The sequence below is a fragment of the Dactylosporangium sp. NPDC049742 genome, from assembly GCF_040674675.1.
Lineage (GTDB): Bacteria > Actinomycetota > Actinomycetes > Mycobacteriales > Micromonosporaceae > Dactylosporangium > Dactylosporangium maewongense.
The window spans coordinates 173,015-230,685 of record NZ_JBFANF010000011.1; the positions used below are offsets into that span (position 1 = coordinate 173,015).

30 protein-coding genes and 3 pseudogenes (1 of these 33 cut by a window edge) are annotated in these 57,671 nt (G+C 73.0%); 17 read left to right on the top strand and 16 right to left on the bottom strand.

Annotated features, from left to right (window positions below; genetic code table 11):
* Positions 1-208 precede the first annotated feature (208 nt).
* Both AB0J72_RS17005 and AB0J72_RS17010 read left to right on the top strand, forming a co-directional pair.
* Positions 209-1,000 (top strand): alpha/beta fold hydrolase, encoded by a 792-nt coding sequence (locus AB0J72_RS17005; protein ID WP_363399632.1) that lies wholly within the window; start codon positions 209-211, stop codon positions 998-1,000.
* A 77-nt stretch (positions 1,001-1,077) separates the two neighbouring features.
* The gene (locus tag AB0J72_RS17010; RefSeq protein ID WP_363399634.1) at positions 1,078-1,869 is read left to right on the top strand and encodes an oxidoreductase; all 792 of its coding nucleotides are present in this window, start codon (positions 1,078-1,080) and stop codon (positions 1,867-1,869) included.
* Position 1,870: 1 nt separating this feature from the next.
* On the opposite strand, the gene AB0J72_RS17015 is transcribed toward AB0J72_RS17010, so the two are convergent.
* Positions 1,871-4,621 (bottom strand): AAA family ATPase, encoded by a 2,751-nt coding sequence (locus AB0J72_RS17015; RefSeq protein ID WP_363399636.1) that lies wholly within the window; start codon positions 4,619-4,621, stop codon positions 1,871-1,873.
* A 116-nt stretch (positions 4,622-4,737) separates the two neighbouring features.
* Here AB0J72_RS17015 and AB0J72_RS17020 point away from each other — a divergent pair, with 116 nt between their 5' ends.
* Both AB0J72_RS17020 and AB0J72_RS17025 read left to right on the top strand, forming a co-directional pair.
* Complete coding sequence (locus AB0J72_RS17020) at positions 4,738-5,496, top strand: alpha/beta hydrolase (RefSeq protein ID WP_363399638.1); 759 nt, start codon at positions 4,738-4,740, stop codon at positions 5,494-5,496.
* 95 nt (positions 5,497-5,591) lie between these two features.
* Complete coding sequence (locus AB0J72_RS17025; protein ID WP_363399640.1) at positions 5,592-8,420, top strand: BTAD domain-containing putative transcriptional regulator; 2,829 nt, start codon at positions 5,592-5,594, stop codon at positions 8,418-8,420.
* A 97-nt stretch (positions 8,421-8,517) separates the two neighbouring features.
* On the opposite strand, the gene AB0J72_RS17030 is transcribed toward AB0J72_RS17025, so the two are convergent.
* The 3 genes and pseudogenes from AB0J72_RS17030 to AB0J72_RS17040 form a co-directional block, all read right to left on the bottom strand.
* On the bottom strand, positions 8,518-9,315 hold the full coding sequence (locus tag AB0J72_RS17030; RefSeq protein WP_363399642.1) for an alpha/beta hydrolase: 798 nt from the start codon (positions 9,313-9,315) through the stop codon (positions 8,518-8,520).
* Positions 9,316-9,350: 35 nt separating this feature from the next.
* Positions 9,351-9,986 (bottom strand): annotated as a pseudogene (locus AB0J72_RS17035) (alpha/beta hydrolase); the annotation flags it as partial.
* 16 nt (positions 9,987-10,002) lie between these two features.
* Positions 10,003-11,136 (bottom strand): MBL fold metallo-hydrolase, encoded by a 1,134-nt coding sequence (locus AB0J72_RS17040; protein WP_363399644.1) that lies wholly within the window; start codon positions 11,134-11,136, stop codon positions 10,003-10,005.
* Between the two features lie 227 nt (positions 11,137-11,363).
* Between AB0J72_RS17040 and AB0J72_RS17045 the strand changes: the two genes are divergently transcribed.
* The 5 genes and pseudogenes from AB0J72_RS17045 to AB0J72_RS17065 all read left to right on the top strand — a co-directional run.
* On the top strand, positions 11,364-13,772 hold the full coding sequence (locus tag AB0J72_RS17045; RefSeq protein ID WP_363399646.1) for a family 20 glycosylhydrolase: 2,409 nt from the start codon (positions 11,364-11,366) through the stop codon (positions 13,770-13,772).
* A 79-nt stretch (positions 13,773-13,851) separates the two neighbouring features.
* Positions 13,852-14,319, top strand: coding sequence for a hypothetical protein (locus tag AB0J72_RS17050; protein ID WP_363399648.1), 468 nt, complete (start codon positions 13,852-13,854; stop codon positions 14,317-14,319).
* A gap of 343 nt (positions 14,320-14,662) precedes the next feature.
* Positions 14,663-15,160 (top strand): sigma-70 family RNA polymerase sigma factor, encoded by a 498-nt coding sequence (locus AB0J72_RS17055; RefSeq protein ID WP_363399650.1) that lies wholly within the window; start codon positions 14,663-14,665, stop codon positions 15,158-15,160.
* A complete protein-coding gene (locus AB0J72_RS17060) occupies positions 15,157-16,356 on the top strand; it encodes a hypothetical protein (protein WP_363399652.1) in 1,200 nt (399 codons plus the stop codon). Before AB0J72_RS17055 ends, AB0J72_RS17060 begins: the two co-directional genes overlap by 4 nt.
* A gap of 1,580 nt (positions 16,357-17,936) precedes the next feature.
* A pseudogene (locus tag AB0J72_RS17065) lies at positions 17,937-19,880 on the top strand (FtsK/SpoIIIE domain-containing protein); the annotation flags it as partial.
* Between the two features lie 630 nt (positions 19,881-20,510).
* On the opposite strand, the gene AB0J72_RS17070 reads toward AB0J72_RS17065, so the two are convergent.
* Together AB0J72_RS17070 and AB0J72_RS17075 are read right to left on the bottom strand one after the other, a co-directional pair.
* Positions 20,511-21,947 (bottom strand): methyl-accepting chemotaxis protein, encoded by a 1,437-nt coding sequence (locus tag AB0J72_RS17070; RefSeq protein ID WP_363399654.1) that lies wholly within the window; start codon positions 21,945-21,947, stop codon positions 20,511-20,513.
* 131 nt (positions 21,948-22,078) lie between these two features.
* The gene (locus AB0J72_RS17075) at positions 22,079-23,446 is read right to left on the bottom strand and encodes a hypothetical protein (protein WP_363399656.1); all 1,368 of its coding nucleotides are present in this window, start codon (positions 23,444-23,446) and stop codon (positions 22,079-22,081) included.
* A gap of 66 nt (positions 23,447-23,512) precedes the next feature.
* Between AB0J72_RS17075 and AB0J72_RS17080 the strand changes: the two genes are divergently transcribed.
* Positions 23,513-24,106 carry a hypothetical protein gene (locus tag AB0J72_RS17080; RefSeq protein WP_363399658.1) on the top strand — a complete coding sequence of 198 codons (594 nt, stop codon included), beginning with the start codon at positions 23,513-23,515 and terminating at the stop codon, positions 24,104-24,106.
* A 9-nt stretch (positions 24,107-24,115) separates the two neighbouring features.
* On the opposite strand, the gene AB0J72_RS17085 is transcribed toward AB0J72_RS17080, so the two are convergent.
* The 5 genes and pseudogenes from AB0J72_RS17085 to AB0J72_RS17105 all read right to left on the bottom strand — a co-directional run bounded on the left by AB0J72_RS17085 (position 24,116) and on the right by AB0J72_RS17105 (position 36,233).
* Entirely contained in the window at positions 24,116-24,553 is a 438-nt protein-coding gene (locus AB0J72_RS17085; RefSeq protein ID WP_363399660.1) for a HEAT repeat domain-containing protein, read from the bottom strand.
* A 95-nt stretch (positions 24,554-24,648) separates the two neighbouring features.
* Positions 24,649-25,209: pseudogene (locus tag AB0J72_RS17090) on the bottom strand (HEAT repeat domain-containing protein); the annotation flags it as partial.
* A gap of 49 nt (positions 25,210-25,258) precedes the next feature.
* Entirely contained in the window at positions 25,259-26,131 is an 873-nt protein-coding gene (locus AB0J72_RS17095) for a ricin-type beta-trefoil lectin domain protein (protein ID WP_363399662.1), read from the bottom strand.
* Positions 26,132-26,148: 17 nt separating this feature from the next.
* A complete protein-coding gene (locus AB0J72_RS17100; RefSeq protein WP_363399664.1) occupies positions 26,149-28,512 on the bottom strand; it encodes a right-handed parallel beta-helix repeat-containing protein in 2,364 nt (787 codons plus the stop codon).
* Complete coding sequence (locus AB0J72_RS17105; protein WP_363399666.1) at positions 28,509-36,233, bottom strand: hypothetical protein; 7,725 nt, start codon at positions 36,231-36,233, stop codon at positions 28,509-28,511. Before AB0J72_RS17105 ends, AB0J72_RS17100 begins: the two co-directional genes overlap by 4 nt.
* Positions 36,234-36,327: 94 nt before the next feature.
* Here AB0J72_RS17105 and AB0J72_RS17110 point away from each other — a divergent pair, with 94 nt between their 5' ends.
* Entirely contained in the window at positions 36,328-37,212 is an 885-nt protein-coding gene (locus AB0J72_RS17110; protein ID WP_344511260.1) for a hypothetical protein, read from the top strand.
* A gap of 15 nt (positions 37,213-37,227) precedes the next feature.
* Complete coding sequence (locus tag AB0J72_RS17115) at positions 37,228-37,533, top strand: hypothetical protein (protein ID WP_203844309.1); 306 nt, start codon at positions 37,228-37,230, stop codon at positions 37,531-37,533.
* A 170-nt stretch (positions 37,534-37,703) separates the two neighbouring features.
* Here AB0J72_RS17115 and AB0J72_RS17120 read toward each other — a convergent pair whose 3' ends face one another.
* The gene (locus tag AB0J72_RS17120; RefSeq protein WP_363399669.1) at positions 37,704-38,759 is read right to left on the bottom strand and encodes a glycoside hydrolase family 43 protein; all 1,056 of its coding nucleotides are present in this window, start codon (positions 38,757-38,759) and stop codon (positions 37,704-37,706) included.
* A 114-nt stretch (positions 38,760-38,873) separates the two neighbouring features.
* On the opposite strand from AB0J72_RS17120, the gene AB0J72_RS17125 reads away from it, so the two are divergent.
* Complete coding sequence (locus AB0J72_RS17125) at positions 38,874-39,983, top strand: RNA repair domain-containing protein (RefSeq protein WP_363399671.1); 1,110 nt, start codon at positions 38,874-38,876, stop codon at positions 39,981-39,983.
* Positions 39,984-40,112: 129 nt separating this feature from the next.
* On the opposite strand, the gene AB0J72_RS17130 is transcribed toward AB0J72_RS17125, so the two are convergent.
* Positions 40,113-43,559: a discoidin domain-containing protein gene (locus AB0J72_RS17130; protein ID WP_363399673.1), complete on the bottom strand. Its 3,447-nt coding sequence runs from the start codon at positions 43,557-43,559 to the stop codon at positions 40,113-40,115.
* 85 nt (positions 43,560-43,644) lie between these two features.
* Complete coding sequence (locus tag AB0J72_RS17135; protein WP_363399675.1) at positions 43,645-46,509, bottom strand: BTAD domain-containing putative transcriptional regulator; 2,865 nt, start codon at positions 46,507-46,509, stop codon at positions 43,645-43,647.
* A gap of 439 nt (positions 46,510-46,948) precedes the next feature.
* On the opposite strand from AB0J72_RS17135, the gene AB0J72_RS17140 reads away from it, so the two are divergent.
* Both AB0J72_RS17140 and AB0J72_RS17145 read left to right on the top strand, forming a co-directional pair.
* Positions 46,949-50,677: a GTPase gene (locus tag AB0J72_RS17140; RefSeq protein ID WP_363399677.1), complete on the top strand. Its 3,729-nt coding sequence runs from the start codon at positions 46,949-46,951 to the stop codon at positions 50,675-50,677.
* Positions 50,674-52,293, top strand: coding sequence for a GTPase domain-containing protein (locus tag AB0J72_RS17145; RefSeq protein ID WP_363399679.1), 1,620 nt, complete (start codon positions 50,674-50,676; stop codon positions 52,291-52,293). Before AB0J72_RS17140 ends, AB0J72_RS17145 begins: the two co-directional genes overlap by 4 nt.
* A gap of 114 nt (positions 52,294-52,407) precedes the next feature.
* Here the strand turns inward: AB0J72_RS17145 and AB0J72_RS17150 are convergent, their stop codons facing one another.
* On the bottom strand, positions 52,408-56,031 hold the full coding sequence (locus tag AB0J72_RS17150) for a discoidin domain-containing protein (RefSeq protein WP_363399681.1): 3,624 nt from the start codon (positions 56,029-56,031) through the stop codon (positions 52,408-52,410).
* Positions 56,032-56,170: 139 nt separating this feature from the next.
* Positions 56,171-57,052, bottom strand: coding sequence for a hypothetical protein (locus tag AB0J72_RS17155; RefSeq protein ID WP_363399683.1), 882 nt, complete (start codon positions 57,050-57,052; stop codon positions 56,171-56,173).
* A 215-nt stretch (positions 57,053-57,267) separates the two neighbouring features.
* Between AB0J72_RS17155 and AB0J72_RS17160 the strand changes: the two genes are divergently transcribed.
* On the top strand, positions 57,268-57,426 hold the full coding sequence (locus AB0J72_RS17160; protein WP_363399685.1) for a hypothetical protein: 159 nt from the start codon (positions 57,268-57,270) through the stop codon (positions 57,424-57,426).
* Positions 57,419-57,671, top strand: the 5' end (the start) of a protein-coding gene (locus AB0J72_RS17165) for an FUSC family protein (protein WP_363399687.1). 764 nt of this gene lie beyond the right edge of the window; the window shows 253 of its 1,017 coding nt (coding positions 1-253); the start codon lies at positions 57,419-57,421; its stop codon lies off the right edge, out of view. The genes AB0J72_RS17160 and AB0J72_RS17165 overlap by 8 nt, the downstream gene beginning before the upstream one ends.

Consider the following 57,671-nt stretch of genomic DNA (forward strand, 5'->3'; position numbering starts at 1 on the left):
CCACGTTGTTGTCGATGCGGTCCGGATTCCGCCGAGCTGCCCGACGGCGCGCTCGGCGTTGCCGACGACGAGTGCCTGCGGCTCACCGGCGGCAGCGCGAGGCGCCCGAGCGGCGACAAGTTTTTGCCCACTGATTGCGCACAAGGCAGGCCTAGCGTGCGGGGAGACCGGCGTCGACGGTCTTGACGGACAATGAAGGAGCGCAGCGATGAGCACGCCTGTCGTATTCATCCACGGACTGTGGTTGCACGCATCGTCCTGGCAGCCGTGGGTCGAGCTGTTCCGGGCGGAAGGCTATGCGCCGGTCGCCCCGGGCTGGCCGGGTGAGCCGGGCACCGTCGCCGAGGCGCGGGAGCATCCGGAGGCGGTTGCCGACCACGGCATCGACGACGTCGTCGAGCACTACGCGAAGGTGATCGCGGGCCTGCCGGAGCGGCCGATCCTGATCGGGCACTCGTTCGGTGGCATGATCGCGCAGAAGCTCCTCGGCCAGGACCTCGCCTCCGCGGCGGTGGCCGTCGACGCGGCGCAGATCAAGGGAGTGCTGCCGCTGCCGCTGTCGGCGTTGCGGGCGACGCTGCCGGTGTTCCGGAACCCGGCGAACAAGCACCGGGCGGTGTCGTTGACGGCGCAGCAGTTCCGGTTCGCGTTCGGCAACGCCGTCACCGAGCAGGAGTCGCAGGAGCTGTTCGACCGGTGGGCGGTCCCGGCGCCGGGCAAGCCGCTGTTCGAGGCGGCCGCGGCGAACTTCGACCCGCACTCCCCCGCCAAGGTGGACACGGCCAACGAGCTGCGGGGTCCGCTGCTGCTCGTCACGGGCGGGCGGGACCACACGGTGCCGGAGTCGGTGACCCGGGCGACCCTCAAGCAGTACCGGCACTCCCACGCGGTCACCGACATCCTCGACTTCCCCGACCGCGCCCACTCGCTGACGATCGACAGCGGCTGGCGGGCGGTCGCCGACGAGAGCCTGGCGTGGCTGCGGCGCAACGGGCTCTGAGGTGACGCGGGACCGGCCGGCCGACGCGGCCGCTGTCCCGTGCGACGGCCGCCGCGCGTACCAGAGAGGAAAACGCCATGGATCTGCATCTTTCCGGCAAGACCGCGGTGGTCACCGGCGCCAGCAAAGGCATCGGCCTGGCCGTCACCCAGGCCCTGGCCGCTGAGGGGGTCCGGGTCGTGGCGGGGGCCAGGACCGCCGGACCCGACCTCACGCAGCTGAGCGGCAGCGCCGACGTGCGGGTCGTCGAGGTCGACCTGAGCACCGCGGACGGACCGGCCAGGCTCGTCGACACCGCCGTGACCGCGTTCGGCGGGCTCGACATCCTGGTCAACAACGTCGGTGCGGTGCGGCCACGCACGGCCGGGTTCCTGGCCGTCACCGACGAGGAGTGGACGGCGATGCTGACGCTGAACCTCCTCGCCGCGGTCCGCACGACCCGGGCGGCGCTGCCGCACCTGCTGGCCAGTGGCGCGGGCAGCATCGTCACGGTCGGATCGGTCAACGCCACGCTGCCCGACCCGCTCGTCATCGACTACAGCGCCGCGAAGGCCGCCCTGGCCAGCTTCTCCAAGTCGCTGTCGAAGGAGTTCGGAGGGCGTGGGGTGCGGGTCAACACGGTCAGCCCCGGGCCGGTGAGCACCGGGTTGTGGCTCGGCGACGACGGGGTCGCGGCAACCGTCGCCCGCTCACTGGGCGGCGGTGACCCCGGCGCGGTCGCCGACCGGGCCGCCGGTGAGTCCGTCACCGGCCGGTTCACCCGACCGCAGGAGGTCGCGGATCTGGTGCTGCTGCTGGCCAGTGACCGCACCGCGAACGTCACCGGCGCCGACTTCGCCGTCGACGGCGGCCTGGTCAGCACGTTGTAGGTCAGCGGCCGGCCTGGACGTGGACGAGGCCGGCCAGCTGGGATCGCGAGGTGATCTCCAGCTTCGGGAAGATGCGGTGCAGGTGTGAGCTGACGGTGCGGTGCGACAGGTACAGCCGTTCGCCGATCTCGCGGTTCGTCATGCCTTCCGCGGCGAGCTGCGCGATCTGCAGCTCCTGCGCGGTGAGCCGGTCACGGGCGTCGACGCCGCGCCTGCGGCTGGTCTCACCGGCGGCGCGCAGCTCCTGCCGCGCCTGGTCCCCCCACGGGACGGTGCCCAGGGTGTGGAACGTGTCCATCGCCGTACGCAGCTGGGCGCGGGACTCGGCGACCCGGCGCTGGCGGCGCAGCCAGCGTCCGTAGGCGAGCTGCAGCCGGGCCCGGGCGAACGGCCAGCGTCCGACGTCGACCTGCAACGCGGCCTGGAACAGCGCCTCGGCGTCGGTGTCGCCGGCGAGGACCGCACGGGCGTGCCGCAGCCCACCGTGCAGGGCCGGTGACGGAGTCTGCAGCGCGAACGTCTCGAGCTCGGCGACGATCCCGGCGACGGCGCCGGCCTGGCCGCTGTGCACGGCGGCGTCGGCGAGCTCGGCCAGGGCGAAGCAGCGCAGCGCCGGGTGGAACGAGGGGTCGACCGGGTCGTGCATCCGGCGGAACTGTTCGAACGCGTCGGCGTAGCGTCCGGCGCCGAGCGCGGCGAGCCCCCGGGCGAGCCGCGCGGTGGCGAGGACCGGCCGGACCCGGCCGGACATGGCGGCCTGCTCGGCGGCGCCGGCAAGGGCCTGAGCGCCCGGCTCGTCGCCGCGCAGGGCGGCGAGGACGGCAGCGGTCGCCTGGCCGATGCCGACGAACAGCGGCTGTGACGTCTCCCGGGCCAGGCGGGTGCACTCCTCGGCGGCCGGGATGCCGACGTTGAGGTCGGCGAGGTGGGCGGCGCTCCACGCCTGCGCCCCCGACGCCCGCGCGACGAGCCCGAGGCGGCCCTGCGCCCGCAACGCCGGCAGCGCCGCGGTGCAGCAGGCCTCGGCGAGGTCGAACGCACCGACCAGGACCGCGGCGCTACCGACCAGGCGGAGCGCCTCGGCGTTGCCGGCGGCCCGCTCCGCGCCGCGGCGAAGGCTGTCGATCACCGCGGCGCCGCGTTCGATCGGTGCCGCGAACGCGAGGATCGCCAGCAGGTCCGGGTCGTCAGCGGGAACCGGCAGTGCTTCGGCGACGCTGACGAGCCGGTGCCTGCTCGGCAGGTCCGCTTCGGTCCAGAATGATCGCAGCGCCGCACCGTTGAGCAGCCGGAGCGCGACGTCGACGTGCCCGTCGGCGGCGACCCGTTCAGCGACGTCGGCGACCCGTGCCGGTTGGCGGTGCTCGTCGCGGAGCCCGTCGCCGAAGCTGGCCTCGATCCACAGCAGCTGGGCCCGTTGCCATGAGGACAGTTCGACGGTTGCGGCGTCGCGCAGCAGCCGGTGGACCACGTCCTGCCGGCCGAGCTCGACGGCGGCCTCGGCGGCGCGCAGCAGCCGGGCGGCCCGCCGGACCGGGTCGTCGGTGAGCTGTGCGGAGCGTTCGAGGGCGGTCAGCGCCGCGACGGCCGCGCCGCGACGGCGGGCCGCGGCGGCGATCCGCTCGAGGTCGGCCGCGACGTCCTCGTCCGGTCCGTGGCTGGACGAGGCCCGGTGCCAGCCGCTGCGGTCGTGCTGACCCGCGAGGACCTGGGCCAGTGCGGCGTGCGCGGCGTGCCGTTGCTGGAGGTCGGCGTGCTGGTGGATGGCTGAACGCATCAGCGGGTGCCGGAACCGGATGCGGTCACCGTCGACGTCGACCAGCGACGCCGCGACGGCCGGCGGCAGGTCGCCGACGGTGACGGCGGTGCCGGCGACGAGCGTCGCCGCGGCGAGGGTCTCCGACAGGGCGTCACCGTCGTTGGTCGCGGCGACGAGCAGCAGGGTCCGGGTCGCCGCGGGAAGCTGGACCGCCCTGGCCGCGAACGCCTCCTGCAGCCGGTCGGTGAGCGGGCGCAGGGCCGCGGTCGCCGGGCCGGGCGGTCCGGACGCCACGGTGTGCCCGGCGGTGATCGTGCACAGCTCGACCAGGGCGAGTGGGTTGCCGGCGGCATCCAGCAGCAGCTGCCGTCGCACGCCGGCCGGCAGGTCGGCGGCGTGCGCGTCGAGAACGGCAGCGGCGGCGGTCTCGTCGAGCCGGTCCAGGCGCAGCTGCGGCAGGTCGGCGCCGAAGGAGGTGGGGAAGCCGTCGCGAACGGCGGCCAGCAGCAGCACCGGGTCCGCGTCGAGGCGCCGTGCGACGAACCCGAGGACCTCCGCGGTGGCCGGGTCCAGCCAGTGCGCGTCCTCCACGACGAGCAGGGCGGCGGGTCCTGTGGCGGCGTCGGCGAGGATGTTGAGCACGGCGAGCGCGACGAGGAACAGGTCGGGGGTGGCCACGTCGGCCATGCCGAACGCGCCGTGCACCGCGTCGCGCTGCGGGCCGGGCAGCGCCTCCGCGCGGGACAGGACGGGGCGCAGCAACTTGTGCAGGCCCGCGAACGGCACCCTGGCCTCCGCCTCGACGCCGGCGGTGGCGAGAACCAGCATCCCGCCGGTGGCGGCGACCCGGCGGGCCTCCGTCAGCAGCCGGGTCTTGCCGATGCCGGCCTCGCCGCGCAGCACCAGCGCGCCGCCGCGCTCGCGGACACCGTGCAGCAGCGCGGTCAGCTGCCGCAGTTCGGCGTCGCGGCCGTACAGGTGCTCGCCTGGCATACCGAAGGTCACCCATCCAGGTCGGCCCGCCCGTGTCGGTCCTGAGGGTACACATGCCGGCACGGTCGGTTCGAGGAGCGCTCCCACGTGTGCGAAGATGCTCCGACGCGGACATCATGACCGGACCGCCCAGTGTGCTGTTCATCCACGGTCCCTGGCTGCACGCCAGCTCGTGGAGCCCGTGGATCGAGCTGTTCGGCGAGGCGGGCCATCAGGCGTCCGCGCCGGGCTGGCCAGGGCATCCCGACACCGTGCAGGACGCCCGCGACAACCCCGAGAGCATCGCCGACCACGGCATCGACGACGTCGTGGAGCACTACGCCGTCCTGATCGCCACTCTGCCGGACCGGCCCGTCCTGGTCGGGCACTCCTTCGGCGGGATCGTCGCCGAGCGGCTGCTCGGGCAGGGCCTCGCGGCCGCCGCCGTCGCCATCGACGCCGACCGGATCACGGGCCTGCTGCCGGCACTGCCGCTGTTCAGGAACCCGGCCAACCGGCGCAAGGCGGTGTCGCTGACCGCGGAACAGTTCCGGTCCTTCTTCGGCGGCGCCGTCAGTGCGCAGGAGTCGGCCGAGCTGTACGACCGCTGGAGCATCCCGGCTCCCGGCAGGCCGCTGTTCGAGGCCACCGCCGCCGGCTTCGACCCGCACCGCTCCGCGGACGGGGACCCGGCCCACGCACCGCGCGGCCCGCTGCTGCTGATCACCGGTGGCGGACAGCACCACGCCCCGGCGACCCGGGCGACCGACGTCGTCGTGTTCCCCGACCGCGGCCACTGCCTGACCATCGACAGCCGCTGGCGGGCGGTCGCCGACGCCGCCCTGACGTGGCTGCGGAACCGATCCCTGTCGTCGCCGCACCCGGAGAGGAGCTGACCATGTCGAACGTCAACGAACCGAACTTCGCCGTCATGCCACGTACCGTCACATGACACAAGCGACGCCTGCCGCCGGGGCTCTACCGTCCGGTCATGGCCAACATGTGGTTCACCGTCCTGGGACCGGTCCGGGTCCGGCGGTCCGACGCAGAGGTCGACCTCGGCGCCCCCCAGCAGCGGTCCGTGCTCGCGGTGCTGCTGGCCCGGGCCGGGCAGCCGGTCGGGCTGGCGGAGATCGTGGACGTCCTGTGGGGCGAGGACCCGCCGGCGTCGGCCGTCAACGCGGTGCACCGCAGCGTCGGGATGCTCCGCCGAGCCCTGGAGCCGGACCTGGCGACCCGCAGCGCGGGCCGCTGGCTGACCCGCGCCGGCGGCGGGTACCGGCTCGACGGCGACGCCGACACGGTGGACCTGCTGCGGTTCCGGCGGTTGCTGGCGCAGGCCAGGGCCGACGGCGACGCGGGGTCCCGGGTGGCGCTGTTCGGGCAGGCGCTGGACCTCTGGCAGGGGCCCGCGGCCGGCACCGTCGCCGCGGAGATCCGCGGGCTGCCGGTCTTCGCCGCACTGGACCGGGAGTACGAGGCCACGGCCCGTGAGGCGGCCGACGCCGCGCTCGCCGCGGGGGCACCGGCGGTGGTGCTGCGGGCGGTGGAGGCCGCCGCCGACCGGGCCCCGCTGGACGAGGCGTTGCAGGCACGACTCATGCTGCTGCTCGCCGCGACCGGCCAGCAGGCGGCGGCGCTGCGCCGCTACGACACCGTCCGGGCCCGTCTGCGCGACGACCTCGGCCTCGACCCCGGTGCCGAGGTGGCCGCCGCACGCGACCGGGTCCTGCGCCCGACCGCGCCGGACCCGTCAGCCGTGCCGGCGCCGACCGTGCCGGTGACCCCGCGGGTCGCCCAGCTGCCACTGGACCCGGCCACGTTCACCGGCCGCCGCGCCGAGCTGGCCGCCGCCCTGGCCCTGCTGCCCGGCGACGCCTCCCCGACCTCGGTCGTGATCGGCTCGATCAGCGGCATGGCCGGCATCGGCAAGACCACCCTTGCGGTGCACTGGGCGCACCAGGTCGCCGGCCGCTACCCCGACGGCCAGCTGTACGTCGACCTGCACGGCTTCTCCCCCACCGGGCAGGTGATGGACCCGTCCGAGGCCCTGGCCCGATTCCTGGAGGCGCTCGGCGTCCAGCCGCACCGGATCCCGGCGAGCCTCGACGCCCGCGCCGCGCTGTACCGCAGCGAACTGGCCGGCCGGCGCATGCTGGTGCTGCTCGACAACGCCCGCGACACCGCCCAGGTCCGCCCGTTGCTGCCCGGCACGGTCGGCTGCCTCGTGCTGGTGACGAGCCGCGACCGGCTCGCCGGGCTCATCGCCTCCGACGGCGCCACCCCGATCCCGCTCGGCCTGTTCTCGCCCGACGAAGGCCGCCAGCTGCTGGTGCACCGGCTCGGCGCCGCACGGGTCGCCGCCGACCCGCGGGCCGTCGACGAGATCGTGGGCCGGTGCGCCGGGCTGCCGCTCGCCCTGGCCATCGTCGCCGCCCGCGGCGCCACGGACCCGCACCTGCCGATGGGGGTCCTGGCCGCGGAGCTGCGCGACGAGAGCGGCCGGCTGGACACGCTCACCACCGGCGACCCGGACAGCGACGTCCGGACGGTGTTCTCCTGGTCGTACCGTGCGCTCAACGCCGACGCGGCACGACTGTTCCGGCTGCTCGGCCTGCACCCCGGCGCGGACGTGCCGGTCCTCGCCGCGGCGAGCCTCGCCGGTCTCGCGCCGGGACGGGTCAGGCCGCAGCTCGGCGAGCTGGTCCGCACCGGCCTCGTCACCGAGCACACCCCGGCCCGGTTCGCCTTTCACGACCTGGTCCGGGCGTACGCCGCGGACCTCGTCCACACCGTCGAGCCCGACGCGGAACGCGGTGCCGCCGGTGCCCGGCTGGTGGAGCACTACCTGCACACCGCGCACCGGGCCGCGCTGCTGCTGGCGCCGGGGCGGGAACCGATCGTCCTCACCGCGCCCGGGCCGGGCACGACCGTCGAGCCGCTCGCCGACCAGGACCGGGCCCTGTCCTGGCTCACCGCGGAATACCGGGCGCTGCAGGCGTTCGTCGTCCGCCTCGCCGCCGCCGGGGCGGACGAGCTCACCTGGCAGCTGGCGTGGACGCTGGACACGTTCCAGCGCCGCCAGGGGCATGTGCACGATCTGGTCGCCAACCGCAGGACCGCGCTCGCCGCGGCACGGCGCCTGGCCGACCCGGCGGTCCTCGCCGACGCGCACCGCGACCTCGGTCACGCGCTGACCGGGGCGGGGTGTCCGGAGGAGGCACGCACCCACTTCGCCGCCGCCCTGGACGGCTATGTCGCCCTCGGTGACCTCGTCTGCCAGGCCCACGTCGAGCGTGGCATCGGCTACTCGTACCAGGTCGGCGGCCGGTACGACCGGCTGCTGCGGCACTGCCTGCGGGCCGAGAAGCTGTACCGGGCCGCCGGGCACCGGCTCGGGCTGGCCAAGGCGCTCAACGAGATCGGGTTCGCGTACACCACGCTCGGTCGGCCCCGCCTCGGCGAGCCGCGCTGCGAGCAGGCGCTGGAGCTGTTCCGCGAGCTGGGCGACCGGCACGGCGAGGCGGCATGCCTGGACAGTCTCGGCGCCATCCACCACGGCCTGCACGACCACCCGCAGGCGGTCCGTCACTACCGGCGGGCGGTCGAGCTGTACGCCAAGGAGGGTGACTCGTGCCAGGAGGCCGCGTCGCTGATCAGGCTGGGCGACGTGCACCACGACGCCGGTGACACCGACGCCGCGGGGCTCGTCTGGCGGGTGGCGCTGCGCATCCTGCAAGGCCTGCAGCCGCCGCAGCCGGAGCTGGTCCAGCCGAGGCTGAACCAGCTGGCCGGCGGACTCAACGCAGGAGGTCGATGAGCAGCCTCGTCATCTCGGCGGGCCGCTCCTCGTAGAGCCAGTGGCCGGAGCCCTCCACCACGGTGCCGGTGACATCGGTGGCGTACCGCTCGAGGCGTCAGGTGGTGGCTCGGGCCGCCGACTCGATGACCGTGGTCACCACGTCCGGCCTGGACACCATCGACAGGTGCGCCGCCTTGACCTTCGTGACCCTGCTCCCGGCCCGGTCGGCCATCTGCTGCTGCAGGGCCGGGGGCAGGATGTTGTCGGCGGTGCCCAGCACGTACCAGCTCGGCAGCGCCTTCCAGGCGACGGGCCCGGACGGCTCCAGCAGTGCGCTGAGCGTGACCGGCCGTTGCGCGGCCGCCATCGTCGCCGCGGTCGCGGCGGGCAGGTCGGCGGCGAACACCTGCGGGTAGACGGCGGTCTTGATGTACAGCTCGGCGTCGCCGGCGGGTGCGCCCGGGTACTGCACGACGTCGAACAGGGCGGCCGGGTCGCCGCCGGACTGCAGGCCGAGCACCGATTCGCCCTGGTCGGGGACGAACGCGTTGACGTACACGAGGGCCGTCACGTCCGGGTCGGACAGGGCGGCGTTGCTGATCACGGCGCCGCCGTAGGAGTGCCCGACGAGGATGACCGGTCCGGTGGTGCGCTGCTGCAGGAACGCCGCCAGGTACGCCGCGTCGCCGCTGAGACCGCGCAGCGGGTCCGGTGCGGCGAGGACGGTGTACCCGTCGTGCTGCAGGCGGCTGGTGACCTTGTCCCAGCCGGACGCGTCCGCCCAGGCGCCGTGCACCAGCACGACGGTCGGTTTGGGGCGCTGCGGGTGGCCGGCCGCCGCCGGCACGGTCAGGGCCAGGGCGGCGCCGGCCGCGGTGACGGCGACGATGACGGATCGGGCGAGCTTCGACACGAGGGCTCCTTGAAGTGGGGTGGGACGCTGCCGGGTCATCGCTTGAGGAAGGTCAGCAGTGCGGCGTTGACCTCCTCGGCGTGGGTCCACAGCAGGCCGTGCGGTGCGCCCTCGATCTCCACGTAGGACGCCTGCGGCAGCAGCCGCCGGAACGGGCGGGCGGTCGCGTCGATCGGCAGGATACGGTCCGCGGTGCCGTGCACGATCAGGGCCGGGACGTCGATCCTGGCGATGTCGGCACGGAAGTCGGTCGTCCAGGTCGGGACCGCGGCGACCGACGCGTGGGCCGACGCGCCCGCGGCCACCATCCAGCTGGCGTCGACGACCTGGCTGCTCAACCGGGTGCCGAGGTTCTCGTCGACGTTGTAGAAGTCGTTGTAGAAGTCGGTGAAGTAGGCGTACCGGTCCCTGGTGACGGCCTCGAGGATGCCGTCGAACACGGCGCCGTCGACGCCGGCCGGGTTGTCGTCGGTACGCAGCAGGAACGGTTCGAGCGCGGCGATGAACGCGGCGGCGCCGACCCGTTCCGAGCCGTACGTGCCGAGGTACCGGCCGACCTCACCGGAGCCCATGGAGAAGCCGACCAGGACGGTGTCGCGCAGGTCGAGCCGCGTCATGAGGGCGTGCAGGTCGGCGGCGAAGGTGTCGTAGTCGTAGCCGGTGGTCGGGCGCCCGGATCAGGGCGGATCAGGGGCGGACGCTGAAGGGCCCGAGCACGCCGGCGTCGATGCGCAGTGACTCGATCATGGCGAAGGCGTTGTCGACGGTGAACACGTCGGCCGCGGCCAGCACCCCGGCGTACTTGGCCGCGACGGGCTCGGCGGTGCGCCGCGCGGCCTCCTCGAGGTAGGTCTTGAAGATCGCCCACGCGTTGCCGGCCGGCAGGTACTTGCCGAAGAACGGTGCGGGGTCCAGAGCGGCCAGCGTCGCCCGGGCGCTCGCCTCCAGGTCGATGACGTACTGGCGTTGCAGGTCACCGTCGGCGCGGGTGCCGAGCCTGCCGAGGTGACCGCCGACGAGCGTGGTCCACGGGTACTGCATCGCTCTGCGCTGCGCGTCCGTCCAGCCCGGGATGTCCTGTGACACGGCGAGGTTCTTGAACGGCACCCATCCCGGGTAGAGCACGTCCACGACCATGAGCGTGGCGTGGGCCGGCGCGTGGACGAAGATGTTGTCGGGTGAGTGGTTGGGCCCGTGGTACGCCAGTTCCAGCCGTTCACCGCCGACGCGCAGCACGTGCCGGTCCTCGAACGTGACCGTCGGCAGCGGCCGGTTCGGGTCGCCCGCGGCGCGCAACAGCCGCTTCGTCTCCACGTGCGCGATGCGCTCGACCCGCCGGCCGAACAGCACGGCGGCGCCGATGTGGTCGGCGTGGGAGTGGGAGTAGACCAGGTGCGTGACCTGTCCGGGCCGCCCGTTCGCCCTGGTCACGTCCTGGACCGCCCGCAGCAGGTTGTGGCCGATGGTCGGCGGGGCGTCCACGAGGACGACGCCGTCGCGGGTGCTCAGCAGCATCGCCTGGTAGAAGCCGTCGGTGACCCAGTACAGCTCGTCCTTGATCCGCCCGACGTGGTATCCGTCGGCGTTGAGCTCGGGCCCGGCAGAGCCGCTGGGGATCGGCAGGTAGTCCGGCAGCCCTCCCGCGCCGGCCGGTGCCGCGTGCGCACCGCCCGGCAGCATCAGGGCCGCGGCGGGCACGGCCGTGGCGCTCAGCAGCCCGAGGACCGTGCGACGGCTCGCCTGGTGTTCGGTCGTCATGTCGTCTCCGCCGAGGAACCAGAACGGCGGTGCATCGCCTGCCACCGGATCAGGCACGGTCATCGGGTTCTCCTTCGATACGGTCTACGCGTCGGTGCAGCGTGGTGACCGTACGACCGGCCCGGTGGGCAAACTGTGCGCAAGAAGTTGACGGCCCGCGCCCACCGCCGAATGACAGGCCGCCCGGTGCGGCACAGGTCTGGCGCGTGAAGGTCCTTGACACGCCCCCGCCCAGGACATAGCCTCCCGTCAAATTCGCAGGTAACTTAACAGTTTCGCCGGAGGATGCCGTGCACCGTTCCCCGCGCAGCCTGCTGCTGGCCTCCGCCGCGGCCGTCGTGACCGTCGCCGCCGGCGCCGCCTGGGTGCTGGCAGGCTCCCCGGCCAGCGCCGCGGTGAGTCTCTCCGACGTCGTGCCCGCACCGGTGTCGGTGCAGCCCGCGGCCGGCGTGACCTACACGCTGCCGTCGAACGCCGCGATTCAGACCGCGGCCGGCGCCACCGACGTCGGCGACTACCTCGCCGGCATCCTCCGCCCGTCGACCGGTTACGCGCTGCCGGTCTCCACCACGACCGGCACGCCGGCGAGCGGCATCGCGCTACTGCTGTCCGGCGCCGACCCCAGCGTGGGCACCGAGGGCTATCAGCTCGACGTGACCGCCGCCGCCGTCACGCTCCGCGCCCAGACCACGGCAGGGCTGTTTCACGGAGTGCAGACGCTGCGGCAGCTGCTGCCGGCGAGCGTCGAGGCGCGGACCATCCAGAGTGGACCGTGGACGGTCACCGGCGGCCGGATCGTCGATTTCCCGCGGTACGGGTACCGCGGCGCGATGCTCGACGTGTCCCGGCACTTCTTCGCCCCCGATGTGGTGAAGCGGTACATCGACGAGATCGCGCAGTACAAGATCAATACCTTGCACCTGCATCTCTCCGACGACCAGGGCTGGCGCATCGTGATCGACGCCTGGCCGCAGCTGACGACCGTCGGCGGCAGCACCCAGGTCGGCGGCGGCGCGGGCGGCTACTACACCAAGGCGCAGTACTCCGACCTGGTCTCCTACGCGGCGTCGCGGCAGATCACCATCGTGCCCGAGATCGACATGCCGGGGCACACCAACGCCGCGCTCGCCTCCTACGCGCAGCTCAACTGCAACAACACGGCCCCGCCGCTCTACACCGGCACGGCCGTCGGCTTCAGCTCGTTGTGCGTCAGCAAGGAGGTCACCTACACGTTCGTGCAGCAGGTGCTCAACGAGCTCGCCGCCATCACCCCCGGGCCGTACCTGCACATCGGCGGCGACGAGGCGTCGAGCACCCCGCCGGCCGACTACACCACCTTCATGAACCGCATCCAGCCCTTCGTCGGCACCGCCGGCAAGACCGTCATGGGCTGGCACCAGATCGGTCAGGCCGCCCACACGACGAACCGGGTCGCGCAGTACTGGGGAACGTCCACATCGGACGCCGACCTGAGCGCGGCGGTGAGCAAGGGCGACAAGATCCTGCTGTCGCCGGCGAACAAGGCGTACCTCGACATGAAGTACACCAACTCGACCCCGCTCGGCCAGACGTGGGCCGGCCTGATCGAGGTGCAGACCGCCTACAACTGGGACCCGGGCGCCTACCTCTCAGGCGTTCCGGCCAGCGCGATCCTTGGCGTCGAAGCTCCACTGTGGACCGAGACGATCACGAACCTGGCCGGCATCGAGTTCATGGCGTTCCCGCGGCTGCCCGCACTCGCCGAGCTGGCGTGGTCGCCGCAGTCGGCGCGCAACTGGGACACCTTCAAGGTACGGCTCGGCGCCCAGGGTCCACGGTGGACGGTACAGGGGATCAACTTCTACAGCTCGCCGCAGGTCCCGTGGGGCACGCCGCCGGTGACCCGCAGCGCGTACACCCAGATCCAGGCCGAGAGCTACAACGCGCAGTCCGGTACGCAGATCGAGACCACCACCGACACCGGCGGCGGCCAGAACGTCGGCTACGTCACGCCCGGCGACACGCTCGCCTACGACCTCGACTTCGGCGCGGCGTCGCCGGCCTCGGTCACGACCCGGCTGGCCTCCGGCGCGGGCAGCGGCACCATCCAGTACCGCCTGGACTCCGCCACCGGCCCGATCATCGCCAGCGTCCCGGTCACCTCCACCGGCGGCTGGCAGGCCTGGACCAGCACCACCACCAACCTGACCGGCACGGCCACCGGCGTGCACCGGCTGTACCTCACCTTCACCGGCACCGCGGGCACCGACTTCGTCAACCTCAACTGGCTGCAGTTCACCGCCGGCGGCGGCCTCCCCAACGCCTACAGCGTCCGGCAGGCGGAGGGATTCAGCAGCCAGTCCGGCACCCAGACCGAGGCCACCACCGACACCGGCGGCGGCCAGAACGTCGGCTACGTCACGCCCGGCGACTGGCTCGGCTACACCAACGTGGACTTCGGCACCCCGACCGCGGCATCGGTGACCACGCGGCTGGCGTCCGGCGCGGGCAACGGCACCATCCAGTACCGCCTGGACACCACCACCGGCCCGATCATCGCCAGCGTCCCGGTCACTTCCACCGGCGGCTGGCAGGCCTGGACCAGCACCACCACCAACCTGACCGGCACGGCCACCGGCGTCCACACCGTCTTCATCACGTTCACCGGTACAGCGGGCGCCGACTTCGTCAACCTCAACTGGTTCCAGTTCAACCGGTAGTGCGCGCCGCTGCACCCGCTGCTCGCCCGGGTCGGCCGCCGGGACGGTGGGTCTCTCACCGTCCCGGTAGGTTGTTCGGGTGGCGAACCTGCCCGCAGCGCACGTGTCAATGCGTCAATCCCGGTGCAGCTCAGCGGAGTCGCAGCATCGGCCTCCGGCGCTCACTTCCCGCTACCCCGCGGATGAACCATCGGGTGAGGCTTCGGGGCTACCGCCGGAGGTGACCGGTGACCACGGCGGCACAGTCATCAAGTCGATTTCCGGCAGACGGATGTTCACGGCGGACCGGACCGGCAACGCGTTGCGAATGAACGTCTTCGAGTCCATCGCCGGCACCGCGTCGCGGAAACGCGGCGGCCGGATCCTGCACCCCAGTGGCCGGACGTTCACCGGTGAGCTCCAGGTCTACGGGTCTGCCGGATGGAACTCGGGCGCGGCACTGCTGGACCGGCCCGGCAGACACCGGGCAACGGTGCGGCCGTCCAAGGGCGCAGGACAGGGGCCGGTGACTGCGGCGCCGCCGAAGAACTGGCTCGTATCCGCCTGACGTGATGCCGGGTAGGTCTTCGGCCGTTCAACGACGCTGATTGCGACCGCTTCGCCGCCGTAGCGGCGGGACATACGCCACAGCATGTCGTCGGAGTAGCCGTTGACCTCGACGTCAACATCAAGCCCGAGCCCGACGCGCCCGCTACACGCGACGACACGCGGATCCAGTGGCGTCCCTCGTACGCGTCGACGTCGTATAGCTGTCGGCCAATGAATGAACACGCCATGTTCATCTTCGGCTACCCGTAGGCAATCCGGCGCTGTAAGTGTGGGCACGGAAGTGCTCAATGAACGACCATCCGAGCGCTTCGTACGAATGTACGCGAAAGGCTGCGCCCAACGTGAGCTCTGGCGATGCCGCCCGCGACCTCGGCGAACAACGCGCCGCCCTGCACCGCTACGTGACCCGGCTCGTCGCCCCCGACCTGCACCAGGCCGAGGACATCGTGCAGGAGACCCTGCTGCGCGCGTGGCAGCACGCCGACCAGCTCGACTGGGCCGAGCGGCCGATCCGGCAGTGGCTGTTCAGGATCGCGCGAAACCTCGTCGTCGACGCCTGGCGCAAGGACCGCAGCGTGCCGATCGGGATCGCGGCCGACCTGTTCCCCGAGCGGGCCGACCGCGGCGACCTGGCCGAGACCGTCGCCGACCGGCACCTCCTGGTGCACGGGCTGCGGCAGCTGCCGGCCCGGCACCGCGAGATCCTGGTGCACGTCCACCTGTTCGGACGCGGCGGCGACGACACCGCGGCGGCGCTCGGCATCCCCCGCGGCACCGTGAAGTCCCGCACCCACCACGCGCTGCGGGCCATGCGCGTGGTCCTCGGGGAGGCGGCATGATCGCGTACCTGTCGGCGCACCGCGGGCCGATCAGCGCCCTGCTCGGCGGTCTCGGCCTGCTCGTGCTCGCCCTCGTCCTGCTCCAGCGCGCGGTGCGGCGGGCCGGCGGCTGGCGGGTGGTGCGGCGCCGGTTCGCCCACGAGGTGCGGCGGACGGCGGCGGCGTTCGGGCGGCCCGTCCGGCGCTGGTGGCGGTACCGGCGACGGCTCAAACTCCTCAGAGGACTGCTCGCCGACCCGCAGACCTGGACGACCGCCGAAGCGGCGCTGCGCGACATCCCGCTGCCCGGCCGGCGGCAGCCCTACGCCGTGATCCTCGCCGGCGACGCCGTCGGCGTGTACTTCGCCGGGGCACCCTGCGTGGTCCCCGACGACTCGCCGTGGACCGCCGACGAGGACGACCCGCTGCTGTGGTGGACCCCACCGGACCTGGGCGCACCCGGCGACGCGACCCCGGTGCTGGTGGCGGCCGGCGTGGAGGACGCCCGCGGCGGCGTGGTCTTCCTCGACCTCACCGCCGGCCCCGCCACCGTCGCCACGACCGGCGACGACCGCACCGGCCGCGCGCTCGTGCAGTCGATCGCCGCCCAGCTCGAGGCCCGCCTGCCCGGCGGCGTGGTCACCATCGGTCCCGGCGTGCATCCCGGGTTCGCCGGCGAACTGACCACGCCGGCCAGCGAGTTCCTCATCTGCGCGGGTGTACCCGGCAGCACGCGCACCGATCTGCGCACCGTCCGCATCGGCGGCGCCCAGGGCCATGCCAGGCTGCTCGCCGCCGACCGCACGGGACTCGTCCGCCCGGCCGGCACCCCGCTCGTCCTCGACGTCACCGCGCTGCCGAGATCGGTCGTCCGCACGCTCGCGACGATCCCGCCCGCGCCCCGGCGCCCGGACACCGGCCCACTCCTGGACGAGGACGCCTTCGTGGCCTCCCTCGACGACCCGTCGTCCCGGCCGCCGGACCGAGGCGACCCGACGTCCCGGCCGCCGGACCGGGCAGCGACGGCTCCGGAGGCGGACCCGCAGGCGGCAGCGCCCTCGCATCGGCCGGCAGTGCCGCCGCCGGGGGACGCTGCCAGCGCCGGGGCGCCGCCGCCCATCCGGCCGGTCAGCGCCACCACGCACGACGAGGACGAGTTCGACGAGCCGGAGCGCCCCGCCCCGGGCGTGTCCGCGACCACGGGGATGCCGGCATGAACCTCACACTCACCACCGTCGACGGCATCGACGGGACGCGCCGGGACCACCTCGTCGACCTGCCCGGCGCCTGCACCGTGGCCGAGCTCAGCGCCGCCCTCGACCGGCCCGCCGACGACGGGAGCGCGGCCAGGTTCCTGGCCGGAGCCGGGCCGGCCAGGAAGGTGTACCTCGACGGCGTCGAGGTGCCCCTCTCCGCCCCGGTGCACGGCTCCGGCATCCGGTCGGGAGCGGTCCTGGGTCTGGGCCGGCCCGTCCGGCGACGGGACCTGGTCCGGCCCGACCCGGCCGACGCCGGCCCGGTGCTCGTCGAGCTGCACGCGGTCTCCGGGCCGGCCGCCGGCCGGAGCTGGCGGCTCACCCCGGGCAGCTGGGAGATCGGCGCCGCCGATCACTGCGCGATCAGCGTCGACGGCCCCGACGCGCCCACCGGCGGGCTCTGGGTGACGGTCTCCACCCGAGGGACCGTGACGTGGCACCGCGAGCCCGGCGACGACGGCGAGGTCAGACCGGCGGTCGTGGAGCCGCCGTACGCGTTCGACCCGGAAACCGGCATCACCCTCGAGAGCGCCGGACGGCCGCCCGTACCGGACGCGCAGCACGACGACGAGCCCGGCCGGCGCTGGGAGCCCGGCACCGACCTTGCCGTCGGTCCGGTCCTGCTGAGGCTCGTCGCCCCGGTGGCGGCCGACGCCGCGGTCACGGACGCCGCCGACGGGATCGGCCTGGACTACAACCGGCCGCCGCGGATCGCGCCGCATCTGGACGCCGAGCGGGTCCGGCTGCCGAACCCTCCGACCAAGCCGCCGCGCCAGCCCTTCCCGATGCTGATGCTCGTCGCACCGATCGTGCTCGGGCTGGTCCTCGTCGGGGTGTTCCGCTCGTACTTCTACCTGGTCTTCATCCTGTTCACGCCGGTCATGGCGGTCACCAACTGGATGGTCGGGCGGCGCGGCAACCGCAAACAGCACGAGGACCAGTGGCGGCGGTACCGGCTGCGGATGGACTCCCTGCAACGCGAGATCCACGACGCGGTCCGGCAGGAGCGGCACGTGCGCTGCGTGACCGGACCCGACCCGGCGACGCTCGGCCTCGTCGCGACCGGCCCCGGGGTGCGGCTGTGGGAGCGGCGCCGGCGGGACCCCGACCACCTGCTGGTCCGGCTCGGCACCGCCGACCTGCCGTCCGTGAAGGAGATCGACGACCCGGGCCGGGACGAGAACCACCGCACGGTGCGCTGGAACATCCAGGACGTGCCGGTCGGCCTGGAGCTCGCCGAATACGGCGTCGTCGGCGTCGCCGGCCCGGCCGCGCCGGTACAGGCGCTGGCGCGCTGGTTCGTCGCGCAGAGCGCCGTCCTGCACAGCCCCCGCGACCTGCGGGTGGTGGTGCTCACCGAGCCGCAGCGCAGCGACGGCTGGGACTGGGTCCGGTGGCTGCCGCACCTGCGGCCCGCCGGTGGGGGCGGCCCGATGGTCAGCGTCGGCAACGACCCGGAGAGCGTCGCCAACCGCGTCGCCGAGCTGGTCGCCCAGGTGCAGGCGCGCCAGAGGGCACTCGGCTCGTCGCTGGGCAAGGCCATGTTCACCGACCCCGACGTGCTCGTCATCCTCGACGGCGCCCGCCAGCTGCGGGACGTCCCGGGCGTCGTGCAGCTGCTCACCGAGGGCCCGCGGGTCCGCCTGTTCAGCATCTGCCTCGACGAGCAGGAGCGGCTCCTGCCGGAGGAGTGCACCGCGGTCGTCGTGGCCGCCGCGACGACCGTCACGCTGCGCCGTACCGGCAGCGCCGACCTCACCGGCATCCGCGCCGACCTGGTCGACGTCGGCTGGTGCGAGTGGCTCGCCCGCGGCCTCGCCCCGCTGCGCGACGTCAGCCCCGAGCACGACGCCGGGCTCCCCCGCGAGGTGCGGCTGCTGGACCTGCTGGACCTCGAGCCGCCCGACCCCGCCGAGCTGCTGCGCCGGTGGGAGAAGCGGCCGGCCAGCACCACGTTCGCGCTCGGCCGCGGCTACGACGGGCCGCTCGCGCTGGACCTGGTCCGCGACGGGCCGCACGGGCTCGTCGCCGGCACCACCGGGTCCGGGAAGTCGGAGCTGCTGCAGGCGTTCGTGGCGTCGCTCGCCGCGGCGAACCGCCCCGACGAGCTGACCTTCGTCCTCGTCGACTACAAGGGCGGCAGCGCATTCCGGGAGTGCGCCGAGCTGCCGCACACCCTGGGCATGGTCACCGACCTCGACGCGCACCTCGTGCAGCGGGCGATGGACTCCCTCGGCGCCGAGCTCCGCCGCCGGGAGCGGATCCTCGCCGCCGCCGAGTGCAAGGACCTGCCCGCGTACCGGGCGAAACGCGCCGCCGACCCGGCGCTGCCCCGGCTACCGCGGCTGCTGCTGGTGATCGACGAGTTCGCCACCCTCGTGCGTGAGGTGCCGGACTTCGTGCCCGGCCTGATCGGCATCGCGCAGCGGGGCCGGTCCCTGGGCATCCATCTCGTCCTCGCCACGCAACGGCCGGCCGGGGCGGTCACCCCCGACATCAAGGCCAACACCAACCTGCGGATCGCGCTGCGGGTCACCGACACGGTGGAGAGCCAGGACATCATCGACACCGGCGAGGCCGTCACCATCTCGCCCGGCAACCCGGGCCGGGCGCTGGTGCGCGCCGGGCACCGCACGACCGTGCCGTTCCAGGCCGCGTGGGTCGGGGCCGGCCGGCACCCCGAGGGCACCGCACCTGTCGCCGCGGCGCCGCTGCGCACCGCGGAGCTGTCGTGGCAGCGGCTCGGTCGCCCCGTCGACCTGCCCGCCGCCGACGTCGACCCGCATGCCCCCACCGCGCTCGTGCCCACGGACCTGCAGGTCTTCGTCGCCGCGGTGAACGAGGCCGCGGCCGGCCTCACCGACCTGGTGCCGCAGCCGAGCCCGTGGCTGCCGGCGCTGCACGAGCGGGCGCTGCTGGCGGAGCTGACCGTCCAGCGGGAGACGCCCGTGCACGAGAGCGTGCCGCCGCTGATCCCGTACGCGCTCGAAGACATCCCGCAGCTCCAGCAGCGCCGGGTCGCGACGGTCGACCTCGGCACGTTCGGCCACCTCTACGTGATCGGCGCGCCGCGCTCCGGCCGGACCCAGGTGCTGCGGACCATCGCCGGCGCCGCCGCACAACGGACGAAGGTCCGCGACGTGCACCTCTACGGCATCGACGCCGCGGGCGGCGGCCTCACCGCCCTCGAAGCGCTGCCGCACTGCGGCGCAGTGGTGTCGCGGCACGACATGGAACGCCTCGAACGCCTCCTGCGCCGCCTCGGCCGGGAGCTCACCGAGCGGCAGGAACGCTGCGCCGCGCTCAGCTGCGCCGGGCTCGTCGAGCTGCGCCGGCGGCTGCCCGCCGCGGAGCGGCCGCCGCACATCCTGCTCTTCATCGACGGCTGGGACGCCCTCGCCCCGGTCCTCGACGAGCACGACCAGGGCCGGCTCCTCGGCGACGTCACCAGGATCGTGCGGGAAGGCGCCGCCGCCGGCATCCACGTCGTCGCCACCTCCGAGCGGGCCCTGCTCGGCGGCCGGCTCGCCGCGCACAACGACCACAAGCTGCTGCTGCGCCAGGCCGACCGCAACGACTACCAGCTCGTCGGCATCCTGCCGAGCAAGGTCCCGGCGACGATCGTGCCCGGCCGCGGCTGGCACGTGCTGTCCCGCACCGAGACGCAGGTCGCGCTCCTGGACCCCGACGACAGCGGCCAGGCCCAGGCCGCCGCCCTGCGCAGGATCGGGGCCGCGGCCGGCACCCCCGCGCAGCAACGACCGTTCACCGTCGCCGGCCTGCCCACGTCCGTCGCCTTCACCGACGCCTACGAGCAGGTCCCCGCGTCCCTGCGCCGCCCGATGTGGGGGCTGCTCGGTGTCGGCGGCGACGACGGCACCGCGGTCGGCGTCGACCTCGCCACGACGTCGGCGTTCTACGTCGGCGGCGCACCCGGCACCGGCCGCAGCAACGCCCTGGCCACCCTCGCGGTGTCGCTGCTGGCCGGCGGTACCGGCCTGATCGTGTTCACCCCGCGGGAGTCGCCGCTGCGCGCCCTCGCCCGGCACGCCCAGGTCCGTCTCTTCACCGACCCGGACCCGGCCAACGACGCCGTGCAGGCGGCGCTCACCGACCTACGCGGTCCGGCGGTGATCCTGGTGGACGACGCCGACCTGCTCACCACCCCCGCCGCCGACAAGGTCCTCCGGGCCGTCGCCACCTCGGGCCGCGACCACGGCCAGTCCATCGTCTACGCCGGCGCCGCCGACGCCCTCTCGATCGGCCTGGGCGCCTGGCTCACCGCCGCCCGCCGCTCCCGCCGCGGCCTGCTCCTGTCCCCCAGGTCCATCACCGAGGGCGACGCCATCGGCGCCCGCCTGACCTCCAGTCAGGTCCGCGGCGCCGCCCCGGTCGGCCGCGCGTACACCTCCGGCCCCGCCGGCACGGCGATCGCCGTCCAGGTCCCCCTGACCGTCCTGCGTGACTGAGGGGGGTGTCTCCGTTGGTGATTGTAGTCGCTCAGGGATGGATGTTCCGTTGGGCCGTTCCGCGATCCGCGGACGGAACCGTGCCCCGTCCGCCGGGCCGCCGGCTCGACTCAGAAGCGGAACTGCGACACGAGCGTCGCCGGCCCGGGCCGCCTCGATGGTGGCGTTCAAGGCCAGCAGGTTGGTCTGCTCCGCGATCGAGGTGATCAGGTTCAGTCCGTTGCCGATCTCCGTCGAGGAGGAGCCCAGCTTTCCCACGGTCTCGTTGGCGTTGCGGGCGGCGCGTACGGCCTGCCCGGCGACCGCGGCGGCCTCGGCGGCGCTCTGCGCGATCTCCCTGATGGAGGCGGCCATCTGCTCGGCGCCGGTCACCACGCTCTGCACGTTGCCGGACACATGGGTCGCCGACGCGGCCACCACGTCCGCCTGGGCGCTGGTCTCCTCCGCGGTCGCGGCGATCTGGTCGCTGGTGACCGACAGCTCCTCCGACGACGCGGCGACGCTGCCCGCTGTCTCGGCGACCCCCGCGATCACCTGCCGGGTGCGGCCGGTCGCGGCGTCGAGGGCCTTCGCCATCTGGCCCACCTCGTCGCCCGAGTCCACCTCGGCCACGCGGGTCAGATCGCCCGCGGCCACCGCCGACAGCACCTCGCTCACCCGCCGCAGCGACCTGGTGATCATGCGGGTGACCCACCAGGCCAGCAGCGCCGCGAGCACGATGCCGGCGCCCAGCACGGCGTACAGGACCGTCCGGCCCTGCTGGTAGGTGGAGCGGGCGGCGGCGACGGTGCCCTCGGCCTGGCTCGCCTCCGCCTTGGTCGCGGTGTCCAGTTCGGTCATGGCCTGCGCGGAGAGCGGCGACGTCACCTGCGAGCTGACCTTGACGAAGGTGGCGAAGTCGTTCGCCCGGGCCGCCGGCAGCAGCTGGTTGTTCATGGCGTCGCGGTACTGTCGCCACAGGTCGATGAACCGCCGAACGGCCGCCGGGTCGGCCGCGTCCGGCAGGTACGCCTGGATGTTCGTGTCCACTGCGGCGTCGGCGGTGCGCCCCCGCCGGCCGGCGCCGGCGACTGACCGCAACATCGCAGAACCCCGCATCGACCGTTGCTGGGGGCACTGATCACGACGATACGACGGCGGGTGACCCGGCGGGGTCGATTCGCGCAAGGCCGATCCGCGGCTCGGGGCGTCACTGCACGTTCGATTCGGGCGGGCTACGAGGCGCCGGCAGCCTCGACGAACATCCATGCCGAGTCGGTGCCGCGCACCCAGACGCGGCCGTACGCGACGGCGATCGAGGCACCGAGCATCCGGCGGTCGCCGGGGTTCGGCCGGGGCGCCAGCGGGCTGTCCGGCAACGGGAGCCGCCACACGACCGTCTCCGGCGCGGGGGTGGACACGCAGACCAGCTCGGTCGAGCCCGCCAGCAGCAGATGGGTGGCGTCCACGTACGCGATCACCGGCGGGTCCCGGCGCGCGACGTCGCCGCCGCCACCGAGGTCGATGTCGACGGGTTCACTGCGGCGCGGCCGCGGCCCGTCCACGAGGATCCGCTCCAGCCGGTAGCGCCGCTCGCCGTCGACGACAACGGCACAGACCATCGCGGGGCCCTCGGCGATCGCGACGACCTCGCCGCCCAGCGGGTAGCGCCATCGCTCACGCCCGCCGACCAGGTCGTAGCCGATCAGCTCCTCCCCCGGCGCCGGATGCTGCCGTTCCCAGGCTCGAGCCAGGTCGTCGAGGTCGGACTCCACGTCGAACTCCGCCTCGCGCGCGACGATCGCCTCCTCGCGGGCCGCTTCCGCGGCGAGCCGGCGCCCGCGGTCCACCAGCACCGCCGTGTCGCCCACCACCACGCCGAACGAGCGGGCCCGCCGCGGGAAGATCTGGCACGGCGGCAGCCGCCACCGCTCGCGGCCGTCGGCGATCGCCCGGCCGACGATCTCACCCCCGTTGTCCTGACCCGGCGCGGTCTCGGTGACGGCGAGGTCCCCGGCCGCGGCGAGGGCCCGCTCCGCCGCCTCCCAGCGCAGTGCCCCGGTCGCCAGGTCCCGGCACTGCAGGTGCCAGGAGTAGGCGCGGTACACCCACGACGCGAGGTAGGCGCCGGTCCCCACGGCGAGCGGCTCCTGCCACAGCTTGACGCTCACATCGGCGCCGTACACGTCCAGGGCCGGCTCCCGGCCGTCGGCGAGATCGTCCGCGCGCAGGATCCGGCCGTCCGCATCGATCAGGTACACCGTGAACGACTCGTCCCACTGGTAGACCGGCAGCAGGATGCGGGCGTCCGGCAGCGGGCGCGGCACGCCCACCTGACACCCTTCCGCTCCCCGCCACCCGAGCGGCACCCGTACCCGGAACCGCTCCACCGCCGAGCGGGCGTCCAGCGCGATGAGCGCCGGCACGGTGCCGGCCACCGCGTCGCACGCGGCACCCGCGGCGGCGAGCAGCAGCCCGCCGCCGACCGCCGGCGGCAGGTACGACTCGTGCCAGGCATCCGGCACCGGCACCGTGGACACCAGCTCCGGGCGCCGGGCCGGACAGTGCCGCTCCCCGTCCGCTCCGCCGCCGCGAGTCCGCATCCCCGCACCGTAGCAATGGGTCACTACGGTCGATGACCGGTACTTCCTACGGAGAGGCGCGGACGCATGAGCGATGGGCATCGAGAGCTGGCCGAACAGCTGAGCCGGGCCGCGCAGACCCGGTCGGTGACGTTGCGCGACGTCGGGCTGGAGCCCGACTCGTACGGTCTGCTGCGTACCGACACCCGGTTCGCCGACGTGGAGCGGCTCGCGCTGCACCACAACCAGCTCGGCGACAGCGGGACCGCGGCATTGGCGGCCAACCCCGCATTGACCGCCGTGACGCACCTGGAGCTGGTCGGCAACGCGCTCGGCCACGACGGCATCCGCGCACTCACCAGCAGCCCGCTGCGCACCACCGTGACCCGGCTCGACCTCAGCGGCAACCCGGTGACGCCGGAAGGCTTCGATGCACTGGCTGAAGCGTCGATGCCCGCCCTGCGGGAACTGGTACTGCGCAACGTACGCTGCGGCGGGCTGGGCGCACTGTTGCGCGCGGCGGCCCTCGACAGGCTCACCCTGCTCGACCTGTCCGAGAACGACATCGCCGACCACGACCGGGAGTACGCCGACTGGGGCGGCCCGGCGGTCTACACGATCCCGGCCGACGAGGTGTGCGTGGAACTGCGCCTGCGGCTGGGGTACCGCCTGGATCTGTGACGCCGGCGCCTACTCGGCGCAACCGGACGCCTCGGCAAGAACACGCAGCGCGTTGCGGCGCCCCAGGTCGGTGGGTTCGGCGGCGGCCCGCTCCCGCAGGAGGTCCACTGTGGATGGATCGGCGGGCCACCGGCGGACCAGTGCCTCCCACACGCCGGTCCGCACGGAACAGTCCGGGTCGGCGACGGCCCGCTCGCGCAGCATCGAGCGCACTTGCGGGTCGGCCGTCCAACCGGCGGCGAGGGTCTCCAGGCACGCGCGGCGCACCAGCGGCGACGGATCGTCGAGCGCGCGCTCGCGAACCAGCGCCACCACGCCGGGGCGGTCACGCCACAGGCCGGGGCGGTACTCGTACGGCGGCGAATGCGAGGCCGACCCGGCAAGCACGTCGATCGCGCACCGGCGGACCTTATCGGCCGGGTCCGCGACGGCGCACCGGCGCAGCACCGCTTCGGTGCCGGGCGCGTCGGCCAGCCGTGGGCCAGCCAGTACGCCGCCTCGTGCCGCACCGCGCCGTGTCCGTCCTCGCGCACGCGCCCGCGCACGTGCGCGCCCGCCCGCGGATGGCCCGGCCACAGCCGGGCCAGCGAGTTGACCACCTGCCGGCGCACGTTGTGGTCGGGGTCGGCCACGCCGCGCTCCAGCAGCCAGGCAACGGTGCCCGGTTCGTCGCGCCAGCCGCTCGCGTACGCGGCGACGGCCTGGCGGCGAACGTAACCCTCCGGGTCGTCGACCGCCCGGACCCGCACCAGGGGCCGGACCCGGGGATCGGCGGGACGCAACTGCGCGAGCTGGACGAGCGCGGTACGCCGTAGCCGCCGCTCATCGGCACCGGTCGCCAGCGCGAACAGCCACTCGACCGTCTCCGGCTCCGCACGACCGCGGTGGGCGATGGTTTCGAGCATCGCGTCCCGGACGTCCCCGTCCGGATCGCCGAGGGCGCACTCGCGCAGCAACTCGCGGACGTCGGGGTCGGCGAGCCAGTCGCGAGCCAGGATGCTCAGCGCCCGACGGCGATCCCACGGCTCCTCGGCCAGGAACGCCTCTTCGAGCAGGGCATCCCGCCGCTCGTGCGCGGCCTCGTCCGCATCGCCCACGTACATGAGGGTACTGGCCGTGCCACAGCCGCGAACCGCGCCGACGGCTCGACGGTCAGCGCCAGAACCATTTCTGGTTGTCCTGGCCGTTGCACCAGTACAGCTTGACGGGGCTGCCGGTGGTGGTGCGGCGTTCGATGACGTCGGCGCACTTGTCGGCGTTGACGTTGACGAGGTCGTTGGAGGCGTTGAGGCGCCATTGCTGGGCGCGGTTGCCGCTGCAGTAGGCGACCTGGACGACGGTGTAGACGTCCGTGCCGGCCCAGGCGGCGTCCATGCAGAGGCTCACGGAGCGGATGGTGCCGTCGGGGAGGGTCTCCCAGTGCTGGGCGGCGGAGCCGTTGCAGGTGGCGATCACCAGGGCGGTGCCGTCCTTGCCCGCGGCGGCGCTGAGGCAGAGGCCGGACTGGACGCCGACGATCGCGCGACCGGGAATCGAGGGCGGCGGCGGGGCGGCGGCCTTGGCGGTGGTCTTCGCCGGGGCGGCGGCCGCGGTCGTGGTGACGCCCGCCGGGGCTCCGTTCGACGTGCCGCCGGAGCCGGACCCGCCCGCACCCGACCCGCCCGCACCCGCACCACCGGCGCCCGCGCCAGCACCCGCGCCGGAGCCCGACCCGCCTGAGCCGGGCCCCGGGCCGGCTGAGCCGTTGCCACCCGAGCCACCGGGGGGCGTGGGAGAGCTGGAGGCGGCGGGACCGGCCGTGGGAGCGGGCGGCGTCGCAGCGGTGGAGGTCGCCGCCGCGGGGCGGGGAACGAAGTCCGGGCCGGCGGTGCGGCCGGCGTCAGCCGCGGGACCCGAGGGCAGGATGAACGGCAGGGCCGCCACGGCGAGTACCACACCCGACACCACGAACACGCGGGGCGCCGGGATGAAGCCCCGGCGGGGCACGGTGGGGCGGCGGGTGAAGGCGTCGGCGAACGGGGACATGGCTGCTCCAGTCGGGGCTATCGGGTGGGCAGGTCTTCGGGGGCGAGCAGGACGAGGTCGTCGCCGGTGGCTTCGGGGAGCTCGGCGACGCGTTGGGCCTGGCGTTCGGTCATCTCCTGGAAGACCTGGCGGGCCAGGCGGCCGTTGCCGAAGCCTTCGCCGCGGGGCAGGGCGGTGAAGTAGTCGACGAGGCCGCCGCGGGCGGCGTCGGTGAGTTCGTACCGGTGTCCGGCGGCCTGGTGTTCGACGATGGCGACCAGCTCTGGGGTGTCGTAGTCGTCGAAGTGCAGGGTGCGGGTGAAGCGTGAGGCCAGGCCCGGGTTCGCGCCGATGAAGCGGTCCATCTCGCCCGGGTAGCCGGCGACGATGACGATGACGTCGTCGCGGTGGTCCTCCATCATCTTGACCAGGGTGGCGATGGCCTCCTGGCCGAAGTCGTTGCCGCCGTAGCGGGGCACGAGCGAGTAGGCCTCGTCGATGAACAGGACGCCGCCGAGGGCGCTGGTGACGGCGGCGGCGGTCTTCGGGCCGGTGTGGCCGACGTACTCGCCGACGAGGGCGCTGCGGTCGACCTCGACGAGGTGGCCGCGGCGCAGCAGGCCGAGGGCCTTGAGCAACCGGCCGTAGAGGCGGGCGACGGTCGTCTTGCCGGTGCCGGGGTTGCCGGCGAAGACCAGGTGCCGGCTCAGCGGCGGGGCGGGCAGGCCGGCCTCCTCGCGGCGGCGGACGGTCTGCATGAGCTTGACGAGCGTGCCGACGTCGCGTTTGACGCGGTCGAGGCCGACCAGCTCGGCCAGCTCGCCGAGCAGGTCGTCGAGCGAGAGCTCGTCGGGGGCGGGGACGGCGGTGACCTCCGGGGACGTGGCCGGCAGCGCGAGCCCGGTGGCGGCGTCGTGGATGCGGCAGTCATGGAACACCGGGTCGGCGGCGGTGTCGACGTGCAGGCCGGCGAAGCCGGTCGCGGTCACGTCGCACCGGGTGAACTGCCCGCCGGCGCCCTGGGCGACGTAGATGCCGTTCTTCGCGACGCCGTCGACGCGCAGCCCTTCCACCTGCGGGCGGGAGCCGGTCCACGCGACCAGTCCGGAGCCTCCTCCGCCGGTGACGTCGGCGGCGGTGATCCGTACCGTGGCGGCGGTGTCGATGACGATGCCCGCGGCACCCGCGTCGGTGACGCGACCGCCGGTCAGGGTGAGCGCGCCTCCGGCGACGACCTCGACGCCGACCTCCTTGGGCCGCAGGACGGCGCACTGGCGCAGGTCGGCGGGGGACGAGGAGGCGATCCGCACGCCGGTGGCGACGTCGGAGATCGTGCAGCCGGCCACGGTGAGGCAGGCGCGGTCGCCGGCGTGCAGGCCGGTCATGGTGAGGTCGCGCAGGTCGCAGTCGGTGAGCGTGACCCGGGACTGCTCCACGGCGTGGACGCCGTGCTCGGCGCCGTGCCGCACCCGGCACGCGGTCAGCTGCACGTCGGCGGTGCCGCCGGTGTGCACGGCGCTGAACCCGGCGCCGGTGAGGTGGCAGCCGTCGAGGACGGCGCGGGCGGCGCCGACGGCGAGGAGCGCGTTGGCGGAGGTGTCGCGGACGGTGCAGCCGGCCGCGGTGAGCTCGGCGTCGTCGGTGACGACGAGACCGCTGGCGCCCGCACCGGTGATGCGGCAGTCGGTGAGCCTGACCCGGGCGGCGCCGGACACCTGGACGGCGGCGGCGCCGGACAGGTCGATGCGGGACTCGTCGGCGACCACGGCCGCGGCGTCCTCGACGAGGAGCCCGTCGCGGCCGGCCCGGTCGATCCGGCAGTCGGTGAGACTGAGCCGGGCGGTGCCGCGCACGCGGATCCCGGACCCGTCGGTGGCGCGGACGAGGAGCCGGACCGCGGCGAGCTGGGCGGCGCCGGACAGCACGATCCCCACCCCGGCGACGGCCTCCAGGCGCACGTCGGACCCTTCGGCCTTGACGTCGCCGGCGAGGTGCAGCGCCGTGCCGGCGGCGCCGTGCACGGCGACGTCGCGCAGGACGACGGCAGCGACGGCGTCGACCGCGCGGGCCTCGATCCGGCCGCCGTGCACCTCGACGTGGTCCAGGATCGCGCCGGCGCCGTCCTGGACCGACACGGCGGGGCGGGACGGGTCGGTCCCGCGCACGACCAGTCCGGTGACGGTGGCGGCCGCGGCGGTGACGGTCAGGGCGCCGATCTCGACGCTGCCGGTGCCGTGCTCCGGGCGCAGGTGCACGTCACGGTCGAGCCGGACCGGCTCGGGGTAGCGGCCCGGCGCGACCACGATGGTGTCGCCGGGCGCGGCGGCGCGCACGGCCTCGGCGATCGTCCGGTGGGTGCCGCGGCCGCCACGGGCGCCGGAGACGGTCAGGACCCTGGTCATCTGGCGTAGTACCAGGGGTTGTCGTGCATGCGGAACTCCTTGAGGAGCTGCGACGTGACCGTCTTCTCGATGATCTTCCAGGGCAGCTGGAGCGCGAACTCGGCGACCCCTTGACGGTGGAACGCCCGGCCGCCGAGGCCGGAGTTGAAGAGCGTCTTGGCGATGCTGGTGGTGACGGCGCCGGTGACGCCGGCCGCGGCCGACAGCAGGCCGTCGTAGACGGCGGCGCCGCCGGTGAGGTAGACGGTGTTGCCGTTGGCGTCGGTGATGCCGAAGACGGCCGCGTTCATGCTGCCGTTGACGAAGCCGGTGAGCCCGGCGACGGGCACGTTGAACGCGAAGTCGTAGGTGCCGCCGCGCCAGCGGGTCGCGGTCTCGTTGCCGGCCCACTCGTTGGACCAGTGCTTGTCGTGGTTGAGCGGCTTGCGGTGCCAGCCCTTGCCGCCGTCGATGTTGGCGAGGCCGGCCTTCCAGTCGCCGGAGCGTTGCATGGCGCCGAACTTGTTGTCGTGCACGAGCGAGCCGACGGCCTGCTTCACGGCCGCGCCGACGGCGGCGTTGGCGAACGCCTTCAGCACGTCCTTGCCGTTGAACTGGGTTCCGGCGATCGCGTCGACGATGCCGTTCACGGCGAGGTTCGCGGCGAACTCGAGCAGGAACTCCTGGGTGAACTCCAGGGCCGCCTTCTGCAGGGCGAGCTTCCAGTACGGCTCGTACAGGGCCTCCGTGTGCGTGCCGAGCCGCAGCTCGCCGCCCCACTCCATGCGGTTGGCCTCGCGGATGCGCCGGTTCCAGCCGCGCACCTCGGTGACGCCGCCGCGGTAGTCGAGCTCGCGGCCGACGCGCTCCCAGGCCCCGCCGGCGCCGCGTTCGAGGACGTAGCCGTCGTCGGTGCGGCGGGCGATGGTGAGCCCGGTGTTGTCGTACTCGCGCCACTGCCCGCGCCAGGCGTCGCGCTCCAGGAACCCGGTGCCGAACTGCGAGCGGTCCCGGACGGTGGCGCCCATGTCGAACTCGCGCCACGCGCCGGGGGTGCCGAGGGTGTACTCGCGGATCCGGCCGATCTCGGCGCCGGCCGGGATCTCCCGGACCACGACCGCGGCGCCGGCGCCGTCGGTGACCTCGTCGCGGAAGCGGGTCGCGCCGCCGAACCAGTCGGCGACCCAGCCGCCGGCGCCGGTTCCCGCGTTGGTGTCCCACCAGCGGCGCAGCGGGTTGGCGCCCGGGGCCGCCGCGACGTTGCCGTACTTGTCGATCTTCCGCCACTGCCATTCGTGCCCGCCGCCGGGCAGGTCGACCCGCCACGAGTCGACGTAGCCGCCGCCGTCGAGCATCCGGCGCTCGCGGATGAGGACCTGATGGCCGTCGGCGCCGCGGACCGTGTCGCGGAAGGAGTCGTCGTAGGTCGTGTGCGGGCCGTTGAAGCCGCGCCCGTATTCGCGGGTGCCGGTCTGCCCGGCGCCGTCGCGCCACTGCCAGGTGCGGCTGTCGCTGCGCGCGTCGTAGCCGGACCAGCTCCACGCGCCGGCGCGCTCCGGGGCGTTGGCCTCGACCCGGTGGACGCCGCCGGCCGGGTCCGGCCAGTCGTCGGCGCGACCGATGACCACGCCGTGCGGGTCCTTGCGCACCCAGACGCCGGTGCCTTCGTGCGCGGCGCCGCGGCTGGCGAACCCGCCGTCGGCGGCACCGGCGGCGGGCGGCCGGTGGAACTCCTTGATCGAGCCGTCGGCGTACCCGGCGCGGGCGACGAAGTGCTGCTGGCCGCCGAACTCGTACCAGTTGCCCTGCTGCTGCCCCGGGACGAACCGGTCCTCCCAGATCCGGCCGTCGGGGTGCGGGCCGACGTTGACCCGGTGCCCCGACAGGTTGCCGTTGCCCTCGGTCCACGGGATGCGGTTGGCGTCGCGGACCGCGCCGCCCGGGAGCGCGACGGTGTCGTGGCCGACCTTCAGGGTGTTGCCGTGGTCGAGCTTGGCGCTGGAGCGCACGAACCGGCCGGCGTTGGTGAAGTCGTACGAGGCGTCGTTCATGCCGACGAACCGGAAGCCCTGCGCCCGCACGTTGCCGTGGGCGTCGAGGCGGCGCCACTCGTAGAGCTGGAAGCGGGTGTCGGTGCGCAGGTGCGGGTTGGCGCGGAACACGTCCTCGTCGACGCCGGCGAGGAACTTGCGGGCCCACTGCGGCGGCCGCTGCTCCGACCACCGGCGGGTCTCCAGGCGGTCGCCGCCCGGCAGCGCCTCGAGCTTCCCGGCGTCCTTGCCGTGCGGGGAGTGCGTCTGCCACGTGTCCCGGCGCACGCCGCCGGCGCCGAGGTCGAACTGCTGGTACACGCCGGCGTTCGCGGGGCCGTGCGCGGTGCCCCACTGGCGCTGCACGACCGGCCCGGGGTTGCCGCCGGCCGGGGGCAGCCGGTCGGTCCAGCCGCCGTCGCGGTCCAGGGTGCGGGGGCCGTGGCCGAGCCGGTTGCCGGCGTCGTCGAAGCGGTGCCAGGTCCAGTCGCCGAGGGCGCCGCGCAGCCCCACGACGTCGCCGCCGCCGAGGCCCTGCCGGAACTCGTGCACGAGCCGGCCGTGGTGGTCGACGTCCCGCCAGCCGACGGCGTTGGTGTCGAACCTGCGTACGCCGTGGTCGACGACCCGGCCGTCGGGGGTGAGCTCCACCCACTGCGGGCGCTGCGCGGTGCGGCCGAAGTCGCCGTCGATGCGGCGGAACACGTCGAGGCTGGTGCCGCCCGGGATCGGGCGCCGGTCGAACACCTCGACGCCGGACCGGTTGAGCAGCCGGACCCGCCCCGAGCCGGCGGCGGCCGCGTCGACGGTCCCGGCGTGGAACGCGCCGGCGGGCAGCTGGACGCCGTTGTCGGCGAGGTGCCAGGTCCGGCCGGTGGCGTTGACGACGAACTGCCGGGTGGTGGGTGCCGCGTCGCGCAGCACGTTGAAGGACTGCTCCAGGAGGTTGCCGGCGGCGCCGTACCGGCGGAACTCCCCGGCATGCAGGCCCAGCTGGTCGGTGACCCGGTAGCCGGCGCCGTCCGCGGCGACCTGGAGGCCCTGGAGCCGCACGCCGGCCAGATCCTCGACGTGCCCGGCACCGCCGGCGGCAGGGGTGACCACGACCCGGTCGGCCCGGCCGGCGAGGTCGTGCACCGGCGTGCCGGTCTCCAGATGGGTGCCGGCGCCGTCGAAGCGCTGGAACGCGTTGCCGCCGAGCGTGTCCGTGATCTGGGTCCCGCCGCCGTGCGCCGTGACCGTGAACCGGGGGTCGGTGACCTCGATGCGGGCGGCCGCGCCGCCGGTCGGCTGGACGTGGAACCGGTCGCCGAGCACGTTGCCGCCCACGTCCCGCAGCGGCCGGCCGGTCTCGGTCAGGGCGCCGGCGCCGTCGAAGCGCTGGAACCCGTGGTGTGCCGCGGTGTCGGTGACCTGGAACCCGCCGCCGTGCGCCGCGACCGTGTACCTGGGGTCGGTGACCTCGATCCGGCCGCCGGCGCCGTGCGCGTCCGTCACCCAGAACCGGTGGTCGAGGACCCCGCCGCCCGTGTCGGTGAGCGGGCGGCCCGTCGCGGTCAGGGTGCCGGCCTGGTCGAAGCGCTGGAACGCGTGGTGCGCCGCGGTGTCGGTGATCTGGAACCCCGGGCCGTGTGCCGAGACCGTGAATCTGGCGTCGGTGACCTCGATCCGGGCCGGCGCGCCGCCGGTCGGCTGGACGTGGAAGCGGTCGCCGAGCACGCCGCCGCCCGCGTCCCGCAGCGGCCGGCCGGTCTCGGTGAGCGCGCCGGTGTGGTCGAAACGCTGGAAGCCGTGGTGCGCGGCGGTGTCCGTCACCTGGAACCCGCCGCCGTGCACGGCCGTGGTGAACCTGGGGTCGGCGACCTCGACGGTGTGGCCGCCGGCGCCGTGGGTGACGACGAACTGGCCGCCGACGGGGGCGCCCGTCGCGTCCCGCAGCGGGCGGCCGGTGGCCGTCGCGGTGCCCGTGGCGTCGAAGCGGTGGAAGCCGGCGCCGTCGGCGACCTGGAAGCCGTCGCCGTGCCGCGTGATCGCGTGGCCGCCGGTGCTCTCGATCCGCACGCCGCCCATGGCGTACCCGCCGACCGGCTCCACCACGAACCTGCCCTGCAGGTCGTGCCCGTCGAGCCCGCGCAGGACCGTGCCGACCTCGGTGAGGTCGCCGTCGGCGTCGAAGCGGCGGAACCCGGTGCCGCCGCCGATCTGGTACCCGCCGTCGAACTCCGTCACGGTCGGGTGCGGCACCACGGCGCCGTCGTCGTCGATCAGCCGCAGCTGCACCGCGCCGGCGGCGTCGACGTGCTCGTCGATCCGCAGCCCGAGCCCGCCACCGTCGGCGCCGCGGAGCACGACGTGCCCGTCGATCGGCGCGCCGGCCCACAGGTCGTTGACGATCCGCGAGAGGTTGCCGCCGCCGCCGAGCAGCCGCGGCCGGTCCCGCAGCGAACTGGCGGTGAGCTCGGAGATCCGGGCGTCCATGGCGGCCGGGTTGACGCCGAGGCCGCGCAGCTCGGCCTCCAGGCGTTCGACGCGCATGAGGGCGGCCTGGTGGGCGTTGCCGGCGTGCACGTGGGCGACACCCGGGCCGCTGGACGACTGCCCGGGCCGGGCCTGGATGTCGTTCCAGAGTGCCTCGACGCGGCCGAGTTCGTTGCGGGCTCCCGTGTACTGGCCCCAGGTGTCCAGGCGTTGCCGGCGCAGCGGATCGTCCATGGCGCCGAACAGTCCGGCGATGCGGTTGCTGTCACGCTGCCAGGCGGCGTCCAGTTGTGCGCCGGTCGGTCGGGCGCTCGACGCCGGCGGGGGCGGGGCGATGCCGACGTCCCGGACCACGGCGCCGCCGGCGTGCGGCGCGCCCCGGCTGAGCTGGGTCTGCAGCAGGCCGAGCGCGAGGGTGACGGTGACCGGGTCGACGCCGGCGTCCGCCGCGCCGCCGCCGGGCGGGGTGGCCGGCCCGGGGTCGATGTCGCTGCCGGCCCGTCCGCCCGGACCCAGGTCGACGCCGGTGCCGGTCCGGACCGTGTTGTCTGCGCCGTTCAGGGCTCGGACGTCGACGGCGAGCTGGGCGACCGGGGGTGGGGGCTGCACACCGGCGAGGTGGGCGGGGCTGCCCGAGGCGCCGGTGGGCACGTGGACCGTGGGTGTGCCGGCATGGTGCGGGCCGTGGATCGCCGGGGCACCGGCGTCGCGCGCGGGCGGGGCGTGCAGGGCGGACGGATCCGCGCCGTGCGGCACCGGCGTGTGCGGGACGACCAGGTCACCGTTGTGCGGTGCCGCGTGCAGCGCACCGTTCACGTTCGGCGGGGAGCCGGCGACGTGGGCCGGGGTGGGGTGCAGGCCCGCGGCACCGTTCGAGCCGGGTGGGGAGCCGGCGAGGTGTGCCGGGGTGGGGTGCAGACCCGCGGCACCGTTCGAGCCGGGCGGGGAGCCGGCGAGGTGGGCCGGGGTCGTGGCCGGGGCGCCGGGGTGGGCGGAGACGCCGTCGAGGCGGGTGACGACGAGCTGGGACACCGGCGGGGTGTCGAGGCCCCGGCTCAGGGCGCCGAGGTCCTGCGACACGTGCTCGGCGCCGACCGCGAGGGCGGTGTGATCGCCGATGCGGGCGCCGGCGCCGTTGACCGCGCCGCCCGGGGTGCCGATCAGCGTGTGCGCGGTGGGCGCCGCACCCGGGTGCTGGGCGAGCAGGTCCATCGCCCCGGCGTGCGCCGAGGGTGGCGGGCCGAGGTGCAGGCCGTTGTGGACGGACGGGGCCGGGGTGGCGTGCGTGAGGGCGCCCGGTGTGATCGCGTCCCCGAGCGCGACCGGCGCGGGACCGGCGTGCGTGAGCGCGCCGGGCGCCGGCACGCCGTTCGCGATGACTGCCGGCGGGGGCGCGGCGTTCGCCAGTACCGGCGAAACACCGGCATGCGTGAGGCCCGCCGGTGGCGGCACGGCCGTCGCGAGGACCGGCGTGGCGCCCGCGTGGGTGAGACCTGCCGGCGGGGGGACGGCGTTGGCCAGAACGCTCGCCGGCGGGACGGCGTTGTGGGTGACGGCGCCCGGCGGGGTCAGGTGGACGGCGCCCGCCATGGAGCCGGTCTCACCGAGATGGACGCCGCCGAGCAGGGCGCTCGGCGGCGGGGCGGTGACCGCGGAGACGGCCGGCAGGTGCAGGTTGCCGCCGACGCCCGCGTGCTGTGCCGGCGACACCGGCTGCAGGTGTACGCCGGCGCTGACGCCCGTGCCGGGGTCGAAGGTGTGCAGGGTTGGCATGCCGATGCTCATGCCCTCCAGCCGCACCCGGGTCAGTGTGTCCATCGGCGACAGCATGATGGCGTCGATGCTGCGGACCGCGTCGCCGCTGAAGTGGAAGCCGTCGCCGATGGTGCTGTGCAGCTGCATCGCCGGCGGGGTCGGGGTGATCTTGCCGATGCCTTCGAACGATCCGACGTTGACGGTCTCGATCCGGGGCGGGACGGTGAGGTTGCCGGTGCGCACGTCGTTGAGGTCCAGGTGTACGCCGCCGCCCCCGCTCTCCGGGAGGAAGACGTGCGGGCGGGGCAGGCCGTACAGGTGATGGCCCAGGACACCGCGGTCGAAGACGGCGAGCTTCATCGCCTTCCACACGCCGAGGTGCAGCTCGTCGGCCTCGGCGGGCAGGAAGAGCCGCAGCCAGCGGTTGCCGCCGAACTCGGTCTTCAGGAACGTCCAGGTGCTGGCGCCGAACTTGGCGACCATCGAGGGCACGCTCGTGGCGAACGCCTGGATGCCGCGGACGCCGTTGACGACGAAGAGCCCCGCCTTCGACAGCGCGATGCCGGTGAGGGCGGGCAGGTCGGTGATGCCGGTCCGCAGCCACAGGACGCCGTTGCGGATCCAGGTGCCGGCGACGGTCGCGATGTCGTGCAGTCCGGGGAAGATCACGAACGGGTGGCTGATGATGCCGCGGAACGCGTTGCCGAAGAACTTGAACACCGCGAACGCGCCGGCCTTCAGCCCGTTCCAGGCGAACTTCGCGCCGGCGGCGATGATCTGGAAGATCGGCACGGCCCGGGTGGTCGGGGCGAGAATGCCCAGGGCGGAGAGGAAGAACTCCAGCGCGGTGGCGTTGCCGTGGGCGAAGTCGACCGCGGTCTTGATGAACAGGGCCAGGTTGACGCCGATGGCCACGAGCGCGATCGGGCCGCCGAAGACCAGCGCCGGCAGGATCAGGGCGATCGCGATCCACTTGAAGATCTCCCAGAACTCCTCGCAGCCGGACACGGGCTGCTTGATGTTCTGGTACGCCTCGACGATCCGGTTCGACGCGGTGTCGGCCGCGGCGCTCTGGTGCTCCCCCGCGGTGCGGGCGGTGTCGGTGAGCGCCGGCCGGCCGGGGTCGTCCTCGGCCATCCCGCGGGCCTGGGTGAGTGCCTGGTCGGCGCGCCACTGCTCGTCGCGCATCACCGCCACGTACGTGGTGAGCGCCGTCGCCGACCACTCGAACGCCTCGGCGAGGCTCTGCACGAAGCCGCGCAGCCGGCCACTGATCTTCTCCCGCAGCGCCTCGGCGGTCTTGCCGGCGAACGCCTCCGGGCCGGCGGTGTCCAGGACGGCGGCGAGCGCGGTGTCGACCTCGCGGGCGACGGTGCCGAGGCTGCGCAGCGAGGCGATGACCTCGTCGATCCGGGCGGGGTCGCCGGGGGTCGGGTCGCCGCCGAGGCCGACTTTGTCCCAGTCGGTCGGTCGTGGCACGCGGACACCCCCTCGCAGCGGATCTGCATGACCACGTGTGAACCCGCCGGACGGTTCACACGTGGTCGAGGCGGGACCACGAGAGGAGGCCGCGTTGCCCGACTTCGCCATCGACTACGGGCTGTTGCACGAGGCCAAGAAGGACCTGCACGATCTCGCCGACCGGATCGGGCCGAAGCTCGGCGACACGGTGTTCTCGCAGGTCGGCAGCATCGAATACGAGGACTCGGACGCGGTGTTCGGCAACGACGGACTGGCTGGGTCGTTTCGCAGCCTGTACCGGATGGCCCAGCACCCGATGAGCAAGGCCGAGGACGACCTGCGGGAGCTCGGTGACATCTTCGGCGCGGTCGCCGACGGGTACTTCGACGTCGACGCCCAGATCGCCAACGGGATGGGCATGATGGGCGCCAGCCTGGACCTGGACCGCTGGAAGGACTCCAAGGACGCCTGGGACTACCTGCAGGCGCACCGCGGTGACTGCGTGCCGGGGCCGGACGGGTCGATGCCGGGCTTCTGCTCCGCGACCGACCCGGGCCCGCCGCCGACCGACTCGACGATCACGACCGAGACGGGATCGGTGCACACCCACCTGACGCTCGACGAGAACTACAACGTGATCAAGGAGGAGACCACGGTCGTCAACGGCGACCAGCGGTACACCTCGACCACCACGTATTCGGCGGATCGCACGTCGTACACGACGGACACCACCTACAGCGACGGCAGCACGACCCACTCGGTGACGACGACGGGTGAGCACGGCTCGTCGGTGACCGACACCACGGCGGGCGACGGCTCGACCACGCACACCGTCATCGCCCTGAACGAGGGCGGCGGCGGCACGATGACCGTGACCGAAAGCGACGGCACGGTGACGAAGTACACGCGCGGCGATCAGTACGCGCGCTGGGACGAGGTCGAGAAGACCACGCCCGAGGACGAGACCGACTACTCCAGCTACCCGATCGGCGTCTGACCGAAGGAGCCCGCCATGCCCAACATCTCACTCGACTACGACAAGATCGAGGCGACCTCGACCCGCCTCGACGGCGCCGTCCGCGACATCCTCCCGATGCTCGAGTCCCTGCGCAGCGACGTGTCCAACCTGCTCGAGGACGGCCTGGTCTTCCAGCAGTCCAGCCCCGCGATGAAGGAGTCGTACGACAAGTTCAACACCAGCCTCCTCGCCGCGATGAAGGGCATCAACGACTTCGCGAAGCAGTTCCGCGACATCCGCACCTCGATGGAGGAGATGGACGTCGACATGGCCGGCAAGATCCGCTCCGCCGGCTCCTGACCCCACCGCCCCTGCTGGTCCACTCCCAGGCGGACCAGCAGGGCCGTTGCGGGCCTGCCACCATAGCCAACACGATCACCATTCGCCCGTCCGGCACGACGGCCCGGCGTGCCGGCCGCACCGCACCCGGCGATGGTGACCGGAAGACCGGACGCCGCGACGGTCGCCGGCTATTCGAAGAACTTCAGGCCGTAGCCGAGGTCGGTGGTGGGGCCGGGGACGTTGGCGCGGCGGTAGGTGACGTTGCCCCACCAGACCGCGGTGCCGGTGTACCAGTACCGGTTGGACCATGAGTACGGGGTGCCCTTGGCGACCGCGTGGTACATCGTCGGGAACCGGCTGCCGGACGGCGGGCTGGTCGCGATGTCGCCGCGTTCGAGGACGAACGTGTGGTGCCCCGGCCCGTCGACGTACAGCGTGGCATCCCAACCGGTCATCATGTTCGGCGCGTAGGAGCCGAAGAGGCAGCCGTTGCTCTTGTACCAGTCCCACACGTAGGTCGGGTCGCCGCCGGCCCGTAGGCGTAGCTCGGCGAGGCAGTACTTGCTGCTCCAGCTGCCGTTGGCGGAGTACACGATGTGCAGCCGGCCGTTCGGGTCGAGGATCGGCTCCGGTGCCTCGTTGATGTACGGGTTGCCCACGGTCCGTTCCCACGCCTCCCGCGGCTGGGAGATGACGTATCGGGCGCCGGTCGTCGTGGTCGGGCCGGTCATGCGGGCGATGTAGAGGTTCTGCTCGACGTTCGTGTCGCCGGCCCAGCCGGACCACACGAACCAGCGTTGTCCCTGGTACGTGAACGGCACCCCGTCGATCGCCCACTTGTCGCCGGGGAGCGCGACCTTCGTGGCGGCCGAGTAGCCGGAGTCGGCGGTCGCGGAGCTGATGTGGTACATGCGATGGGCGGCGCTGCGACCGGCGGAGAAGTAGACGTGGTACCGGCCGTCCTGGTGGACGATCTCCGGCGCCCACACCTCGCCGAGGTCGCCGGTGTCGCGCCACACCTGCTTCTTCGGCGCGGCCGCGATGCCGGCGAGGGTGGTGGCGGTGCGGATCGCGATGCCGCCGTCGACCGACTTCGCCGCGACGTACAGGCCGCCGACCTTGATGACGCTGGGATCGGCGCCGCCGAGCGTGGTCGCGCCCGCGTCGGCGGCCCTGGCCGGGGCGAACACGAGCACGCCGAGAAGGGCCACACCTCCGATCAGGGCATGCCGAAGCTTCGCCATGGTTCGTCCTCCCGGTCACCCGCATCGGATCACTCCATACCGAGTCTCCCCATAGATGCGCGGCAATCAATGGCCGGGACGAAATCGTAAGCTTTATTTAAAGTTCGCGGTCGTATGGACGCAGCCGGTGTACGGTTCGCCGATGACGTCCGCGTCGCCGCCGGTGGCTGCCGGCACGGTCCCGGACCGGCCGGGCTGACCGGCATGCGCCCGATCCAGGAGGTCGTGTCGCGGATCCGGTACGACCCCGCGATCGACGCACGCCGGTTCGTCATCGGCTACGAGGAGCGCGGCGCCGGCATCCGCGAGTCGCCGCTGCCCGCGTTCGTCGCCGGGTCCGACGTGCCGTGGCATCGCGTCCGGTACGTGCGGGCCGGCGACACTGTCGTGTGGGACCGGCAGGCGCGGATCGACCTGGTCGGCACGGACCTCGCGGCACTGCTGCCGTCCCAGCCCGGAACCCCGGTCCGAGCGGCGTCCGCCGGGGAGCCGGTGCAGGTCGCGGTGTACAACGTGCTCTCCGACGCCCACGAGCGCCACCGCACCTACCCGCACCGGCGCGTCCCTGCCTGCGTCGAGTTGCTCGGCGGCCTCGGTGCCGACGTCATCGCCCTGCACGAGGTGACGCACGAGCTGTGGTCGGCGCTGCTCGTCGCCGACTGGGTGCGGTCCGGCTACCACGTGTCCGACGGCCCGGCGGCCGACGCGGCCTACGGCACCGTCCTGCTGAGCCGCCGGCCGCTGCGCATCGAGTCCCACCGGCGGCAGGTGGTCGGTGTCGCGCCCGTCGGCGGGGTCCGGGTCGCCTTCGCCGCCGCCCACCTGACGAGCAACCGCGCGCCGGACGCGCCGCGACGCCGCGCCCACGAGCTGCGGCTCCTCGACGAGCGGCTGTCCCGGCCCGACGTCGACGCCGCCGTGATCCTCGCCGACGTCAACTTCGGCGACGACACCCCGATCCCCATGCCCGGCATTGTCGACGTGTGGCCGGCGCTGTACCCGTACGACGCCGGCTACACCTTCGACCCCGCCGCGAATCCCCTGGCGGCGATCGGCGACCCCAACGGGCGCCCCGGCCGCCTCGACCGGATCCTGCTGCGCGGCGAGCACCTGGTCCCGGTCGAGATCCAGCGCTTCGGCGACCGGCCGTTCGCCGTCGACGACCGCCCCCGGTACGTCTCCGACCACTTCGGCCTGACCGCGCTGCTCACGGCCGGTCCTTGAACCGGTCCCGCGCACGGCAACGGCACGAATCGCTTGAACCGGTCCCGCGCACGGCAACAGCACGAGTCGGTCGAGCGATCGGCGCTGCCGGCCGGCCCGAGGTGCGGGACGACCGGCAGCCGGAAGAGGTCAGGCGCTGTACACCTTGAACTCCCACAACGAGTTGCCGTACTGGGTGCCGCGTTGCGTGCTGCTCAGGCGCACGTAGCGGCCGGTGCCGTTGACGGCGAGCGCCTGCGTGCCGCCGGGGCCGCTGGCCGTCGAGTAGATCGTCGTCCAGGTGGTGCCGTCGGACGACGTCTGGATCTCGAACTTCCGGGAGTACGCCACCTCCCACTCCAGGACGATCCGCCGCACGGGCTGCACGCTGCCGAGGTCGACCTGCAGCCACTCCGAGTCGGTGTACTTGCTCGACCAGCGGGTGGTGCTGTCGCCGTCGAACGCGTAGCGGGCGTCGAGGCCGTAATTCTCCACCTCGACCGAGGAGCTCGTCGCCGGGCGCCCCTGTGACACCGGGTTGGACCGGTGGAGGATCTCGTTCACCGCCCGCAGCTCCGCGAGGATCGCCTCGACCTGGGGCGAGCCCTCGACGTACGCGCCGTCGGCCAGCTCCTTCGAGTGCCGGGCGTACTGGGCCGTGAGCAGGTCGGCCCGCGGCTGCCGGTAGCCGGCGAGGCAGTTGGCGACGTGCTCGCCGACCGGGTCCGCCACCGGGCAGTCGACGTTGAACGGCGCCGCCTGGTCGGCCTTCACGTTGGGCGTGAAGGCCGGCTGGCACGGACGCCCGGTCGAGGCGGGCTGGCAGCCCGCGAAGGCGGCCAGCGCCCGGCCGAACGCGTCCGACACCCCGGGGAGCCTGAGCGCGTCGGGCCGGTTGGGCAGCGACACCACCTGGTCGCCGATCAGCCGCTGGTTGCCGTAGAGCAGCGCGTTGAGCGTCGCGTTGCCCTCGAGCGCCTTCGGGAATGCCAGCTCGGTGTACGTCTGGATCAGCCCGATGGTCTCGGTGAGCTTCCGGTTGGCCCGGCTCAGCACCGTGTCACCGGCGAGCTCCGCCCGCACGACCTGGTAGTAGTACATCTGCTTGCCGTAGAGCGCGGACGAGACCCGCTTGCGGACGTCGTCGAGCGCCGCCTGGTCGACGGCGACCGCTCCGGACTGCTCCATGAACGGCTTGTAGGTGGACGTCCAGGCGTTCTTCACCTCGTCCCGTGGCACCTTGCACTTCGACCCGAGCTTGGCGTTGTAGGTGCAGATCTGGCCGAAGTACCGCTTGGCCGTCACCTTCCGGATGTCCCGCGGCGCCTCACCGGGCCACTCGACGCGGTTGACGAACGTGATCTCCACGCTGCCCGACAACGACTCGAGCGGGTCGCCGTCGGTGTCGACCCAGGACGCGGTCCAGCAGCTCGTGTACTTGGGCTTGCCGTCGTCGGGCAAGGCCAGCGGCGCGACCTGGTACGGGTTGGGCAGGGACGCGTTGGCCGCGTTGGCGGGCGCGCTCAGCCCCGACCCCGTCCCGGTGCAGACGGGCACCGTCGCGTCGGTGATGCGGGTGCCCGGTGTCTGGTCGGGCCCTCCGAACGGGCTGTAGACGGTGCTGGAGACCCGGTTGCGGATTTCCAGCAGCGCGTCGGACACCGCGCTGGAGTGGGTCTTGTAGTCGGTGACCAGCCCGACGAACGTGTTGTTCGGAGCGCCGCCGGCGGCCGGGGTGCTCAACGATCGGGTGGCCGCCAGATACTCGTTGCCGATGCCTTGCAGCTCGTTGGAGCGGTACGCCGACATTTGGCCGGCGTAGACCGGATTCTGCAGCTGCAGGGCCATGTAGGCGCGGGAGGCGAGCTGGAACACGCTGGCGCTCGGCACCGTCCTGGCCGGCGTCGGCACCCCCGTGCCGTACCGGAAGTTGGCCAGCCAGGTGAGGTACGACACCGAACCACTCGGGCCGAACTGGCCGATCGTCGTTACCGGGTCGACCTTGTCGCCGGCGGCGGTCTGCACGAAGGGCACGTCCCAGGACTTGACCGTCCCTGCGGTGTGGAAGGTGTTCTCCACTTCGCCGTACTTCTCGTAGCTCGGGAACGGGGTGTTCGTGCGCTTCTCGTAGTTGATGTAACCGTTGACGTCGCTCTGCAGCTGGTCGAGGCTCGCCTGCTGCAGCGAGTGCGCGGTGAACAGCGCCAGCGTGTCGACCTTCGAGTCGAGCGCCAGCAACGTCCGCTGGACGTCGTCCAGCTGGATCCGGACGTCCTCGATCCTTCCCTCGAGACGGGCCAGCTGGGTGGTGATGTCGCGGTACACGATGACGAGCGCCTGTTCGATCGCGTCGAACCGCTCGTTCATCTGGTCGCGCAGGTTGGCGATGTCCATCCGCAGCTCTTTCATCTGCTGCAGGATGATCTGGTCCGGAGTGGGGCCGGAGGCGAACATCGGCAGGATGGTCATCACCGCGCCGAGGATGTTGCCGGTGAGGGCCATCGTGCTCAGCGACGACATCGCCTGACCGACGGACAGGCCGGCGATCGTCGGCAGATAGTTGTTGATCGCCGTGGCGATCGACAGTCCGGCCTTGCCGATCGTGGCGATGTCCTTGCCGAGCTCCGGGTCGACGAAACCGGCCAGCGTCGAGAGCACGAAGAGGCCGGAGCCCATCGCGTCCAGCCCCACCTGCCGCTCGGCGGCCTGGGCGCGCGCCTGGGTGTATGCCTCAGGCGTCGGCTTCGGGCCGGGGCCGACCGGGTACTGCAGCGAGGCGGCCCGCAGCTGCGCGACGATCTGGTCGTTCTTCGCGCTCAGCGTGGTCAGGGTCGCCTCCACCTGGCGGCGGATCTCCTGCAGGTAGGCGCCCTGGTCCTGCTGCCGCTCCAGGATCGACTCGACGTTGATGAACGTCGCCAGCAGCGGGTCGGCGAGCAGCTGTTCCATGCTCGCGTCGAGCACCACGCCGGTCCGGCCGCCGATCATGCCGTTCCAGGCGGCGGTGAACGCCGGGTCCTGCTGGCCGAGCCGGGTGACCTGACCCCAGCCGGTGTCCTGGACCCCGTAATACTGGCTCAGGTACATGTTGGTCTGGTAGGCGCCGGTGACCTGGTTCTCGATCAGCGCGGTCTGCGCGAGGTTGTCACCGACCGTGCTCTCCAGCAGGGCCTTGAGCCCGGGGGTGGCGATGCTGACGCCGGGCACGCCGGACGCCGCGTCGATGATCTTCACGAACGCCGCATAGGCGCCGCTGCCGTAGACGTCGGCGATGTACTGGGCGTCGATGGCGGCCTTGACGCGGACCATGTGCCGGGTGATGTCCTCCGTCGTGGCGTACGGGTTCGCCACCCGCCAGTCCATCGCCGCGACGGACAGGACCAGGTCCTTGAGTCCCTGCAGACCGTTGTCGTGCGCCCGCATGTGGGCCGAGAACAGCCGGTCGCGGAACTGCTGCTCCTCCCAGTTGACCTGCGCGGCGGCCGGCACGGCCGGGGTCAGGCCGACGCACAGGGTGAGGGCGAGCAGGCCGGCGAACCATCGCAGCCGCCGGAACGTCGTCCGGCCAGGGGTTCGCCTATGGGGGACGGTACTCACGTGACCTCCTAGACCGCCCGCATGGGTGCGGGGCGGGGCCGGGCCAGTGTCGGCACCGCCACTGTGAAGCGACTGGAACCGCTGGTCAGGCCGCCGTCCGGTACCGCTGGAGCAGCGTGACGACGTCGGACCGGCGCAGCGCCCGGCCCCGGCGGGCCGCGGCCTCGAACCGCCCGTCCGGCAGGGCCGCCTCGACCGCCGCGCGGACGGCAGGCGCGTGCAGCGGATCGATCCGCCCGACGTCGACACCGATCTCGGCGGCCATGGCGTCGACCGCGCCGAGCAGCACTGCCGCGTCGTCGGCGGCGTCGCGCCCGGCCAGGCCGGCCAGGCCGGCCAGCGCCCCCGCGGTCGTGTGGGCGATCATCAGCCAGGTCGTCCGGTCACCTGACCGGACCAGATGCGTGAGGACCTCCGCACCGAGGCCGGCGGCGACCCGGGGGCGCCCTTGCTCGCACTCGATCCGGATCGCTGCCCACGACGCCGAGCAGGCGACCCACTCGTGACCGCAGCGGAGCGCGGTCCGCCAGGCGGCGTGCAGGTGCGGCACCGCCACCTCCGGCCCGGCCACGAGGCTGAGCACCAGTCCCAGCGACGACGACGCCTCGGCCCACAGCCAGTCCAGGCCGGTGGTGGCGGCCAGCCGCACGCCCCGCTCGGCATCCTCCACGGCCTGGCGCGGATCCGCGCCCACCAGCACGGCGAAGTGCGCGGCGTAGCCGAGGCAGCGGGCCTCGGTGACCGGGTCCCCGGCCTCGGCCGCGGTCTCGCGGGCCAGTGTCGTCAGCGCATGAGCCTCGGCGATGTCGCCGGCGAGGTACCGCAGGGCACCGAGGGCGAAGCGGGCCCGGGCGACGACTACGGGCGGGGCCGCGTCCCCGAGGAACTCGCGCAACAGGGCGGTGCCCTCGGCGATCGATCCCCACCGGTACCAGAACCACAGCAACGCCGCCGCGATGCGCAGAGCCGATCCGGCGTCGCGAAGGCTCCGGGCGGTGGCGAAGGCCTGCCGGATGTCGTCGCGCTCCTGGGCCAGCCGCGCACCCCAGTGCCCGGCCCCGCCCGCGACCATCGCCCGGTCGGCCTCCTCGGCGGTCTCGCACATCCAGTGCAGGTGGGCCCGCCGCGCGGCGTCCCGCTCGGCGGGTGCCGCCAGTCGCCGGGCGAACTGCCGGACCGTCTGCAGCAGCCGGTACCGATCGCCGGGCTCCCGCACCACGAGCGAGCGCTCGACCAGCTCACCGATCCGCTCGGCCGGCCCGCCGGCCCGGTCCGGGTCCAGCCGGCCGAGCAGGCCGTCGACCGCGTCGAGCGTGAACGAGCCGGCGAACACGCTCACCACCCGCAGCAGGCGCTGCTCGGCCGGCTCCAGCAGTGAGTACCCCCACCGCAGCGCCGCCGACAACGAACGGTGCCGCGCCGGCCCGCCCCGCCGGCCGTGGTCCAGCAGGCCGTCCGCCAACCGGTCCAGGGGCAGCACCCGGGAGCGCGCGGCGGCGATCTCCACCGCGAGCGGCAGCCCGTCGACCGCCGCGCAGATCCGCCGGATCAGCTGCTCGTCGCCCCGATCCGGGGACCAGCCGGGCCGGGCCGACCGCGCCCGCCGGACGAACAGCTCGACGGCGTCGCCGAGGGCCAGCGGGGCGACCTCGACGATCGTCTCGCCGGCCACCCGCAGCGGCTGCCGGGCCGTGGCGAGCACCCGCACGCCCGGGCAGAACTGCAGCAGGGCGGTCACCACCTCGGCCGCCCCGTCCGCCAGGTGCTCGCAGTTGTCGAGCACGAGCAGCGTCTCGCGGCCGTGCAGCACCTGCGTCAACCGTCCGGCATCCTCGACCCCGACGAGGCCGAGCGCCCGCGCGACGGTGGCGGCCACCAGCGCCCCGTCACGCACCGGGGTGAGATCCGCCAGGCGGGCCGCCGCCGGACGGCCGACCTCCAGCGCCAGGCGGGTCTTCCCCACCCCGGCCGGCCCGACCAGGGTCACCAGCCGGTGCGTGCCGAGCAGCACCGCGACGTCCGCCGTCGCCGGTCCCCGGCCGACCAGCTCGTCCACCGCCGCCGGGAGCCGCCCCGGCGGTGGCGCCGACTCGGCCGGGGTGCCGGCCTCCGGGCCGTCGAGCACCGGCGCCTGGGCCAGGACCTGCCGCTCCAGGCGGCGGAGCCGGTCTCCGGGATCGACCCCGAGGTCGGCCGCGAGCCGGCGGCGCGCGGCGCGCAGGGTGGCCAGCGCGTCCCCCTGCCGGCCCGCCCGGTACTGCGCGAGTGCCAACAGCTCCCAGAGCCGCTCGTCGAGCGGCGACTCCTCAACCAGGGCCTGCAGCCGCGCGACCGCCCCCGCGTGCTCGCCCAGGGCGATCGCGGCGGCCTGCCGGTCCACCTCCACCGTGGCGCGCGTCCGTTCCAGCAGGGCGGCGTGGGCCAGCAGCAACGGCGCATCCGGCACGTCCTCGTACGGACGGCCCCGCCACAGCGGCAGCGCCATGTCGAGCAGGGCCGCGGCCGTCCCGGGCCGGTGCGCCACGAGCGCCGCGTGCGCCTCGGCCGCCGCCCGCTCGAACCGGTCGGCGTCGACGCTCGCCGTGGACAGCCGCAGGGCGTAGCCGGCGCCGTCCAGCACCAGCCTCCGGGGCACGGCCCGGGCGGCCCGCCCCGGCTCGACGATCCGGCGCAGCGAGGCGATGTAGCCCTGCAGGGTGTTGTCGGCGCGACCCGGCGGCCGCCTCGGCCAGACCTGCTCGATGAGCGTGTCGGCCGGAACGGCCCGGCCACCCGCCGCGACCAGCAGCGCCAGCACGGTCCGTGGCCTCGGCCCGCCCACGCCGGTCTCGCGGCCGCCCACCCGGACGCGCATCGGCCCGAGCACCGAGACCGATACGTCGTCCGCCTCGCCGTTCGCCGTGCGACCGTCATCAGGCACGCGGCCGCCCCGGCCCCCGTCGACCGTCACAGCCCATCTCCTTCACCAACCCAAACACGGAGGCAGGCACCCCCCGCATGCGGTCGCACGCTAGCCAGCCGACGCAAGCAGCCGGATTCTGAACTCCGGCCGGCTGACCTGCACGGACATCAGTCAGCGACGACCGTGATGTGTCAGGATGCCGACTGTCGGTCCGCCTGCCGCCGCGGCTCGACCGTTTCTTCGCTGTTCCTCCCGTGATCTGGATGAGGTGAGCCGATCGTCGTACCTTCGGGACCGGTCAGTGCTCCCGATCCGTGGATGTGGCCTCTACGGTTGCTGGCGTGACGTGGCGACTCCCGAACGTGCTGCAGCACGACGACGATGACCGAGCGATGGCGCTGTTGCGGGCCGGCGGGAAGACGACGAGTTGACGACAGAGGTGGCTTCGCTCGAGGAGGCCGTTCGATCAGCCGTCGAGCAGGGACACGTGGAACTGACCCGCCTGGACGCCTGTACGGACGACCTGGTCAGCGCATTCACGCAAGGACAGCGGGCCGCGCCGTCCCCGTCGGGCTTGATCACCCGGCTGGACGACTTCACTCGTGGGTTTCCGGAGGAACTTCGACGTCACCTCGATCGTGAACGCGAGTCGCTCGGGTCGTTCAACATCGCGTTCTTCGGACGTACCGGCGCCGGAAAGAGCACCCTGCTGTCGGCGTTCGGCCGGCTCGACGGGGCGTACGTCTCACCAGGTGTCAGCGACTGGACCACCGAGGTGCGTCCCATCGAGTGGCGGGACTGCCGGCTGTTCGACACACCCGGAATCAACGGCTGGGGACGGACCGAGAGCCGCGACGATCTCGAGGCCAAGGCCCGCGAGGCAGTCGAGATCGCGGACATCGTGCTGCTGTGCTTCGACAACCAGTCTCAGCAGGAGATGGAGTTCGAGAAGATCGCCGCGTGGATCCGCGACCACGGAAAGCCGGCGGTGGCCGTCCTCAACGTCCGCAACGCGCACTGGCGCCACCCCGCGAAAGTTCCCGAGGCTCGCCGCAGGAACCTGTCCGAACCGGTCCGCCAGCACACCGACAACATCCGGGCCCAGCTCGTGCAGATCGGGTTGCCCGACACACCGGTCGTCGCGCTCCACAGCCAGCGGGCCCTGTTCGCGCGCGCCACGACCCCCTTCCACGGCCCAGACCCACTCCAGAATGCCTTCCACCAACAACGGGAGGAGTTCGGGACGGACTACCTCGACCGCTGGTCGAACTTCGGGGCGCTGGAGCGCCTGATCGTCGCATCGATCGCGGAAGGCGGCGCCGACCTCCGGTTGACCGCGCTGCGCGAAGACGTCCGTTCACGGTGCCGCCGAGGGGTCGGCGAACTCGAGGACCTGATGGCCCGGATCCAGCAGGAAGCGGAATCCCTCGAACGCGAGGTCGAGTCGCTGTTCGGCGTGCTGGGCTATCCGGAAGGCGCCGAACGTGCCACGTGGCTGCACGACGCGGCGCTCAGCGCGGATCTGATCGACGTGTCCGAGCAGGCTCGGGGCCGCCCGTACACGTCGCCACCCATGGGGACCTTGGACCGCTTCGTCCGGCACCTCGCCGCCTCGCACCTTGCCGGATGTCACCGGCAGGCGAAGGCGAACGCGGACGACATGATCCGGAGAGCGTTCGAGGAGCACACAGCGATCGACGAGTCCACGTTCACGGAGGCTGTGTACGACCAAGGTGCCGTCTCCGCTGCGGCGGAAGCCGTGTGGGCGGATCGCCGGGCGTTCCTGCGGCGTGAGCTTGACCTCGCGGTGGACGTCACGTCACTCGACAACGGGCCGGCGGTGTTGCACGCAGCGACGATCAGCGGCGACGAGGGCGGCGGCGCGACGGGTGGTGTCCTCAGAGGAGCGGGCATCGCGGTGGGTGCGGGCGCCCTCGCGGTGCCTGTGGTGGCAGCCGCTCTCCTCTCGAACCCCATCGGTTGGGTGATCGGCGCAGCTACCGTGGGCGTCGGGATCGTGGGACAGGTCCAGCAGCATCTCGGCAAGAAGATGAGCGAGAAGGCGTCGGAGGAAGCACGGGAAGCGAAGGCTCAGGCGATCATTGGGAGCCATCGCGCTGTGGATCAGACGTTCGCCGGTTACGAGGACGCCCTCGTCCTCGACAGCCGGAGAGCGGCGTGGACGTCGTTGACTCCCGCGGTCGGCGAGGCGCTCCGCACCGCGATCGAGCTTCGCCTGGCGCACAGCCGAGTCGTGCGGTTGATCGACAGCCTGCAGACCTACGCCGGTTCGATCAACCCCGCACCCGCGGTGACCGACGTCCTGCTGCGGGCGCAGCGCCGGATGGGGCAGACCCCGGCCGAGGTGACCCGGACATTACTGGGCGAGGACTGGCTCGGGTCCGGCATCGACCACCAGCCGGCGCAGATCGACCATGCCGTCCACGACACGTACTCGAGTCGCCACGAGGAGGACCGCAACCGGCTGACGCGTGCCATGGCCGCGGCGTGGAGTACGCCGCCGACTGCCGACATCCACGCGTGGCGAGACGCGCTCGAGGACGCGGCCCGACGTGACCCGGCACTGTTCGACATCGCGCGTACCTTCTGGCGCGTCGACGGGGCAAGGCCGGCTCTCGCCGTCCTCGGCGACTACAACTCGGGAAAGTCGTCGTTGATCCATCGGATCCTGGTGGACAGCGGCCGGCAACCGCACGCAGCGATCGACATCCGGGCGATGCCCGCGACCACAGTCGCGAACCGCTACCAGCTGCCCCGGTTCGATCTCGTGGACACACCCGGCCTGCAGAGCGGACACCACGAGCACGACGCCGCCGCGCTCGAGGCGATCGCCGAGGCTGCTCTCGTGTTCGTCGTCCTCCACATCAATCTGCTGATCGGCAACACCTCCATCCTGGAGGAGCTCTCGCGCGGCTCGGAGCTGATCGCCGCCAAGGGCCAGCGGATGGTGTTCCTCGTCAATCGGTGCGACGAACTGGGCGTCGATCCGCTGACCGCACCCGAGGCGTTTCTCAACCTGCAGCACCGCAAACGCGAGGAGCTGCGTGCCGCCTCCGCCACTCGTGGCATCGACGTCGGGATCGACAGGATCCACTGCTTGTCCGGCGATCCGTTCGGCCTGGTGGGAGGCGATCCGACGGCGGCGCCCGGTGATTTCGACGAGCACCGCCTGTGGGACGGCATGGCCGCACTGATGAGCGCCACGTCGGGTCTCACCGACGAGCAACTGTCCGCTGCGGCATCGTCGGCCGCCTTCGACGCCGCGGTCACCGACCTCAAGCTTCACCAGCACACGCTGCACCAGGTGCAGATCGACGGCATGGACGACCTGCGCCGCTCGGAACCGGTGATCGCTGCCCTCCGGGCCGCAGTGAACGACGCCGTCGTCCTCGAAGGCTCGCTGCGCGAGGACGCCCGCCGCATGGTGGACCGCCATCTGGTAGCGGCGAAGTCCGCGGTCGCCAAGCTCGACCGGAAAGACGGCCAGAAGCTGACGGACCTTGTCGAGTCCTGGTGGAAGGCTTCCGAGTTCGAAGCCGATCTCGATCGGTACCTTGCCGACGCGGCACGCAAGCTGGACGAGTGGCACAATGATCACATTCCGGCTCTCGGACGCGAGATGCGCGCCGCCGAGTTCCAGGTGGCGCCCGAGTTCGCGACAGAGTTCAAGGCCCAGGGAAGCGCCTGGCACGAGAATCTGGCCAAGAGCGCCGGCAGCGTCGCAGGCACCGCAGCGCGACTCGCGAAGGCCTTGGGAGAGCGGGACGCGGTCTACGCGATCGGCAAGCTGTTCAAGTACAAGTTCAAGCCGTGGGGCGCGGTGAAGGGCGGCGCCAACGTCGCGAAGGCCAGTGTCGTCCTCGGGGCCGTCGCCGCCGCCGTGGACACCGCAGCGATGATCAATGACAGCCGGAAGGCTGGGGAACACCAGCGCCAGCAGGAGTTGGCGTTGCAGGAGATCGACAAAGCGGCTGCGGGGATCGTCGAACAGATCATGCGCGGCGAGCAGGGCGACGGTCTCGTCGAATACCTCGAACAGCGGAGCAGGGAGCTCGAGACTTTGCTCGACGAGCGCCTCGAACTCGACTCGTCGACCAGGGAGCGGATGGACTCGGCGAGCGCACAGAGCGAGTTGGTCGGGGCCTTGATCGCGGCCGCGGACGAATTGATCGGCACACCGGAGGGGAACGCATGACAGTCGTCGACATCGATGCGGTGCGAGATTGGCTGGGGCGGCTTCCTGGAGGATCGCTGGCCGGTCGGTACATCGACGGCTGGGTCGCGTTCGAGAAGCTGGACAGACCGGTCGTGACCCTCTTCGGATCCTACGACACCGGCAAGAGTTCCCTGCTCCGCAGGCTGATCGTCGACTCGGGCGGTGATGTTCCCAGCTGGCTCACGATCAGCGCACGCCACGAAACCTTCGAGGTCAACGACGTCGAGGTCGGCGGGTGCATCATCCGCGACACCCCCGGATTCGCGGTCGGCGCGTCCGACATTCGCGCACAGAACAATTCGCGCCGGGCGATGGCGGCGGTCGGGCTCACGGACGTCGGCATCGCGGTGCTGACTCCACAGTTGGCGACCGCCGAACGTGATGTGCTGCAGAAGCTGTTCGCACACGGTTGGCCGGCGGGGACGACGTGGTTCGTCATCTCGCGGTTCGACGAGGCGGGTGTGGACCCGGAGTACGACCTCGCGCAGTACCGGGAACTGGGTGATCGCAAGGTTCGCGAGCTGCGGGAACAGCTCGAGTTGGACGACAGGACGCCGGTATTCGTCGTCTCGCAGGACCCGTTTCAGACGGCAGGGCAGGACACAGATCTCGGCCGAGAGACCTGGGACGACTTCCGTGGCTGGGACGGCATCCAGGACCTTGCGGCTGCTGTCGAGGCGGTGTCCTCTTCGGCCCTGCCCGGATGGCGACATGCGGCCGGGCAGCGGTACTGGACGGCGATCCTGGATGAAACCGTGACCGAGCTGCGGAGGCAGCTGTCGGACTACACGGCACGTGCCGAAGTAGCCGCCAGTGGCGTCGCTCGCCGCGACGCATGGGCGAGCGAACTCGAAACCCTCGATCGGGCAGCCCTGGCCGGCCTCGACGGTCTCGTCGAGGAGGTGTTGCGGCGGTCGTGGGAGCCGGGTTCCGGCACCGGCGAACTCCAGGCCGAGATTCAGCGCACGCTCGACGCGTGGTTCACCAAGCACGAGGTCCGCCTCCAGCGGTTGCAGCAGTCGATCCGAAAGACCAAGGAGCGGGAGCGCGCCCGCCCCTCCTGGGCCGGCTTCGCTTCGCTGGTCGCGACGCTCGGGTCCGGGGAGGATGCCGCCACTCCCCCGGCGGGGCCCGGCGGTGCCGCAGAACATGTCGAGACGGTAGGGACCATGTTGATCGGCATGTTGAAGGCCGCGAACAAGGCAGCCGGGCCGACTGCCGGCGGGAAGGCCAGTTCGGCGAAAGCACCTAGAGACCTGGGACGGCCCATCGGCATCGCCGAAGCCGCGCTTCCCCTGGCCGTCTACCTGGTGAACGTCATTGACAAGCAGCGAGCGGATCGCGCGCGCCTGAACCAGGACAAGACGGCGGCCGAGATGCTTCAACAGGTCGTCACCGAGTGCACGCAGCGCGCGCACGATGCGTGGAAGCCGTTTGTCGACGACGTCCGGGCGACGATCGTCGCGGAAACACGTGACCAGGTCGATCTCGACAAGAGCCTGCGCCGGCTCGTCGAACAGCTGCACGCGGCCGTGGCGGAAGGCGAGGGCCTCCTTCGTGGGGGCACGGTGCAGCTGCTCGAAGCCCAGGCGTAAGAACCTGCCGCACACGGTGATCGTCAGATGAGCCACGTCAGGTAGGAGTTCAGCGGCGCCGCAGACACACACCTTCCCCGGGTGCGACCCCGGGGAGGGTCATGGTCGGTGGCGCTACACGCCCGGGCCTACCTCCAGCGTGCTGAGCCCGGCGTCGCCCTGATGCCACGTGGTGGTCACGGCGACGTACCGCGCTGTGGTGTCCAGCTTGACCGAGCCCAGCTGCGTGCCCGCCGCGACCGAGCCGATGTCGGTGAACGTCAGGCCGTCGGCGCTGACCGACACTGTCGCCGCAGGCGCCCGCGCCCCGTCCCAGGTCAGCCCGACCGTGCCGATCGCGGCGGACCGCCCCAGATCGACGACCATGCGCCCGTCCGGTCCTGGGACCCAGGCCGTGCCCCGGTCGCCGTCGACGGCGAGGGACGGCGACGTCATGCCCTGCGGAAGCACGGACGCGGGGAAGGTCGCTGTGCCCAGCGCGAGATCCGCGACCGGGAACGGGCGGGCGGAGGAGAAGGACACCGTCTTGACCATGCCCGTCGGCGGCAGGCCGGCGCCCAGCACCTCCCCGGTCTCGAGGTTGCGGAGCTGCACCGAACGGGCGGTGCCGCGGGAGGAGACGTGGATGGTGCGCGCGTCGTCGACCACGGCGGTCAGCCCGGCCGGGGCCGTCCCCTTGCCCGGCGTCACCGCGGTGACCCGCGGGGCGAGCACAACGGCCGAGCCCGGGCGGAGCGTCACGTCCAGCACGGAGGACGTCGCTCCGACGCGCTGAGTGCCGGCAAACAGCGGAACAGCACCGCCGTCGTGCGGGATCGTGACCGCCGTGGTGGCCGCGGTACCGGAGAGGTTGAAGACGACGAGGAAGCCGTCGACCAGCGCGGCCTGCGTGGCAGGGTTCGACGTCGTCGGTTCGGGCCGCGCGGACTGCGCGGCCGTTGCGGCGGCCGCGCCCGGCACCATCTCGATCAGGCGCGGCCCCTGGCCGCCGTCGGCGAGGCGGATCACCTGCTGGGTGTCGCTCGCGCGGGAGACGGTGATCGGGGCGTCGGAGCCGCGGACGACGAACCCGCCCTTGTTCTCGACGGAGATCCACCCGCCGTCCGACTCGAGCACGCGGTTGCCGGTCTCCCGGTGCCGCGCGACGTCTTGCCAGGTGACGCCGTCCATCGAGGCCTGAACCCGGTATTCCTCCCCCGCCGCGGACTCCCAGCCGAGCTGCACCTGCGACAGCGCGGTGGGCCCGCCGAGGTCGACCTGGATCCACGAGTCGCTCCGGAGGCGGTCCGCCTTCGACACGGCCCAGCGGGTGGTCGGGCTGCCGTCGGTGACGGCGCTGGCTGGGAAGCCGGTGTCGGCGCTCGACGCCGTCACCGGGCGTTTGGCCGCGACGTCGGTGCCGCTCGGCTCGAACGCCCGGAAGTGGTACAGCGAGTAGCCGTACTGGGCGTTGCCCCGCACCCCCTGCATCCGCACGTAGCGCGTCGTGACCGGCGCCGGTGCCGTCTGCCCGGGCGGGGTCAGGTCCACGGTGTCGAGGCGCGCGACGTTGACGTCCGCCGGAGCGTTGCCGTAGGCCGCGGCCGTGCGCCAGGTCCGCCCGTCGTCGGAGACCTGGACCAGATAGCGGGCGCCGGCCGCCGACTCCCACGCGACGCGGACCGAACCCAGCTCGGTCGGGGCACCCAGGTCGACCTGGAGCCAGGAGTCCGGCCGGGTGCGCTCGGCGACCGAGACGGCCCAGCGGGTCGACGGGTTGCCGTCAGTGACACCGGCGGCCGCGTACCCGCTCGCGACATCCTCACTGGACGCCGTCGCCGGCCGGCCGGCCGCGACATCGGTGGGCGTCGCCGAACCGTCGCCGGGGCCGTACGCGTGCAGCGAGTACATGGAGTAGCCGTACTTGGCGTTGCCCTGCTGGCCGAGCATGCGCACGTACCGGGCGGTGGTGGGCGCGTCGAACGTGAGGTCGTCCACGCGGGCGGCCTTCGCGTCGGCCGGGTCGGCGGGAATCTTGGCCCGCGGGGCGACCGTGGTGGTGCCCTCGGCCGTCGTGTAGGTCCGCGAGCCGTCGAGCCCGAACGCGCCGCCCATGTCGAGGTTGCGCACCGAGACGATGCCGTCGTCGGCCCCGGCGCCCGTGGAGGCGTAGACCGCCGCGCCGGTCGGCAGCGTCGCCTGCCCCGCGTAGCCGGACCCGACCTGGAAGACCGACGCGGTGCCGTCGAATCCGTCGCGCGACCGTCTGTACGTCGTGACGTCGCGGGACGCGATCTTCGCACTCGTCGACGGGTACAGGAACGGCGTCGCGCCCGAGACCTGGAACAGCCACGAGTCGTGGCCGGGCACCCACGGGAACTTGACGTACCCGGGCTTGCTGAGGGCGGCCGCCCACGCCGTCGTGGTCTGTTGCATGACGATCCCGGCGCTGGCACCGTAGTCGCGCAGGCCCGCGGCGGCGGCGAGGGCCTGCGCGTCGGTCAGGGGCTGCACGGGCCCGGCGGCCGAGCTGGCTGCGTGGTCGTGCAGCAGGTAGGAGATCGCGATCTCCGCGCGCGCCTCGGGCTCGTACTTCGCCTCGCCGGAGAACTTCGTCAGCCGGTTCGCCGGCGCGTACGCCTGATACGCGGCCAGGCCGGCGGCCAGGTGCTTCTCGGCGGTCACCGCCTCGGGGCGGCGCAGCACCTGGCCGACGAACGCCAGCGGGATCACGTCGCGGCCGTAGAGGAACTCGCGGTCGGCGACCATCGGCATGAAGGGCTCACCCTGCGCCGACATACCGAGTTGGAGCGAGCTCCACAGCTCGGCCGAGTTCGGCTGGTGCAGCAGGACCTCGGGCACGGGACGGCCGTTGAGGATGAACTGGATGGAGTTGCGGCCGCCCGAACGCCAGATGTCCGACTGGTAGTGCGGGGCGTACGCCCCATGGTTCTCCACGAGGTAGGTGTCGCTGATGTTGTGCATCGCGTTGCTCGAGATCGGCGCTCCGCCCACCCGCGCCGGGTTGTTGCGGTCCGCGGTCGGCTGACCGGCGGCGTTGCGGGCCCAGGTGTTCAGCTGGTCGGTCCAGCGTCCCGCGTCGGGGTCGTCGGGCGCCCATGCGACGCCCGGGGTCAGCGCCTGCGTGTACACGCCGGACTCCTCCAGCGCCGTGTCTCCCTGGTACGCGCCGTCGGGCCACCGCGCGTCCCAGCTGCCCGACAGCGGGTCCTGCGCGAAGTTCAGGTCGGCGGCGTACTTCGCCTGGCCGGTCGCGATGGTCTTGAGGTTCGCCTGCGTGGCCGGGTCCAGCTCGGCCCACAGCAGGCGGCCCGCATCGAGGAAGTACGACTCGAAGGTCGAGTCCCAGAAGAGCCTCTTGCCCCATGTGCCGTTCGCCCGGACGAGCCGGTTGTCCGCGGCGAACTTCCTGATCGTGGCCAACGTGTGCGCACGCAGCACGTCCTTGCTCACGCCCGCGAGGTCGGCGTCGTACTCGCCGCGCGTGAGCAGGACGGCATTGCCCAGGACGACGGCGAAGTTGAAGTCCGTCAGCTGGTAAGCGCCGGCAGCCGGGTCCCACACCGTCTCGACCCACCGGGTGTGCCGCAGCAGTGCCCCGTAGTAGTCCGCGGCGATGGCGTCAGGGGCACCGAAGGCGGGGGCGTCGTCAGCGACCGCCTCGGGGCCGACGAGCGCGGTCGCGACGAGCGCCACGGTCGCGGCGGATGCCGCAAGGGCGGAGAGCAGACGGCGCATGTGTTGCCCTTTCAATTGCCTGACCCGAACCCGAGCTCGTGGAGCAGGAAGCCCCATTGGCTGCCGGCCGATCAGTGAGTTTCGCGGTTCCGATCGGCCGGCGTCAAGGTACTAATACGAATCATCAAGCGCCGGCAGGTCACGCTGCCGAGACGCAGATCTGGTTCAGCGTCAGGTGCCACGCCGCGGGCGCGCCGTCGTCGTCCTCAGTGGCATTGGCGCTCATGAGCCACTGATTCGCGTAGAAGCCACCGGGCCACAGGTTGTGCAGCACGACGTTGCCGGTGCCGCCGACGATGTTCGCGCCGCCACCGAGGGCGACCTTGCCGACCGGACACGGCTGGCTCTTGCCCTGACTGCCGAACGCGGGGCTCGTCGAGCTGGTGCGGATCACCAGGCCGGTGAGCGAGGAGGCGCAGATCCGGTAGGCGGTCACCCTCCAGGCGGCGTTCGTCGCGGCGTTGTTCTCCTCGTACGCCCGGACGTAGACGTGGTCCGACGACGGGATCACATCGGTGACGCCCACGTAGCCGCCCCCACCGGCGAGCTCCCAACCCATCCCGATCAGGTCCTTGCCACCCGGGCAGGTCGACGTGACGTCCTTGGGCGACCTCGAGTCCGGGGTACTGGTCACGCCGACGATCTCGTAGTTGACCAGCTCCACGTCGGGTGCGCAGATCGCGCGGACGGTCAGGCTCCACCTGCCGGAGAACCCGTTGCCGTCCTCGTACGCGTGCGCGTACACGGCCCGCGTCTCCGGGCGCAGGATGTCGACGACGACCTGACCGAGGCCGGTGTTGGTGACCCCGGCCCCGACGACCTTGGTGCCGGCCGGGCACTCGGCGTACGCCTCGTTGTACGGGTCACTGTTCACGCCGCTGCTGTCCTCGACGATGTCGAGCCCCGAGATGCCCGAAGCCGACGCCGGCCCGGCCAGCACGGCGGTCGCCGCAGCGGCCATGAGCGTCAGCGCCACGGCGGTACCGAGTCGCCGGCCCCACCTCGCGATGTTGGTGTTCATGTCCTTGTCTCCACCTCTCGTGTGGCCTCGGCCCACCGGGATCGGCGGGCCGCACACGTGGAGACACGTGCTCGACTTCAGCGCAGCGTCAAGGCAATGTACGAGCTCGGTAAGGAACCGGCCCCGGGATCGTCCTGGTCCCGGGGCGGCCAGCGCTGCCAGGCGCGGCCAGCCTCGCCGGCATCGAAGGCCACCACCGCGACGGCAAAACCGTCGTGCTGTTCCTGTGCACCCACAACGCCGGCCGCTCCCAGATGGCCCTCGGCTTCTTCACCCACCTCGCCGGCGACCCCGGGCTCATGGACCCCACCCTGCGGTATGAAGGATGGGCGACCTTCGCAAATGTGGAGAAGACGGGTGAAGGGGATGGGTGAGCAGGTGCGGGCGATGCTCACGGATCTGCTGCACATCCGCCCGATGCGAGGCACCCACCGGGTCGCGCTGCGGGCCGGCGTCAGCGTCCTGGTCCCCCTGCTCACCGTGCTGGCGCTGGGCCACCCGAGCTGGACGGCATACGCCGCCTTCGGGGCGTTCACCTCGCTGTACGGGCGCAACCACGTGCACCTGTCCCGCGCCGCGATGCAGGCGAGCGCCGCAGCGGCGCTGACCGTGTCGGTCG

Coding starts and splice junctions, on each gene's coding strand:
- AB0J72_RS17005 (WP_363399632.1), top strand. CDS start 209: ATGAGCACGCCTGTCGTATTCATCCACGGACTGTGGTTGCACGCATCG.
- AB0J72_RS17010 (WP_363399634.1), top strand. CDS start 1,078: ATGGATCTGCATCTTTCCGGCAAGACCGCGGTGGTCACCGGCGCCAGC.
- AB0J72_RS17015 (WP_363399636.1), bottom strand. CDS start 4,621: ATGCCAGGCGAGCACCTGTACGGCCGCGACGCCGAACTGCGGCAGCTG.
- AB0J72_RS17020 (WP_363399638.1), top strand. CDS start 4,738: ATGACCGGACCGCCCAGTGTGCTGTTCATCCACGGTCCCTGGCTGCAC.
- AB0J72_RS17025 (WP_363399640.1), top strand. CDS start 5,592: ATGGCCAACATGTGGTTCACCGTCCTGGGACCGGTCCGGGTCCGGCGG.
- AB0J72_RS17040 (WP_363399644.1), bottom strand. CDS start 11,136: ATGACCGTGCCTGATCCGGTGGCAGGCGATGCACCGCCGTTCTGGTTC.
- AB0J72_RS17060 (WP_363399652.1), top strand. CDS start 15,157: ATGATCGCGTACCTGTCGGCGCACCGCGGGCCGATCAGCGCCCTGCTC.
- AB0J72_RS17070 (WP_363399654.1), bottom strand. CDS start 21,947: ATGTTGCGGTCAGTCGCCGGCGCCGGCCGGCGGGGGCGCACCGCCGAC.
- AB0J72_RS17075 (WP_363399656.1), bottom strand. CDS start 23,446: ATGCGGACTCGCGGCGGCGGAGCGGACGGGGAGCGGCACTGTCCGGCC.
- AB0J72_RS17080 (WP_363399658.1), top strand. CDS start 23,513: ATGAGCGATGGGCATCGAGAGCTGGCCGAACAGCTGAGCCGGGCCGCG.
- AB0J72_RS17095 (WP_363399662.1), bottom strand. CDS start 26,131: ATGTCCCCGTTCGCCGACGCCTTCACCCGCCGCCCCACCGTGCCCCGC.
- AB0J72_RS17100 (WP_363399664.1), bottom strand. CDS start 28,512: ATGACCAGGGTCCTGACCGTCTCCGGCGCCCGTGGCGGCCGCGGCACC.
- AB0J72_RS17115 (WP_203844309.1), top strand. CDS start 37,228: ATGCCCAACATCTCACTCGACTACGACAAGATCGAGGCGACCTCGACC.
- AB0J72_RS17120 (WP_363399669.1), bottom strand. CDS start 38,759: ATGGCGAAGCTTCGGCATGCCCTGATCGGAGGTGTGGCCCTTCTCGGC.
- AB0J72_RS17125 (WP_363399671.1), top strand. CDS start 38,874: ATGGACGCAGCCGGTGTACGGTTCGCCGATGACGTCCGCGTCGCCGCC.
- AB0J72_RS17145 (WP_363399679.1), top strand. CDS start 50,674: ATGACAGTCGTCGACATCGATGCGGTGCGAGATTGGCTGGGGCGGCTT.
- AB0J72_RS17150 (WP_363399681.1), bottom strand. CDS start 56,031: ATGCGCCGTCTGCTCTCCGCCCTTGCGGCATCCGCCGCGACCGTGGCG.
- AB0J72_RS17155 (WP_363399683.1), bottom strand. CDS start 57,052: ATGAACACCAACATCGCGAGGTGGGGCCGGCGACTCGGTACCGCCGTG.